53 protein-coding genes and 1 pseudogene (1 of these 54 only partly in view) are annotated in these 57,234 nt (G+C 66.0%); 31 read left to right on the top strand and 23 right to left on the bottom strand.

Features of this window, described 5'->3' with window-relative positions; genetic code table 11:
• Positions 1-269 precede the first annotated feature (269 nt).
• The 4 genes from QFZ23_RS17570 to QFZ23_RS17555 all read left to right on the top strand — a co-directional run bounded on the left by QFZ23_RS17570 (position 270) and on the right by QFZ23_RS17555 (position 3,354).
• Positions 270-467 carry a YegP family protein gene (locus tag QFZ23_RS17570; protein WP_306924862.1) on the top strand — a complete coding sequence of 66 codons (198 nt, stop codon included), beginning with the start codon at positions 270-272 and terminating at the stop codon, positions 465-467.
• Between the two features lie 491 nt (positions 468-958).
• On the top strand, positions 959-1,813 hold the full coding sequence (locus QFZ23_RS17565) for a sigma-70 family RNA polymerase sigma factor (RefSeq protein ID WP_306926925.1): 855 nt from the start codon (positions 959-961) through the stop codon (positions 1,811-1,813).
• A gap of 86 nt (positions 1,814-1,899) precedes the next feature.
• Entirely contained in the window at positions 1,900-2,772 is an 873-nt protein-coding gene (locus QFZ23_RS17560; protein ID WP_306924861.1) for a response regulator transcription factor, read from the top strand.
• Positions 2,773-2,868: 96 nt separating this feature from the next.
• Positions 2,869-3,354, top strand: a complete 486-nt coding sequence (locus tag QFZ23_RS17555; protein ID WP_306924859.1) for a sensor histidine kinase — start codon at positions 2,869-2,871, stop codon at positions 3,352-3,354.
• Between the two features lie 43 nt (positions 3,355-3,397).
• On the opposite strand, the gene QFZ23_RS17550 is transcribed toward QFZ23_RS17555, so the two are convergent.
• Together QFZ23_RS17550 and QFZ23_RS17545 are read right to left on the bottom strand one after the other, a co-directional pair.
• Positions 3,398-5,029, bottom strand: coding sequence for an HNH endonuclease signature motif containing protein (locus QFZ23_RS17550; RefSeq protein ID WP_306924858.1), 1,632 nt, complete (start codon positions 5,027-5,029; stop codon positions 3,398-3,400).
• 90 nt (positions 5,030-5,119) lie between these two features.
• Positions 5,120-6,787, bottom strand: coding sequence for a sensor histidine kinase (locus tag QFZ23_RS17545; protein WP_306924857.1), 1,668 nt, complete (start codon positions 6,785-6,787; stop codon positions 5,120-5,122).
• A gap of 250 nt (positions 6,788-7,037) precedes the next feature.
• Here QFZ23_RS17545 and QFZ23_RS17540 point away from each other — a divergent pair, with 250 nt between their 5' ends.
• Complete coding sequence (locus QFZ23_RS17540; protein WP_306926924.1) at positions 7,038-7,817, top strand: response regulator transcription factor; 780 nt, start codon at positions 7,038-7,040, stop codon at positions 7,815-7,817.
• 25 nt (positions 7,818-7,842) lie between these two features.
• Here the strand turns inward: QFZ23_RS17540 and QFZ23_RS17535 are convergent, their stop codons facing one another.
• From QFZ23_RS17535 to QFZ23_RS17520, 4 genes are all read right to left on the bottom strand, one after another.
• Positions 7,843-8,304 carry an Hpt domain-containing protein gene (locus QFZ23_RS17535; protein ID WP_306924854.1) on the bottom strand — a complete coding sequence of 154 codons (462 nt, stop codon included), beginning with the start codon at positions 8,302-8,304 and terminating at the stop codon, positions 7,843-7,845.
• 106 nt (positions 8,305-8,410) lie between these two features.
• Positions 8,411-9,295 (bottom strand): type II secretion system F family protein, encoded by an 885-nt coding sequence (locus QFZ23_RS17530; protein WP_306924853.1) that lies wholly within the window; start codon positions 9,293-9,295, stop codon positions 8,411-8,413.
• A 7-nt stretch (positions 9,296-9,302) separates the two neighbouring features.
• Positions 9,303-10,235: a type II secretion system F family protein gene (locus QFZ23_RS17525; RefSeq protein ID WP_306924851.1), complete on the bottom strand. Its 933-nt coding sequence runs from the start codon at positions 10,233-10,235 to the stop codon at positions 9,303-9,305.
• 5 nt (positions 10,236-10,240) lie between these two features.
• Entirely contained in the window at positions 10,241-11,593 is a 1,353-nt protein-coding gene (locus QFZ23_RS17520; protein ID WP_373427897.1) for a CpaF family protein, read from the bottom strand.
• 199 nt (positions 11,594-11,792) lie between these two features.
• On the opposite strand from QFZ23_RS17520, the gene QFZ23_RS17515 reads away from it, so the two are divergent.
• Positions 11,793-12,023 carry a hypothetical protein gene (locus tag QFZ23_RS17515; protein WP_306924848.1) on the top strand — a complete coding sequence of 77 codons (231 nt, stop codon included), beginning with the start codon at positions 11,793-11,795 and terminating at the stop codon, positions 12,021-12,023.
• On the opposite strand, the gene QFZ23_RS17510 is transcribed toward QFZ23_RS17515, so the two are convergent.
• The 7 genes from QFZ23_RS17510 to QFZ23_RS17480 form a co-directional block, all read right to left on the bottom strand.
• Positions 12,020-13,213: an AAA family ATPase gene (locus QFZ23_RS17510; RefSeq protein ID WP_306924846.1), complete on the bottom strand. Its 1,194-nt coding sequence runs from the start codon at positions 13,211-13,213 to the stop codon at positions 12,020-12,022. The two genes, QFZ23_RS17515 and QFZ23_RS17510, sit on opposite strands and share 4 nt — an antisense overlap.
• Positions 13,210-13,986: a Flp pilus assembly protein CpaB gene (gene cpaB, locus QFZ23_RS17505; RefSeq protein ID WP_306924845.1), complete on the bottom strand. Its 777-nt coding sequence runs from the start codon at positions 13,984-13,986 to the stop codon at positions 13,210-13,212. Before cpaB ends, QFZ23_RS17510 begins: the two co-directional genes overlap by 4 nt.
• Positions 13,987-14,038: 52 nt before the next feature.
• Positions 14,039-15,061, bottom strand: a complete 1,023-nt coding sequence (locus tag QFZ23_RS17500; protein ID WP_306924844.1) for a TadE/TadG family type IV pilus assembly protein — start codon at positions 15,059-15,061, stop codon at positions 14,039-14,041.
• Positions 15,049-15,453, bottom strand: coding sequence for a TadE/TadG family type IV pilus assembly protein (locus tag QFZ23_RS17495; protein WP_373427948.1), 405 nt, complete (start codon positions 15,451-15,453; stop codon positions 15,049-15,051). Before QFZ23_RS17495 ends, QFZ23_RS17500 begins: the two co-directional genes overlap by 13 nt.
• A 94-nt stretch (positions 15,454-15,547) precedes the next feature.
• A complete protein-coding gene (locus QFZ23_RS17490; RefSeq protein ID WP_306924840.1) occupies positions 15,548-15,808 on the bottom strand; it encodes a Flp family type IVb pilin in 261 nt (86 codons plus the stop codon).
• Between the two features lie 326 nt (positions 15,809-16,134).
• Positions 16,135-17,001: a type II secretion system F family protein gene (locus QFZ23_RS17485; RefSeq protein WP_306924838.1), complete on the bottom strand. Its 867-nt coding sequence runs from the start codon at positions 16,999-17,001 to the stop codon at positions 16,135-16,137.
• 453 nt (positions 17,002-17,454) lie between these two features.
• Positions 17,455-18,120, bottom strand: coding sequence for a prepilin peptidase (locus QFZ23_RS17480; protein WP_306924834.1), 666 nt, complete (start codon positions 18,118-18,120; stop codon positions 17,455-17,457).
• Positions 18,121-18,423: 303 nt separating this feature from the next.
• Here QFZ23_RS17480 and rplM point away from each other — a divergent pair, with 303 nt between their 5' ends.
• The 3 genes from rplM to glmM all read left to right on the top strand — a co-directional run bounded on the left by rplM (position 18,424) and on the right by glmM (position 20,967).
• Positions 18,424-18,867: a 50S ribosomal protein L13 gene (gene rplM / locus QFZ23_RS17475; protein ID WP_306924832.1), complete on the top strand. Its 444-nt coding sequence runs from the start codon at positions 18,424-18,426 to the stop codon at positions 18,865-18,867.
• A gap of 36 nt (positions 18,868-18,903) precedes the next feature.
• The gene (gene rpsI, locus QFZ23_RS17470) at positions 18,904-19,410 is read left to right on the top strand and encodes a 30S ribosomal protein S9 (RefSeq protein WP_306924830.1); all 507 of its coding nucleotides are present in this window, start codon (positions 18,904-18,906) and stop codon (positions 19,408-19,410) included.
• 195 nt (positions 19,411-19,605) lie between these two features.
• Positions 19,606-20,967, top strand: coding sequence for a phosphoglucosamine mutase (glmM, locus tag QFZ23_RS17465; RefSeq protein ID WP_306924828.1), 1,362 nt, complete (start codon positions 19,606-19,608; stop codon positions 20,965-20,967).
• A gap of 113 nt (positions 20,968-21,080) precedes the next feature.
• Here the strand turns inward: glmM and mscL are convergent, their stop codons facing one another.
• The 3 genes from mscL to coaA form a co-directional block, all read right to left on the bottom strand.
• Positions 21,081-21,488: a large conductance mechanosensitive channel protein MscL gene (gene mscL, locus QFZ23_RS17460; RefSeq protein WP_306924826.1), complete on the bottom strand. Its 408-nt coding sequence runs from the start codon at positions 21,486-21,488 to the stop codon at positions 21,081-21,083.
• A gap of 73 nt (positions 21,489-21,561) precedes the next feature.
• Positions 21,562-22,560 (bottom strand): M15 family metallopeptidase, encoded by a 999-nt coding sequence (locus tag QFZ23_RS23805; protein WP_373427896.1) that lies wholly within the window; start codon positions 22,558-22,560, stop codon positions 21,562-21,564.
• A gap of 5 nt (positions 22,561-22,565) precedes the next feature.
• Positions 22,566-23,531 carry a type I pantothenate kinase gene (gene coaA, locus QFZ23_RS17445; protein ID WP_306924820.1) on the bottom strand — a complete coding sequence of 322 codons (966 nt, stop codon included), beginning with the start codon at positions 23,529-23,531 and terminating at the stop codon, positions 22,566-22,568.
• Between the two features lie 146 nt (positions 23,532-23,677).
• Between coaA and QFZ23_RS17440 the strand changes: the two genes are divergently transcribed.
• The 9 genes from QFZ23_RS17440 (at position 23,678) to QFZ23_RS17400 (ending at position 37,314) form a co-directional block, all read left to right on the top strand.
• Positions 23,678-24,301, top strand: a complete 624-nt coding sequence (locus tag QFZ23_RS17440; RefSeq protein ID WP_306924817.1) for a signal peptidase I — start codon at positions 23,678-23,680, stop codon at positions 24,299-24,301.
• Positions 24,302-24,379: 78 nt separating this feature from the next.
• Positions 24,380-26,272 carry a glutamine--fructose-6-phosphate transaminase (isomerizing) gene (gene glmS, locus QFZ23_RS17435; protein ID WP_306924815.1) on the top strand — a complete coding sequence of 631 codons (1,893 nt, stop codon included), beginning with the start codon at positions 24,380-24,382 and terminating at the stop codon, positions 26,270-26,272.
• Between the two features lie 5 nt (positions 26,273-26,277).
• Positions 26,278-26,625: a holo-ACP synthase gene (locus QFZ23_RS17430; RefSeq protein WP_018776647.1), complete on the top strand. Its 348-nt coding sequence runs from the start codon at positions 26,278-26,280 to the stop codon at positions 26,623-26,625.
• A gap of 19 nt (positions 26,626-26,644) precedes the next feature.
• Entirely contained in the window at positions 26,645-28,174 is a 1,530-nt protein-coding gene (locus tag QFZ23_RS17425; RefSeq protein WP_306924813.1) for an NAD(P)H-hydrate epimerase, read from the top strand.
• A gap of 109 nt (positions 28,175-28,283) precedes the next feature.
• Complete coding sequence (gene glgX, locus QFZ23_RS17420) at positions 28,284-30,791, top strand: glycogen debranching protein GlgX (RefSeq protein ID WP_306924811.1); 2,508 nt, start codon at positions 28,284-28,286, stop codon at positions 30,789-30,791.
• Entirely contained in the window at positions 30,788-33,115 is a 2,328-nt protein-coding gene (gene treY / locus QFZ23_RS17415; RefSeq protein ID WP_306924810.1) for a malto-oligosyltrehalose synthase, read from the top strand. The genes glgX and treY overlap by 4 nt, the downstream gene beginning before the upstream one ends.
• Positions 33,112-34,920 (top strand): malto-oligosyltrehalose trehalohydrolase, encoded by a 1,809-nt coding sequence (treZ, locus tag QFZ23_RS17410; RefSeq protein ID WP_306924808.1) that lies wholly within the window; start codon positions 33,112-33,114, stop codon positions 34,918-34,920. The genes treY and treZ overlap by 4 nt, the downstream gene beginning before the upstream one ends.
• Before the next feature lie 89 nt (positions 34,921-35,009).
• The gene (gene mgrA, locus QFZ23_RS17405; RefSeq protein WP_306926922.1) at positions 35,010-36,050 is read left to right on the top strand and encodes an L-glyceraldehyde 3-phosphate reductase; all 1,041 of its coding nucleotides are present in this window, start codon (positions 35,010-35,012) and stop codon (positions 36,048-36,050) included.
• A gap of 178 nt (positions 36,051-36,228) precedes the next feature.
• The gene (locus QFZ23_RS17400) at positions 36,229-37,314 is read left to right on the top strand and encodes an inositol-3-phosphate synthase (RefSeq protein WP_306924807.1); all 1,086 of its coding nucleotides are present in this window, start codon (positions 36,229-36,231) and stop codon (positions 37,312-37,314) included.
• 106 nt (positions 37,315-37,420) lie between these two features.
• On the opposite strand, the gene QFZ23_RS17395 is transcribed toward QFZ23_RS17400, so the two are convergent.
• Positions 37,421-38,044, bottom strand: coding sequence for a MerR family transcriptional regulator (locus QFZ23_RS17395; RefSeq protein WP_306924805.1), 624 nt, complete (start codon positions 38,042-38,044; stop codon positions 37,421-37,423).
• Positions 38,045-38,143: 99 nt separating this feature from the next.
• Between QFZ23_RS17395 and QFZ23_RS17390 the strand changes: the two genes are divergently transcribed.
• Both QFZ23_RS17390 and QFZ23_RS17385 read left to right on the top strand, forming a co-directional pair.
• Positions 38,144-38,680 carry a DUF2306 domain-containing protein gene (locus QFZ23_RS17390; protein ID WP_306924803.1) on the top strand — a complete coding sequence of 179 codons (537 nt, stop codon included), beginning with the start codon at positions 38,144-38,146 and terminating at the stop codon, positions 38,678-38,680.
• 139 nt (positions 38,681-38,819) lie between these two features.
• Positions 38,820-39,779, top strand: coding sequence for an endonuclease domain-containing protein (locus tag QFZ23_RS17385; protein ID WP_306924801.1), 960 nt, complete (start codon positions 38,820-38,822; stop codon positions 39,777-39,779).
• 168 nt (positions 39,780-39,947) lie between these two features.
• Here QFZ23_RS17385 and QFZ23_RS17380 read toward each other — a convergent pair whose 3' ends face one another.
• The 4 genes from QFZ23_RS17380 to QFZ23_RS17365 all read right to left on the bottom strand — a co-directional run bounded on the left by QFZ23_RS17380 (position 39,948) and on the right by QFZ23_RS17365 (position 45,132).
• Positions 39,948-41,660, bottom strand: a complete 1,713-nt coding sequence (locus QFZ23_RS17380) for a formate--tetrahydrofolate ligase (RefSeq protein ID WP_306924800.1) — start codon at positions 41,658-41,660, stop codon at positions 39,948-39,950.
• 21 nt (positions 41,661-41,681) lie between these two features.
• The gene (gene mshA / locus QFZ23_RS17375) at positions 41,682-42,959 is read right to left on the bottom strand and encodes a D-inositol-3-phosphate glycosyltransferase (RefSeq protein WP_306924798.1); all 1,278 of its coding nucleotides are present in this window, start codon (positions 42,957-42,959) and stop codon (positions 41,682-41,684) included.
• Between the two features lie 185 nt (positions 42,960-43,144).
• Positions 43,145-43,363, bottom strand: coding sequence for a hypothetical protein (locus QFZ23_RS17370; RefSeq protein ID WP_306924796.1), 219 nt, complete (start codon positions 43,361-43,363; stop codon positions 43,145-43,147).
• 320 nt (positions 43,364-43,683) lie between these two features.
• Positions 43,684-45,132, bottom strand: a complete 1,449-nt coding sequence (locus QFZ23_RS17365; protein ID WP_306924794.1) for a family 4 glycosyl hydrolase — start codon at positions 45,130-45,132, stop codon at positions 43,684-43,686.
• A gap of 124 nt (positions 45,133-45,256) precedes the next feature.
• On the opposite strand from QFZ23_RS17365, the gene QFZ23_RS17360 reads away from it, so the two are divergent.
• The 6 genes and pseudogenes from QFZ23_RS17360 (at position 45,257) to tsaD (ending at position 50,813) form a co-directional block, all read left to right on the top strand.
• Entirely contained in the window at positions 45,257-46,348 is a 1,092-nt protein-coding gene (locus tag QFZ23_RS17360) for a carbohydrate kinase family protein (RefSeq protein ID WP_306924792.1), read from the top strand.
• 142 nt (positions 46,349-46,490) lie between these two features.
• A complete protein-coding gene (gene alr, locus QFZ23_RS17355; RefSeq protein ID WP_306924790.1) occupies positions 46,491-47,729 on the top strand; it encodes an alanine racemase in 1,239 nt (412 codons plus the stop codon).
• Positions 47,726-48,370 carry a tRNA (adenosine(37)-N6)-threonylcarbamoyltransferase complex ATPase subunit type 1 TsaE gene (gene tsaE, locus QFZ23_RS17350; protein WP_306924789.1) on the top strand — a complete coding sequence of 215 codons (645 nt, stop codon included), beginning with the start codon at positions 47,726-47,728 and terminating at the stop codon, positions 48,368-48,370. Before alr ends, tsaE begins: the two co-directional genes overlap by 4 nt.
• Positions 48,370-49,041 (top strand): tRNA (adenosine(37)-N6)-threonylcarbamoyltransferase complex dimerization subunit type 1 TsaB, encoded by a 672-nt coding sequence (gene tsaB, locus QFZ23_RS17345; RefSeq protein WP_306924787.1) that lies wholly within the window; start codon positions 48,370-48,372, stop codon positions 49,039-49,041. The genes tsaE and tsaB overlap by 1 nt, the downstream gene beginning before the upstream one ends.
• Positions 49,042-49,115: 74 nt before the next feature.
• A pseudogene (rimI, locus tag QFZ23_RS17340) lies at positions 49,116-49,523 on the top strand (ribosomal protein S18-alanine N-acetyltransferase); the annotation flags it as partial.
• Positions 49,524-49,655: 132 nt separating this feature from the next.
• On the top strand, positions 49,656-50,813 hold the full coding sequence (tsaD, locus tag QFZ23_RS17335) for a tRNA (adenosine(37)-N6)-threonylcarbamoyltransferase complex transferase subunit TsaD (RefSeq protein WP_306926921.1): 1,158 nt from the start codon (positions 49,656-49,658) through the stop codon (positions 50,811-50,813).
• Between the two features lie 13 nt (positions 50,814-50,826).
• On the opposite strand, the gene QFZ23_RS17330 is transcribed toward tsaD, so the two are convergent.
• The gene (locus QFZ23_RS17330; protein ID WP_306924786.1) at positions 50,827-51,978 is read right to left on the bottom strand and encodes a glutamate--cysteine ligase; all 1,152 of its coding nucleotides are present in this window, start codon (positions 51,976-51,978) and stop codon (positions 50,827-50,829) included.
• A 214-nt stretch (positions 51,979-52,192) separates the two neighbouring features.
• Here QFZ23_RS17330 and QFZ23_RS17325 point away from each other — a divergent pair, with 214 nt between their 5' ends.
• Both QFZ23_RS17325 and QFZ23_RS17320 read left to right on the top strand, forming a co-directional pair.
• A complete protein-coding gene (locus tag QFZ23_RS17325) occupies positions 52,193-53,872 on the top strand; it encodes a glycoside hydrolase family 3 N-terminal domain-containing protein (protein WP_373427895.1) in 1,680 nt (559 codons plus the stop codon).
• 46 nt (positions 53,873-53,918) lie between these two features.
• The gene (locus QFZ23_RS17320; RefSeq protein ID WP_306924784.1) at positions 53,919-54,746 is read left to right on the top strand and encodes a shikimate 5-dehydrogenase; all 828 of its coding nucleotides are present in this window, start codon (positions 53,919-53,921) and stop codon (positions 54,744-54,746) included.
• A 22-nt stretch (positions 54,747-54,768) separates the two neighbouring features.
• Here the strand turns inward: QFZ23_RS17320 and QFZ23_RS17315 are convergent, their stop codons facing one another.
• On the bottom strand, positions 54,769-56,010 hold the full coding sequence (locus QFZ23_RS17315) for a class I SAM-dependent methyltransferase (protein WP_306924782.1): 1,242 nt from the start codon (positions 56,008-56,010) through the stop codon (positions 54,769-54,771).
• Between the two features lie 55 nt (positions 56,011-56,065).
• Here QFZ23_RS17315 and QFZ23_RS17310 point away from each other — a divergent pair, with 55 nt between their 5' ends.
• From QFZ23_RS17310 to groL, 3 genes are all read left to right on the top strand, one after another.
• Complete coding sequence (locus QFZ23_RS17310; protein ID WP_306924779.1) at positions 56,066-56,470, top strand: hypothetical protein; 405 nt, start codon at positions 56,066-56,068, stop codon at positions 56,468-56,470.
• A gap of 218 nt (positions 56,471-56,688) precedes the next feature.
• Complete coding sequence (groES, locus tag QFZ23_RS17305; protein WP_003805290.1) at positions 56,689-56,982, top strand: co-chaperone GroES; 294 nt, start codon at positions 56,689-56,691, stop codon at positions 56,980-56,982.
• Positions 56,983-57,067: 85 nt separating this feature from the next.
• Positions 57,068-57,234, top strand: partial view of a chaperonin GroEL gene (gene groL, locus QFZ23_RS17300; RefSeq protein WP_306924777.1) — the 5' end (the start) only. It continues 1,444 nt past the right edge of the window; 167 of the gene's 1,611 nt are visible here — the first part of the coding sequence; its start codon is at positions 57,068-57,070; its stop codon lies beyond the right edge, outside the window.

Below are 57,234 nucleotides of genomic sequence, written 5' to 3'. Positions count from 1 at the left end.
GCCTCCGTTGGCCGGCGTCGGATTCTTGACTAGTGCCTTGTGCATGTTGTCCTCTCTGTCCTGCACCGCAGACCTGGGGAGTCAGCCGAAGCAGGAGCGTCACTCTATAGACCGGACGGCGGCGGATTCGTGACGCAATTGGCATTGCCAGGTGGATGGGGGTCCCTGGACCCGTGTGCCGTCACGAAATGGGCTGAGGCCAGTAGTTATCTGTGACGGTTTCGTTGGAGTCGGGGCATACACGCTCCGCATCATGTTAGGAGAACGCCATGGCCGCTAGTTTTGAACTGTATCTGGACGGGGATGGTTGCCACAGGTTCCGACTGGTCGCATTGGATGGTTCCCTGATGCTCACCTCGGAGGCTTTCGCCCATGAGGATGCCGCGATTGCCGGTATCTGGGCCGTGCGAGAAGTTGCGGTCGCCGGGAGAATTGTGGATCTCACCGACCCCACCGCCGATTCTTAAAGACAACCGGCTCTCAGCGGACCGCCTATTAGGACCACGAGCATCTGCCGAGGGTGGATGTGCCCGCGACGGCGTTAGCACCGCCCTCGTGCGGCTGTAGATCTGAGTGGTGTATGACCAGAACCCTCGCCAGGCGCCGTCGGCCAGCTCATGCGTGTCCGTGTGCCAGTAGCTGGCTGGGGGCATGGGAGATCCTCCGAAACCGCGGCGCGCCCCATACCGTAGGACGGCGGCGCTTCCGTGAAAATCCTATGAAAAAAAGTCGATGGATATCCTTCGTGTGAGTAAGATCACGACGAGGGGGATACGGCACAGTCTCAGCGTGGAGGGCATGTGGAAAAGATCCGCCTCAGTACAGCGACGGCTTCGATGTGAGCGCTCACCAGCCCCACGCCGATCCGGGTGCCACGTCCTTCACCCCCGGGCAAGACCCCGACGGGGAGGCCGGAATTGTCCGAGCTAGCGCTGCGGCGGACCCACATGCAGTGACGATGCTCCACCTGAAACATTGGGATGCCGGCGTTGCCTTTGCCTACAGCCTTACCAGGAACCACGACGACGCCGAAGATCTGGCGGCGCATGCCTTCCTCAAAGTCCTGTCCGCTATACGGTGCGGAAAGGGGCCCACAGGTCCCTTTCGTCCTTACTTTTACCGTGCCATCCGCACCAGCGCGGCGGATCACTGGCGCAGGCGCAGTTACGAATACGCCGTGGAGCACCTCCCCGAAACTTCTGTCGAAGACGTCGGATATGCCCATGTTGACGGGACGGCTGAGCGTGAAATGGCGGCGCGGGCCTTCTCCACGCTTCCGCCGCGATGGCAGCAGGTCCTCTGGCACGTGGATGTGGTTGGGCTCCGGCCGCGCCAGCTGGCGCCGATCTTGGAAATCGAGGCTAACGCGGTTTCTGCGCTATTGCGGAGGGCGCGCCGGGGGCTGCGCGAAGCGTACCTTGTTGAACATATCGGGGGCGCAGCCAGCGAACAATGCCGGAAGTATCTGCCGATCCTTGCCCGTATGGTGATGGACACGGCCTCGCGCCGAGAGACTCTTAGGGTGAACCTGCATCGTCGGACCTGTTCGGACTGTACAGCGGCCGTGCATGGCCTGCACGAAGTGCATTCAAGCATGCGGGCTGCAGGCACTCCCGTGGCCTTGGGTGCGGCGGTTTCGATGCACGCTGCGGGCTACTTGGGTTCTGGCATATCCGTCCACGGGCTTCTCCATGCTTCCGGCGCAGCCGGTGTTGTGGAATGTATAATCACCCTTTCGGACGTGAAGAGGGCGATTCTCGGGTGGGCATTGCCAGTGTTGCATGCGTTCGCGCGCACACTGGGGCTTCGGTAGCCGGAAAGGGTGTGCCTGGTTTCGGGCCACCGGCGAGTAGGCTGAGACGCAGTCTTTAATCATGCGGTCCTTACAGGGGGTAAGGGATGAATGATCGTCGCGTCGTTGTCGTCATCGACATGGATGAGGAAGTCCGGTCCTCGTTGCAGGCAACGCTCGGGGAAGGCGGCTTCGAGGTGCACTGCGCTGCCACCGGCGAATCCGGGGTGGCGCTGGTTCGTGCCATGCAGCCGGACACTGTCACGCTGGACCTGGTGCTTCCTGACACCGACGGCTACGACGTGCTGCGGCGCATCCGCGAGTTCAGCCACACCTACATCCTGATCATCACAGCGCGGCGCGACCTCCGGGCCACCCTGAAGGGGTTCGACGCCGGGGCTGACGACTATATGGTCAAGCCCATCCGGCCACGGGAACTCCGGGCCCGCGTTGACGGCATGCTGCGCCGACCCCGGCAGCTGACGGTTCCGCCGATCGTGACGCCCCGGGAACCGCCCCTGGTTTCACCGCGGCTGCAGACCGCGACCACGGAGAAGCCCGCGCAGGATCCCGCGCTGGCCCAAGGACTTACGGCAGTTCATGGCCTTGCAACAGCGGAGGGCCGTGCACCCGACCGGGGCTACGAGTGCAGCTACAAGCACAAGGGGCTGGAGCTCGACTGCGTAACGCGGGCGGCCACCCTGGGAGGGCGTACGCTGCAGCTGACCCGAACGGAGTTCGACCTGCTGCACATCCTGCTGGAGCGAGGCAGCGGCGTGGTTACCAAGGCGGAACTCGTCGGGCTTCTGGGCCTTGTGAGGCGGGAACCGGGCAACCCGGAAGTCGGCGTGGCCGGGACGCGGGACCCCGGCCGGATCATCGAGACCCACGTCGGAAACCTGCGCCGGAAGCTGGGGGACGATGCAAGGAAACCACGCTGGCTCAAGACGGTTCGCGGGTCCGGCTACACCTTGGCGTAGCCGCCGACAGGGCCCACACACAATGCGCCCCTTCAAACGGGGGACACGCCGCAAAGTTACAAGAAAATAACAAGGCGCCAGGCGCACAGTTGGAACATGAAATCACTAACAAGCGACGACGTGGTCGCAGTCCGTGGCGTTCTTACCGATACGCATCCGGTTGATTTCTATGCGCTTGGCGTCGCGGGGGCGATTGACCGTTTGGCCCTCCCGCTGCGCGAACGCGGGATCACCGTACACCTCGAGGCGCCCCATCATGGAATGGAAGTGGACAGGAAATCCGCCATGCTGCTTTACCGGGCGGCACAGGAGCTCCTGAGCAACATCCATAAATACGCCGGGGCGTCCGCCGTGACCGTCCGGCTGTGCTGTGTCTGCCGCTCCGGCGACAATCACGCTGTCCAGCTCCGCGTGACCGACGACGGCAGCGGCTTCGATGTTGAGGCCGCCACCCACGGCAGGCACTCGGGCATGGGGCTGCGGCTCATGCGCCTCGCCGTCACTTCCGCCGGCGGCCGGATGGCGCTCGAGTCGGCTCCCTCCGCGGGAACGTCCGTCACCGTGACCCTGCCGCTGGACTAGGGAGAGTCTCCTTCTTGGCGCGTCACCAGATTGGCGCGCCGTTCTACGCCGCTGTGGATGATGCCCAGTCGGGCCAAGGATCCACCGGCAGTGGTAGTTCCGGGCCCTTGAAGGCGTCGTAGCCGTCGAAGCTGTCGGGGTTGATGAAGCCCTCGGGATTGGTGGAGCCCACGAGGCCGGCGGCGGCGTCGGGCCAGTCCGGCGGCTCCAGCCAGTCTTGTGGCTCCGGACGGTCCTGGCCGGGTGGTGGGTCGGGCCAGTGTGGTGGTTCCCAGTCCTGTTGTTCGCTGGGGTAGTGGCGGCCGGTGGGTGAGATCCAGCCAGGTGGCGTGTCCCGGGTGGCGCCGACCGGTCTCCATGTTGTGCCGTGTTTGAGGCGGTGGTGTTTGGGGCAGGGCTGGCCGAGGTTGCTGATCCCGGTGGTCCCCCCGTCGGCCCAGGCCAGCACGTGGTCGGCGTCGTTGTCCAGGGAGTGGTTGTTGCAGCCGGGGAACGTGCATTTTCCGTCGCGGAGCCGCAGCCATTGGCGCATGTGCTTTGGGATCCGGTAGCTGGTGCGTCCGATCTCTAGCGGCGCACCATCCCGCGGATCGGTCAGCACCCGAAGGAACGACGTCCCGCCGTCGGCCACGAGCCGGCGGGCCATGCTCGCGGGGATGGGCCCGTACCCATCCAACGTGGCCGGTTCCTCGGTCAGGCCGAGCAGCGAGAACACCGGAACCGTGACCAGGACCTGCGCCGCCGGAGACTGCATATCACCGGCCCGCACAGGACCGCCTGGCGCGGACCCCGCCGGCAGGGAATCTGCCGGAAAGGGTCCTGCCGCCCGGTCGCCAGGCGCACCGTCAACCCGCTGAACCGGGCCCAGCAGCCACGCGGCGGCGACATCCACCCGGAGCTGGGTCAGGGTTCGGGATTCGGACGGGCCCTGCAGGGCACGGGCGCCGGCGGTGGCGCGGTCCCAGATCCCGGCAGCCTGGTCCGCGGGCAGATACGCCGACAGCCAGGCCATGCCGTCCCGGTCCGGCACATACTCCAGCCGGCGGTCCTTCGCACAGTTGCGGTGCCGGGTTTCGATGCTGACCGGGTGATGCCGCTCCCGCCAACAGCGTGCCCTGGCCCGGAACCTGGACGGTGTCAGCTCCCCGGCCGGACACCCCCTGGCAGCATGCGGCGCCTCAGGGTCCAGGAAATGCGCCTCCAACGCCGCAGCGGCCGCCCGATCCAGCCCGTCCGTTTCATCGCACATCACCCGGGCATGCTGCCAGGAGAGGGTTCCCGCCTGCAGCGCGGCAAGCGTCAACGGCAGGTCAGTGCTCAACGTGGCGGACTCAGCCAGAAACCGTGCCGCCGACCCTTCGCTCACGGTCAGGGCACAGGCAACCTCCGCGGTCACGGACATCTGCAGGACGGCTTGTTCCCGTGGAGACGTGTCAGGCGATGCCATCGCCGCCTCCGCAGTAGCGTATCCGGCGGTGAGGTGCACCTTCACGGCCGCAAACCGGGCTTCCATGCCGGCTACCTCGGTCAGGCCGTCCAGGAAAGCATCCGCCCGTTCTTGCAAAGGATCCGCGTCTGCCGGGTCCGGATCAGCCGTCCCGCGGAGGGCGGCAGCCAGCGCTGCGGCAGAGGCACCGATAGCCTCCAACGTCTCCACAGCAGCCATGCCATCCATACCCACAGCATGACATCGGGCTATGACAAAAACGACGATGCCCTGAGTCGTTGTGGAAAACCGAGTCATTGTGGAAAACCGAAACCCGCGTCAGGATCCGGGGACTCCCTCGGCCGGCAGCGTGAGGGTGAAGGTGGTGCCTGCACCGGGCTTGCTGTCGCAGGAGATGGCACCGCCATGCCGCTCCACGATGGTCTTGGTGATGGACAGTCCTAGCCCCACTCCGGGAATCGCAGCCTGGCGTGCAGCCTGGCTGCGGAAGAACCGGGTGAAGACGCGCGATGTTTCCTCCTCGCTGATGCCCATCCCTGTGTCCTGGACCTTCAGCTGAACCCAGGAGTCACTGCGCCGGGCACTCACGGTGACTTTGCCGCCGTCGGGAGAGTATTTGATGGCGTTGGACACCAGGTTGTCGAGCGCCTGTCCGATGCGGAGCGGGTCGGCGTGCGCCCACAGCGGGGCCGGGACGTCTGTGGTGAGGGAGACGTTGCTGGCGTCGGCCTGGGCCTGGACCGAGCCGATGCTGTTCTCGATCAAGCCTGCGAGATCGGTCCGGCGGGGATGCACGGCCAGGACTGCGGATGCCGACACCAGAAGCTCGGAAACCAGGGAGAGCAGCCGCTCGGCATTGCGCTGCACCACTTCCAGCCTGTGCACGGAGTCGGGGGACAGGCCGTCCGCTTCATCCAGCACCAGATCCACATTGCCCAGGACGGACATCAGCGGACTGCGGAATTCGTGGGAGACGTTGGAGACCAGCTCTTCTTTGGCAGAGAGCGCCTCCACCAGGCCGGTGACGTCACTGTAGACGATGACCGCCCCGCTGAACCCGCCGTCGTCGTTCTTGATGATCCGCGCAGCGGTGGAAACGGCCCTCTGCGTTGATCCCTCGCCCAGCCACACCAGGTAGTCAGCGAAAGTCTCGCCGGCAACGGCCCGGCGGATGGGGCGCTTGTCCAGCGGAAGCGGGGTCACTCGGTCCTGGCCGAACATGAGCTGCTGCGCTTCGAGCGGCTGCTCCATGCCAGGCGGGGCTGCCGCCTGCCTGAAAGTTTTCTGCTGGTCGTTAACCAGCACCTTCTGGCCGTCGGCGTCCACGGCCACAATACCCACATCCGTGGTGTCCAGAATGGTCTTGAGCAGCCGTTCGCGGTTCTTGCTTTCCGCGAGCAGTTCGCGGAGCTCGGCATCCTTCTTCTCCAGCCTCAGGCGCTGCAGCCGCACATTAGCTCCGGCGAACCTGATTGCCACCGAGACGGCCACCATCATTAGCGGAAGCAGAATTGCCGTGGCAATGTCAGAAGGTGAAATTTTGGGAAACTTTTGGACCAGCGACGGAATGCCGATGAGGAGCGGGCCGAAAAAGCTCAGGATTACGGTGGTGCGCGGGAAGGCTTCGGAGCTGGAAAGCCAGATGACCGGGAATATCGCCAGAACTCCGAGCCCGGCAACGGCAGGAACGGCACCGTTGCGGGCCAGTCCGATGACCACCAGGTCAACTATCGGAATTAGCAGGTAGGCGTTGGGCGCCAGGCGTTCCCAGGGAACCAGAAAGCACGCGATAAACGTGGTCACCATCATGATGATGGCGGCGATGAATACGCCGCTCTCGATGAGCGTAGGCCAGACCGCCGGGGAGGCGATTGCCAACGCCGCAAGAATAAGGGTTACCGGGAGCTGGCATAGCGCCACCTGGACGCGGGGCTGCAGCCGGCGGAAAAATCGGTCCGTGTCGTGGACCAGCACCTGCTCACCCAATGCTGCAGCGCCCGGTACTCGCCTGCTCTGCCGAATTCCGGGGACACTCGTCGTTAATCCAAGACATGAAGCCCATTATGCACAGCTATTCTTCGGTAATGGAGGGGCAGACGCTACCGTCCGGTGTGCGTCTAAAAGATATCGGCAATTTTCGGTCTTTCGGCCTCTCTTCGTTGTAGCGTAGGTAATCTGGTAACGCTTACCGCATTGCGCTGGGCTGTGCGGTGGTTTTACCTGGATAGAGGTAGTGGTGGGCGATCTTGGTGTTGCCGTGGTTATCGAGGACGACGACGATGTTCGGAATCTCCTCGACGCGGTTTTGCAGCAGGCCGGTTTTGAGGTGCACTCAGCAGGGACCGGCCGCGACGGGGTTGATGTGGCCAGGCAGCGCCAGGCAAACGTAATAACGCTCGACGTCGGTCTGCCGGACATTGACGGCTTCGAGGTCCTTCGCCGCATCCGCCAGTTCAGCGATGCCTACGTGGTGATGCTTACCGGCCGGAATGACGAGCTGGACACCATCAGCGCGCTTCAGGGCGGAGCGGATGACTACATCGTCAAGCCCTTCCGGCCGCGCGAACTGCGGGCGCGCATCTCGGCAATGATGCGCCGGCCCAGGGTTGCTTCCGGCGAGGTCGCCGCCTCCTCCTCCGCTGCGGAGTCCGGTTCCGCCGGTTCCTCCGCTTCACGCCGGGGCAGCGTACTGCTTCACAACGGGCTGGCTCTCGATACCGAAACCCGGACCGTGGCCCTGCGCGGCACGCCCCTTGGGCTGACCCGGAGCGAATTCGACCTGCTGCACGAGCTGCTGAAGGGAACAGGCGCGGTACGCACCCGGGCCGATCTGGTGCGCGTGGTGCGGGGCGAGTACTACCGCGACGACACTTATATCAGCGAAGCCGACGAACGGGCCGTTGAGGTGCACATCGGCAACCTGCGCCGCAAGCTGCGCGAGGACCCGCAGGATCCCCGTTGGCTGGTCACGGTGCGCGGTGTTGGCTACCGGCTGGCGCCGAAGCGCGCGGAGTAGGTTTTCAGGCTCCCTGAGTGGGGGCCTAGGCCTCCGGCGGGAGGTAGCCGTGCTTCAGGCCGCAGACGGTTTGCTCGCCCGTGAGTGCCACGAATGGCAGCAGCCTGCGGACAGCGTGGAGGTCTCCGCTCTTTACGAGTCGTTCCAGGTTTACCGCCAGCTGCGCCAGCCGTGAGGCACCCACCATCATGGCCGAGTTCTTCAGGCTGAGGACGGCGTCCATGGCGGCCTCGGCGTCGTCGTCGGCGACGGACGCTTCAAGGTAGGTCCGGCGCTTGTCCCAGATCTTGATATAGTCCCTCGCGAAGTTGTGGGCCACGCCGGTGCTGCCAATGTCTGCTTCAAGTTCGTGAAGGACATCCAGGTCCAAAACGGGCAAGGTGGCACTCTCCGATTCGTTGTGAGCCATGCCATTGAGGCCGCCGGAAGCAGGAAAGCAGACGCCGTGGGCGTTGCTGTCGGCTGCTCCGGAACCTGAAAGGGACATGACTTAAGGCTACTTTCTGAGGTTGGGAAAACCCTGATTGAGCTTGGATCCTGTGGAAACCCTGCGGGTACCTTGTGCTGGGGAGGATCCTGCGGAAGTCCCCACCTTACTGGTTGGCGAAGGTCTCGATGGTGTTGATGACGGCTGGGCCGAGGACGGCGATGAAGAGCACCGGGAAGATGAAGAAGAGTAGCGGGAAAAGGATATTGACGGGGAGCTTCATCGCTTTCTCCTCAGCCCGCTGGCGTCGCTTCACCCGCATGACCTTGGCCTGAACGCGCAGAACGCGGCTGATGGCTATGCCGTACGTGTCCGCCTGAACGACGGCCTGCACGAAGCTGCGCAGTTCCGGAAGGTTAGTACGTTCGGCAAGTGCCAAGTAGGCCTCGCGCCGGCTGCGGCCCACCTGCATGTCCTGTAGGGTGCGGACCAGTTCCTCGGAAAGGGGACCCTTGCCGTTTTCACCAGCGCGGGCCATGGCGCCCTCGAAGCCGAGACCCGCCTCGACCGAGATCAGCATCTGGTCCAGGGTGTTGGCGAGCTCGAGCTGCATCGCCTTCTGCCGCTCCTGGCCTTTGCTGTAGAGCATCAGGTCCGGGATGAAGTAACCAAGGAAGAAAACGAACAAGCCCACGAGTTTAAGGATGGGTGTCGGTCCCCCCGAAATAATGAAGAGGCCAAGGATGCCACCTACCAGACCCAGCGCGGGTTTGGCGGCAAGCAATCGTCCTAGCGGCATGGACGCCGGTCGGCCGGCGAGGGAGAGGAGCCGGTCGAGCTTGTTTACGTAACCCGCGGGTGTCAGACGGTAGCCGATTTTTTCGACTAGACCGTTGTTGGCCTTCTTCTCCACGTCAGCCCGGTGGATTCCCCTGGACAGCAGGATGCGGGCGCTTGATAGCCCCTTCCGGTCGACGGAAAGGAAGGACCACGCCAGGTAGGCCAGCGGAACGCAGATTAGGAGTAGTGAAAGGACGATCAAGGGATGCATGACTGCCTCAGAACTTCAGGTCAATAATCTTGCGCATCCACAACCCACCAATGGTCATGAGCACAATCGCGGCAACAACCATGACCCAGCCCAGCGGCGTGGTGAACATCTTGTTCATGTATTCAGGGTTCATTACCAGAAGTAGAAGCACGATTGCGACCGGCAAGGCCATGAGAATGTAGGCGGAGAACTTGCCTTCCGCCGCCAGCGACTTGATGTGGCCCTTGATCTCGCTGCGCTCGCGGATAGTCTCGTTCACTTGGTCCAGAACCTCCGCTAGGTTGCCACCCACCTCGCGGTTGATCTGAATGCCCTGGGCGATCCAGACAAAGTCCTCGTTCTTCATGCGCTCTGCGGTGTCATTGAGGGACACCAACAGGTCCCGGCCGAGGCTGGTCTCCGTCACCACGCGGCGCATCTCTTCCGACGTTGGAGCCTGGGATTCGTTGGCGGCCGCGTCGATGGCGCGCAGGATGCTGTGACCAGCGCGGAGGCTGCCGGATAGCAGTTGGAGCGTGTCGCCGAGTTGCTCGTCGAACTTGGCCCGCCTCTTGCCAGCCCGGAAGCCCAGCACAAGGTGTCCTACGAAGGGGGCTGCGACTACCAGCAGGATCGCCAGCAGCGGCCCCGCAACCACGAGCCCGATTAGCGCGCCGACGAAGGCGCCGATAAGGACAAGCAGAATGAACTCGGCCTGGCTGAGCCGGAGCCCGGCGTTCTCCAGGCTTTCGCGGTTGAAGTAGCGGAGGTTTCTCTTGGCAAGGACGCGGTCGATGGACAGAACCGCGTTGCCGGCGAACCGTGTGAGTTGAGAGTCTGCCTCCGTACGGAACGGACGACGCCGGTCAAGCGGCACCGTGGGCGTGCGCGGAATCAACACCGCAACTCCGCCCAGCACCACCGAGGCGATCACCAGGACGACTCCGATTGTCACGATCATGGGAGTCAGTGCCTTTCCGAGGGGACCAAGGGCGCCCCGAAGACGCCGGCCGAGACGTGTATGCCAAGGTCCTCGAACCGGTCGATGAACCGCGGTCGGATGCCGGTGGGGACAGGCTTGCCAAGGAACTTTCCGTGCTGGTCGACTCCGGCGGAGTAGTCGAAGACGAAGGCATCCTGGAGCGTGACGATGTCCCCCTCCATACCCTGAACCTCCGTCACATGGGTGATGCGTCGGGATCCGTCCCGGAGGCGTGAGATCTGGACGATGAGGTTCACCGCGGAGGCGATCTGCTCCCGAATAGCCCGCAACGGCAGGTCCATGCCCGCCATGAGGACCAGGGTCTCCAGGCGGGCAATAGCATCGCGGGGTGAGTTGGAGTGCACGGTGGACAGCGAGCCGTCGTGGCCGGTGTTCATGGCCTGAAGCATGTCCAGGGATTCCCCGCCACGGACCTCACCCACCACAATCCGGTCCGGACGCATACGCAGGGAGTTGCGGAGCAGTTCGCGGATGGTCACTTCGCCTTTGCCCTCCGTGTTCGGCGGGCGGCTTTCCAGCCGGACCACGTGTTCCTGCTGAATCTGGAGCTCCACTGCGTCCTCGATGGTCACGATGCGCTCGTCGGCCGGAAGGAAGGAGGACAGGACATTGAGCAGGGTGGTCTTACCGGTACCCGTACCGCCGGAAACGATGATGTTGAGTTTGGCCTTGACGCAGGCGTTGAGCAGCTCGGCCATCTCCGGGGTGAGGGTCCCGAAGTCGATGAGGTTCTGCACCGTCAGCGGCACCTTGCTGAACTTACGGATAGTTAGCGAGGAACCCCCGACGGCGAGGGGAGGGATCACAGCGTTGACACGGGACCCGTCCTCCAGGCGTGCATCTACCAGCGGCGACGATTCATCGATGCGCCGGCCCACCTTGGAAACGATGCGTTCAATGACCTTCCGTAGGTGCTCTTCCGAGCTGAAACGCGACTCCGTCAGAGTCAGTTGGCCCTTGCGTTCTACATAGATCTGGTCCATCCGGTTCACCATGATTTCGGTGACCGCAGGATCGTCGAGGAGCCGCTGCAGCGGTCCGTATCCGAGTACATCGTCCGCCACGTCCGCGACAAGGCGCGTACGCTCGTCCGCTGTCAGCGGCACCTGCTCGGCGTCGATGATGCGGATGAGCTCCTCGCGGGCGGTCCTGCGGAGTTCCTGTTCAGTGAGCGTGGAATCGTTGAACCGCGCCCCCATACGTTCAAACAGTGCCGTTGCGGCACGCTGTTTGAGAGCAGCGAAAACATCCACCGGCTGCTGCGTTTTGGCTTTGAAGAGCTCTGCCTGTGCTGCGACGGACGGCTGAACCGCCACCGTTTGTGCCGCCTGCTGGCGCCCTGCTGTCGGGACGACGGAAGCCGCGTGAGGGGACTGAGCACGCTCCGCCCCAGCACCAGTAGCCAGTGCAGCGGGGGCAACCGGCGATGCGGCCACGAACGAGGCGGTCTGCGCCTTAGCGGCAGCAGCCTGAGCGGCCGCCTCTGCTGCTCGCCGTGCCGCACGCGTCTGGTAAGTGGATACTCCAGAAATCGGCCTGGGAGCAGTGCTCCGTGACGACGCCGTTGTCGGCTGGATCTGCAGCGGGGCGGCCGGCATCGGCGCAGGGTGTGATGCACCCTGCGCTGCCGAGGCCTGCATCACGGCGGCGGGAGAATGCGTCGGCGCAGGCGGGACGTGGAGCGGGGCACCGGGAACTGCAGACCTGAGCTGTGCGGCCTGGATTCGTTCGGACAGCTTCATCTAGACCACCACCCGCCGGTGGGCGCTTCGCTGCGCTTTGGCACTAGCGGCCGGACCCAGTCGGTCCACCAGCTGACTTAAGCCTTTAGCGGCGGGGTCCTTCTTGGCATCCAGCAGGACGGGCATGCCCCGGTTGGTCGACAAAGCCACGGCGCGGGAACGGGGGACGCTGACGTCCACGGGAGCTCCGATGGTGGATTCGATATCCTGGACGGTGAGGCCGCACTTGGAGTCCGCCATGTTCAGGACCACGTGCCGGCCATCGGGCAGGATCTCCAACTGGCGCAGGATGTCCATGCCTGAACGGAGGCCACGGACGCTGGGGATATCCATTGCACTGACCCAGACCACGTCTGTGCAGGCTTCCATGGCGGCCAGTCCTATTTCGGGCAGGCCGGGCGCGGTATCCACCACGACATACTGGAACTCTTCGGCCAGCTGTTCGAGGAGACGCGTGACCTGGTCCGGCGTGATGTGGTCAGCTTCGACAGGGCTGAGGGGTGCACACAGTGCGTAGATGCTGGCAGGGTGAACTGTGAGGAAGGCCTTGAGCACAAGGGTGTCCTGAGCTGCGGCAGGCGAGACGGCGTCCGTGACGGTATGTTCCGGATTCAGGTAGAGACCGGAGGCGACGTCCCCGAACTGCAGGTCAAGGTCCACAAGGACGACGCTCATCGGAGCCAGCTGGCCCAGACCCACGGCAAGGTTGGTGGCAATGGTTGTCTTGCCCACGCCGCCCTTGGGGGAGAAAACCCCAATGATGGCGCCCTTCCGGTTCTCCGCAGGGACCGGCTGCTCACTCCGGTGCCGGTTGGCGAAGGACTGGCAGGCGCGCTCCAACAGCACCCTCAGGTGAGCGGGATCGGCAGAGGGGCTGAGGACGTCGCGGACGCCGGCCCGCATGGCCTGCAAGATCAGCGTAGGATCCGGTTCGCTAACCAGGAGCACCATCAGGTCCGGAACCTGTACATCAAGCACTGTTGCCAGGCGAAGCGCTTCATCGACCGGCAGATCCGGGCCGAGGATAAGGACCTCGGGCTGCTCCTGGTTCAGCTGTGCGAACAGGTCATAGGGGCCCGCCGGCAGGATGTTCGTGAAGAAGGTCTGCACGCCGCCTTGGAGCCCGCCGGCCACAGCCTGCCGCAGGCGGGCGTCAAAGTCCGCGTTGGGAGTGATCAGGACGAAGCGGCTCATTTGTACACCTCACTCCGCTGAATGACCCGGGGACCGCTGTCCTTGGCGTTGGTGGGCTCCTTGCTGAGCCAGATCTTGCCGAATTCGGCGGCGAAAACGATCTTGGCGGCGTCGACATCGCTGACGGCGACCGTGAGCATCAGTGAACCGGTCGGGAGGGTAGTGTCCTGCGGGTCGGGAGCGTTGGGATCGGCGCTTGCGGTAGGCGCGGGTTGCGCAGTTGCAGCGGCCTGTGGTGCCCGCTGGACGGCTGTGACAAGAGCTTTACGGACGGCCAACTTGGTTGTCTCCGCGTCGAGCTTGTCCTCCAGACCGCCCTTATCCAGGTTAATGAAGACACCTACGTGGTCGCTTGGAGCCAGCCGTCCACCGACGACGCGGTCAGGCTCAAGCTGGAACGAAACTTCCTGGAGGCCGGCTGGAACCTCCACGGCTCCTGAGGTTTTGACGTCTTCGGGCGCAACGAGGCGCTCCGCGACAAGTTGCTCGCCGGGAACCAGGTCCACGGCCGCGACCTTGCCCTTGGACGCATCCAGAGACTTCAGTGATGATCCAGTGACAGCCGATGCCGGCACCTGTTCCGTAGCGAGGGAAACTGTCATTGACTCGACGGGGGTACCGGCAGGAATCGCAGTCTTGACTACAAGTACGGCCACGGGCTCGAGATTCTGGACGGCACGCTGGTCCGCGCCCTGCGCGTATGAGATGACGAGCATGGCGCCCACCAGCGCTAAAACTACTGCGGCCGCGCCTGCCAACAACCGAGACTTCACGAACTGCTCCTGATGATTTATTGATTCACGAACTCTGCAGTACTGCAGGGAACTAACTGGTCAGTTCGACGACGGTGGCGCCATTGGGACTGACCGGACCCAGCTTGTAGCCGTCCGCGAGGGAGACGTATTTGACGAACTTTCCGATGATGCCCCGGCAGTTGCCTTTGCACTCCAGGCTGTTGGTCGCGGGAGTGTTGTTGTAGACCATGGGCAGCTTGTCAGCACCGCTGAAGGCCCAGCCTTGGACGTTGAAGGCAGCAAAACTGTTCAGGTGGTAGCTGGCCCCCGAACCCGTCCCGGTCACGTCGTCAAAGACTGGCAACAGGACGATGACGGGGCGTCCGGCGGCAATCTCACTTGCCCAGCCATTCAAAATGGCATCACAGTTGGACGGGCCATCGTTGCCGGTGGCGCTGCCACTCTGGTTGATAGCCAGGTTGACCAGACCGCCGCATTGGCCTGCGTTCTGCGCGGTCCAGCCGAAACCCCCAGGAACGGTTTTGCCGGCTGGTCCAAGCGGACAGTCGGCGTTAGCGTCAGCCGAGTGGTTCTGAAGCAGTTGGGCGCTGCCGTCCACCATGCCTGAGACCTGGCAGATGGAGAACGCCAGCGGAAAGACGATGGTGCCCTCCACCGGGCTGCCCCACCTCACACTGGAACTGGCGTTCACCTCGGCGCTCGCAAAACCCAGGACGCCGGCGAAAAACAGGGACACGGAATTCCCAGACGCACCAGATTCCTTGGCCCCCGCAGTTACTGTGACTGTGCGGTTGATTTTGTCCAGAGCGATGGACTTCACGTTGCTCAATCCGTCGATGGCGTTCTTGTTTGCGAGGTCAGCAGCAAGGGGAGAAGTAGCGGAACATTCGGTGTCGGTGTCATTCTTGGCGCATTTCTGGGCCATCATCAGCGCGCCGGCGTCGGAACCGTTCTGCAGTTGCGCCCGTTCTGCGTAAAGTTTGGCAACGTCGATGGCAAGCGCGGCAAAACCAAGCATCGCCACCATGAGAAGGGCGACGATAACCGCAATACCGCCACGCTCGCCGTTGGAGGAGAGCCTTACCCGCCGCACAGCATGGTTCCTTTCGCTGTCATCGCGAAAGGTCCCGCTATGCCGGTTATTGTGCTTAGTGAGTAGGTGACAGTCAGTGTCACTTGGCTTCCTGGCGTACAGGAAGTCGGCGCGGGCGTAGTCTGCGGGCTTGTCTGAAAAGCAAAAGTCAGGTTCGAGTTACTTAGCTTCGGATTGAGCGCGCCAGCCGCATTTGTGGTTGCTGTCAGCGCAACTGTTTCGTTGTTATTGATGGCCATGGCCCGGGCGCCTTCACGTGCTGCATTGGTGAGTGTTGTTTGCACGTTGTATGCGCGACTGAACTCCATGGTCCCCAGTAGCAGCATGATCAGAACCGGAGCCAAGAGCGCAAACTCAACCGCGACGGCGCCGCGCTCAGACGCCCTGCGCATGTGATTGCCTTTCACTCTTGGACGCCTGGGGCAACTGCAACAGGTGACGGAAGTGTTTTGAAGCTTCCGCCACCCGTCCGTCAGAAGATGGGACTTAGCTGCAGGAGGCCGCGACAGCCGCGGACCCGCCGACGCCGCTGACAGGGGGGACGGCTGCAACAGCACCGTGGTAGGTCTTACCCTGGACGCCGCAGGCAGCACTCTGGAACATGGTCGAGATCTGGCCACCGAGGAAAGTAACGGCAAGGACGATGGCGACGGCAATGAGCGAGACCATGAGGCCGTATTCGACAGCGGTAGCACCCTTTTCGTCGCGGCGGACACGGGCGGCGGCGTTAGAGAAGAAAGCAAGCATTTTTACTCCTGAGCGAGTGTTGGAAAGCTGGTCCATCACCAGCTCTGTAAAAAAGTTAGCAAGGCAATTCGCCGATAAACATTGATCTTGCAGCATCTTGCGCCAAGCCTTGCCTAGCTGTGCGAATCCCCTGATTCCTGCGCTAATTCTGCGCATTTGATGCGCGAACAGAGGGGGTATTTGCTGGGCGCGGACAACGAAGGACCCCTCGGGCGGGGGGGTATCCGAGAGGTCCGGTCTCAAAAGGCGGCTGCAGCACTTAGCCGAAAACCGCCGCCGTACATTCAATGGACGCATTCAATAAGCCGGTAGACCCGGCCAGAGAACTACCCCGCAAACATCGAAATAATGCTCATCACCGTCGGCCCCAGGACCACGATGAACAGCGTGGGCAGGATGAAGAAGATCAGCGGGAACAGCATCTTCACGGGCATCTTCATGGCGTGTTCCTCGGCGCGCTGCTTCCGCTTGATCCTCATGTCTTCGGCCTGGGTCTTGAGGACGCCGGCGATGGCCACACCGTAGGCGTCGGCCTGGACCACCGCCCGGATGAAGCTGCGGACGTCGGCCACATCCACCCGCTCGGCCAGCGCGAGGTAGGCGTCCTTGCGGGAGCGGCCCACCTGGATGTCCTGCAGGGTGCGGATCAGCTCCTCTGCCATCGGTCCGTCGCCATTGGTGCCGGCACGTCCCATCGCGGCCTCGAACCCGAGGCCGGCCTGGACTGAGATGAGCATGTGGTCCAGGGCGATCGGCAGCTCCAAGCGGATGGCTTCCCGCCGCTTCTGTGCGCGGTTGCGCACCAGCAGGTCAGGGGTGAAATAGCAGAGGGCGGTGAGGCCTAGCAGAATGAGGAACCGCTGGGCCGACGGGCTGCGGGCAAAGAACAGGTATCCGGTCACGGCGCCCACGAAGGCAAGCAGTGGCTTGACCATGATGAGCCGCGCCAGCGGCCAGCCATTGGGCCGGCCGGCACCGGCGAGCTGCCTATCCAGCCACGCAGCGTAGCCCTTCGGCATGATGCGCTGGTTGGCGTGCCGTTTCTCCGGGAGCAGTCCGAGTGCGGCCAGGATCTGGAAGCCTGTCCTGAGAGCCCGAATACTGGGAATGTCCATACCGCAGATCCAGACGGCACCAGTGGCCTGCTCCAGCGTGGCCAGGACGTATTCACTGAGTCCAGGTGCAGTATCCACCACGACGTAGTGGATACCTCGTGAAGTTGGCTCAGGAGCCGGCTGACCTGTTCGTCGGAAATCCTTTCCATCTCGATCGGGTTCCTCGGCGCACAGAGGGCATAGATCCCGGCGGGGTGGACGGCGAGGTACGCCTTCAAAACCATGGAGTCCTGGCTGGCGGCGCCCACGACGGCGTCGGTGATGGTGTGTTCCGGATCCAGCATCAGCCCGGCTGGCAACATCGCAGAACTGCAGGTCCAGGTCCACGGTCACCACTGGCCGCCTTGCCAAAGCCGACGGCGAGATTAAGGCAACAATGCGTACTTCTACCCGGCTTTATCCGGCCAATATAAGTATTCCCTGCAAGCAGATACTGAGATTAAGAAGGTCGCGATGTCCGTACTACTTGGATGATCAAGAAATCATCAAGAGTGCGGGTGGTAAATTCAACGTTTAACCAGTAATCCGGTTTTAGGATGCCAACAAAACAGTGCCCAGGGCAGCGGCCAGCATCGACGGGCCAAAAGCAACTTCCGAGTGCAAATTGGCGTGTTTTAGCCTAATCAAAACGACGGACAAAATCCCGCCCAGTACGAAGCCGAGTGCTCCGCCGTAGAACAGCTGGCTCCACCCCAAGTAACCCAGGTAAAGGCCCAGCGGAGCGGCAAGCTTGACGTCGCCCATGCCGATGCCGTTAGGCGAAATCAGGGCCAAGATCAGGAAAACAACGAACAGGACGGCGGCCCCTGCCGCCGCGCGGAGCAGTTCGGCCCACTCTGCGGTGACGGAGCTGCCCAGGAAGAGGAGTGCCAGGCCGGCCACCAGCAGCGTTAGCACGAGGGGATTCGGCAGCAAATGGTGCGCCACATCAATACGTGCCAGTTGCACGCCGAGGACGGCCAGCAGAAGAAAAGCCGGCAGTGACCACTCCATTCCGAACCGCAGCGCAAGGGCGGCGAAGAGCGCTCCGGTGAGTGACGACGTCGTAATCCTGGCCCGTACGCCCGGCAGTCCGCCGAGGCGGGGGAGGGTGAGGGCGATGAGGAGTTCAGCAAGTGGGCTCAGTAGAATGCCAAGGAGTCCGATGGCAACGGCAAAGAACGGCCCGGCACTGGCGGCGATACCTGCTGAAGACACAAGGACTCCTGGATGGAAGGGCCCGGCGCTGCGCAGGACCCCAAGCCCCCGCCACCGGATACCCCATTTTGACCCGGGCCTCCGGTTCGCGCTATTCTTGGTAGTCGTTGTGCGTGTCCTTTCTCGATGATGCGTGCCCGCTTGGGGATCCAGTTGCAGGATCGCTACCCAACGGGCATTTTCGGGACTAGGGGATAACTGGTCCATAGAGCCCTCACCTCTGTTCCGGTCGCGCATAGATAGTAGGCGCACCCCGCGTGACGCCTAAAACAAGAACGCCAGAACAAGAACGAGGCAAACACCGTGCGTACGTACACCCCGAAGCCCGGCGATATCAACCGCCAGTGGCACGTCATTGACGCCACCGACGTTGTCCTGGGTCGTCTTGCCAGCCAGACCGCAACACTGCTGCGCGGAAAGCACAAGCCGACCTTTGCGTCCCACATGGACATGGGCGACTTCGTCATCATCATCAACGCTGAAAAGGTTGCCCTCACCGGCGCCAAGCTGGAGCAGAAGCGCGCATACCGCCACTCCGGTTTCCCGGGCGGCCTGACCTCCGTCAACTACGCGGAACTGCTTGAGTCCAACCCGGTCCGCGCCGTTGAGAAGGCCATCAAGGGCATGCTCCCGAAGAACTCCCTCGCTGCCCAGCAGTTGAGCAAGCTGAAGGTCTACCGTGGCGCCGAGCACCCCCACGCAGCCCAGCAGCCCAAGACTTTCGAAATCACCCAGGTCGCCCAGTAGTCCTGGCCACCAACACTTTTATCTACAAGGAGAACCGTGGCTCAGAACGATGAACTGACCACCGAAGCCGTTGAGGCTGAGGAAAACCTGACCAGCTACACCTCGGAAAGCAGCGCCGCTGAGGCTGCCCCGAAGAAGGAGCGCCCGGCACTGACCGTTGCCGGCGCAGCTGTTGGCCGCCGCAAGGAAGCCGTTGCACGCGTTCGCGTTGTGCCGGGCTCCGGCAAGTGGATCATCAACGGCCGCGAGCTGTCGAACTACTTCCCGAACAAGCTGCACCAGCAGGACGTCAACGAGCCCTTCAAGATCCTCGATCTCGAAGGCGCCTACGACGTCATCGCCCGCATCCACGGCGGTGGCCCCTCCGGCCAGGCCGGTGCACTGCGCCTCGGTATCGCCCGTTCGCTGAACGAGATCGACGTCGAGAACAACCGCGCCACCCTGAAGAAGGCCGGCTACCTCACCCGTGACGCCCGCGTCATCGAGCGTAAGAAGGCCGGTCTCAAGAAGGCACGCAAGGCTCAGCAGTACTCCAAGCGCTAATCGCGCTTACGGCACCGCAAGGTGCTGGCCAGAATCCCGTTCCGCCATTTGGCGGGGCGGGCTTCTGCCGTTAAGCCCGGTTACAGCACGGGCAGTGCCGGTGAGCAGGGGAAACGTCCGCAACGCCCGTCACGGACGCCGCTCAGGTTGGGTTCAAGACAGGTACGGGCACCTGAATCGTCTAAACTTGACCCGATGTCTACATTATTTGGAACAGACGGTGTCCGTGGCCTGGCGAACGGCCTGCTGACTGCCGAGCTCGCATTGCAGCTGGCCCAGGCCGCCGCCGTCGTGCTTGGCCATGAACGCACCAGCGAAGGTTCGCGGCCGCGCGCCGTGGTGGCGAGGGACCCTCGCGCAAGCGGCGAGTTCATCGCGGCAGCCGTGGAGGCCGGGCTTTCCAGCTCCGGAATCGACGTCTATGACGCCGGCGTCCTGCCCACTCCCGCCGCCGCCTACCTCGTGGCAGACCTGAACGCTGACTTTGGCGTCATGATCTCCGCCTCGCACAACCCGGCTCCCGACAACGGGATCAAGTTCTTTGCCCGCGGTGGCCAGAAGCTCCCCGACGAGGTGGAGGACGCCATCGAGGCCCAGATGGGCAAGGAGCCCGTCCGCCCGGTGGGCGGCGAGGTGGGCCGCATCCAGCGTTTCTCCGACGCCGAGGACCGCTACATCGTCCACCTCCTGGGAACCCTCCCGCACAACCTCCACGGCCTCAAAGTGGTCCTCGACTGCGCGCACGGCGCCGCCAGCGGCTGTTCCCCCCAGGTCTTCAAGGACGCCGGCGCTGACGTCGTCGTCATTGGCGCCGAGCCGGACGGCCTGAACATCAACGAAGGCGTGGGCTCCACCCACCTCGGCCCGCTCAAGGCGGCCGTGGTGGAGCACAGCGCCGACCTCGGCATTGCCCACGATGGCGACGCCGACCGCTGCCTGGCCGTGGACCACGAAGGCAACGAGGTGGACGGCGACCAGATCATGGCCATCCTCGCGGTGGCCCTCAAGAAAGCCGGCAAGCTCACGGACAACGTCCTCGTGGCCACCGTGATGAGCAACCTCGGCCTCAAGATCGCCCTCCGCGACGCGGGCATTGCTATCCGCGAGACGGGTGTGGGGGACCGCTACGTTTTGGAGCAAATGCGCGACGGCGGCTTCAACCTGGGCGGCGAACAGTCCGGCCACGTGATCCTCGCCGACTACGCCACCACGGGCGACGGCGTGCTGACAGGCCTGCAGCTGGCAGCACAGGTTGCGCTGACGGGCCGCCCCCTCAAGGAACTTGCCACGATCATGACCAAGCTGCCGCAGGTCCTCATCAACGTGAAGGACGTGGACCGGAGCCGGGTCGGCGGAGACGGGACCCTGGCCGCAGCCGTGAAGGCAGCCGAAGCCGAGCTGGGTGACACCGGCCGGGTGCTCCTGCGCCCCTCCGGCACCGAGCCCGTTGTGCGCGTCATGGTCGAAGCCGCGGATCAGCAGACCGCCCAGGCCATTGCCGAACGCCTCGCCCAGGTTGTGAAGACCCAGCTGGCACTGCAACTCGTCGGCGACTGAGTTTCGCACTGACTGCAAAGCAGCCCGCCTCCCTGACGGAGGCGGGCTGCTTTTTTCGCTGGCCTTGGTTGCCGGCGGCGCTTGCTGGCCGGCGCTGGCCCTTGGCGTCAGCGCTATCTGGCGCCCTGGTTTTGGTTCTGGTTCTGCAGGGCGTCGCGGATTTCCTTGAGTAGGGCGATCTGCGGATCCTCGGCAGCTTCCTTCTTCGTGTCCTGCCCGATCCCCAGCTTGCGGTTGCGGTGCTCGATCAGCCGGTTCATCGGGGCGACGATGACGAAGTAGAGCGCAGAGGCAACCAGGAGGAAATTGACCACCGCGGTGAGCAGCACGCCGAACCGCACGTCGCCGAACGCCAGGAAATCATCAAAGTTCGGCTCTCCGACCAGCAACGAGATCAGCGGCATCAGGACGCTCTTGACCAGCGCATCCACCACGGCGCTGAACGCCGATCCGATGACCACCGCCACGGCCAGGTCAATGACGTTTCCCTTGAGAATGAACTTCTTGAATCCACTAAGCATGCCAACCAAACTACCGCACCCCGTTTACGGGACGTTGACCGGCCAACGGCGCGCAGGCAACGGCGCACCAGCGTCAGCGGTAGCCGGGAGCGGCCGCCAGGCCGAAATACTGCTCAAGGGTGGCGATGCCGCGCTTCCGCATGTCAGTGGCCGCCTCCACACCGATGTACCGCAGGTGCCACGACTCGTAAAAGTATCCGGTGATGGTGTGCTGCATCCACGGATACCGAACCACAAAGCCGAAGCGGTGCGCGTTTGCCTTGGCCCAGGCGGCGGCCGGCTGCTCGGCGAAGCAGGGCTGGAAGCTGCAAGCTCCGCCGCCGTCGCCGATGTCGAACGACCAACCTGTCTGGTGTTCGGAATAGCCCGGCCGAGCCGAGGCGGTGTCCGCTGCGGCCCGCCCCTGTGAGCTCACCCAGCCGTTGTACGTGACAGTCTGCGTCGCGTAGGAACGGTAGCCGCTCGCCAGCGTCATGGTAACGCCGTCCGCCGCTGCTGCGGCGAACATCCGTTCTGCGGCAGCCGCCGTCGTGCTGTTCAGCTGCGCCGCCTCGCCGGTGACGGCGAGGGCCACGCGCGGCTGGACCAGATCGGCCGGGACGTAGTTGGCCGGCTTGAGCGGGCGGTGCTTATTGACGATCACCCAGGGGCTGGCGGGCGCGGTCAGCGAGTACTGCTTGGGCAGGCGTGAAGCGGCCGACGGCGGGGCTGCCGCTGCCGTCGTCGTCGCCGTCGCCGTCGCCGACGGTGACTTTGCGGACGGGCTGGCCGACGGTGCAGCGGAGGACGCCGGGGATGCAGTGGCGGGCACCTTGGCAGAGCTGCCGGCGGACGCGGATCCGGTTGCGGACCCGGACTGAACCGGCGAGGCCTTGCCGGAAGCAGTTTGCGATGCCGTTCCCGAAGCCGTCGAACCGGTTGCGGGGGAACCTGGTTCTGCTGGGCCGGGCGTGCAGGCGGCGAGGGCCGACAAACCGGCGCCGGTCATCAGCAGCCGTGCCACCGCGCGGCGGGTGGGGGGTGGCCCGGGCAGGGCGTCAGCGGAAGGCTCTGGAGAGCAGTTGCAACACATGCGTGCTAGACCTTTCTCAGGAGCATCCTGCGGACCGAATGGTCCGCTTCCTTGGTGAGCACAAGCTGCGCCCGTCCCCGCGTGGGAAGCACGTTCTCCTCCAGGTTTGGTTCATTGATGCGCTTCCAGATGTCGCGGGCCGTCTCTTCGGCTTCGGCATCGGACAGCGTGGCATAGCGGTGGAAGTAGGACTCGGGCTGAGCGAAGGCGGTGGAACGGAGTTTGCGGAACCGGTCCACGTACCATTCCTCGATGTACGACGTCTTGGCGTCCACATAGATGGAGAAGTCGAAGAAGTCACTCAGCGCCAGCCCCTGGCGGCCGTCGTGCCGCGGCCGCGCGGGGGCCAGCACATTCAGGCCCTCGACAATGAGCACGTCCGGACGCCGGACCACCACTTCCTTGCCGGGGACAATGTCATAGGTGACGTGCGAGTACCAGGGCGCCCGCACCTCCTCCGCGCCGCCCTTGATTTCGCTCACGAAGCGCAGCAGCGCGCGGCGGTCGTAGGACTCAGGGAAGCCCTTGCGGTCGAGCAGCTGCCGGCGCTTGAGTTCCGCCAGCGGATACAGGAACCCGTCGGTGGTGATGAGCTCGACGTTCGGCGTGCCTGGCCAGCGCCGCAGCATCTCGCGGAGAACACGCGAGATGGTGGACTTGCCCACGGCAACCGAACCGGCGACGCCGATCACGAACGGGGTGCGCTGTGTCTGCTCGCCAAGGAATGTTGTGGTGGCGGCATGCAGCTGGCCGGCGGCTTCCACGTACAGATGCAACAGCCGGGACAGGGGGAGGTAAACCTCGCGCACCTCGCTGATGTCCAAGGGGTCACCAAGCCCGCGAAGGCGCAGCACGTCCTCTTCATTAAGGGGCTGCTCCATCTGGGCCGAAAGCCGGGACCAGGTCTGCCGGTCCAGCTCCACGAACGGGGAAACACCCTCTCCGTTCGCTTCGTTGCGTTGCAAAGTCACCCTAGAGATTCTGCCCCTCCCGGCGCCGAGAGCGAAATGCAGCCATTCTTGAGTGAATCTTGACCCTATGCGTTACCGATTCCTGAGCCTGCCGCGGGACTGTTCAGTGAAAAGGGAGAACCGACGCAAATTTGAAGGGTCTCAACATGGGAAAGGCAGTCACACCGCAGGTGCCGCAGCGGACGGGCCGCGACTTTGGCGGCAGGCGCGGCGGGGGAGCAGCCACCCGGATCTTAGAAATACGCCGCCGCAAACGCTTCGCCGCAGCCGGGCGCCTGGCCAACTTCGCAGTTCTCTTTGTCCTGCTCTTCGCAGCTTTGGCCCTCGTCGTCATTCCCCAGGCCACGGGGTCGCGGACCTACACAGTGCCCACAAACTCCATGGCGCCGACATATTCCGCCGGCGCGTTCCTCGTTGTTAAACCTGCGGCCATGAGCCAGCTGAAGTACGGCGACATCGTCACCTACCAACCCAGCCCGGACAGCCCGGAGGTCCTGACTCACCGGATCGTGGGCTTCAATGCCATGCACGATGGTGAGAGGACCCTGGTCACGAAGGGCGACAACGCCACCGTCAACGACGGAGTGCCAGTCCATGCCCGCCAGATTAAGGGGAAGCCCCTTTATGCGATCCCGCTGGTTGGCTATCTCACTGGCGCACTCGGCGGCGCGGACCGCGACCTCTGGATGCTGCTGGCCGTTACCGGCCTCGTCGGCCAGTGCGTGCTGCTCATCGTCCTGGGCGTGCGGAGGCGGCGACGGGCGGGGTGACCATGCGGGCCCGGTTGCCGGGCCCCAAGAAGCGTCATCCGACGTCGGTTCTCCGCAAAGCCAGTTAGGCTTATACCCATGTGTGGAATCGTGGGTTATGTTGGCCGTACGTCGGGCCGGGCTGATGCCGGGCATGGCGCGTTGGATGTTGTTCTTGAGGGGCTGCGCCGCCTGGAGTACCGGGGCTATGACTCGGCCGGTGTTGCCGTGGTGGCTGACGGGGAGATTTCCTCGCGGAAGAAGTCCGGGAAGCTGAGCAACCTGCTCGCCGAGCTGGAGGAGCGGCCGTTGCCGGAATCGCTGACCGGTATCGGGCACACGCGGTGGGCCACACATGGTGGCCCGACGGATCAGAACGCGCACCCGCACCTGTCTGATGGCGGGAAGCTTGCGGTGATCCACAACGGCATCATTGAAAACTTTGCTGAGCTGAAGCAGGAGCTGCTGGCCAAGGGTGTTGTCTTCGCGTCGGAGACGGACACCGAGGTGGCCGCGGCGCTGCTGGGCGACATTTTCCGGAACAAGCTGGGCGGGGACGTCTCCGACGGCGGCCTGACCCGGGCCATGGAGCTGGCCTGCCAGCGGCTGGAGGGTGCGTTCACGCTCCTCGCGGTGCATGCGGACCAGCCCGACGTCGTGGTGGCCGCGCGCCGGAACTCGCCGCTGGTGGTCGGCCTCGGCGAGGGCGAGAACTTCCTAGGCTCGGACGTGTCCGGGTTCATCGACTACACCCGCCGTGCGGTGGAGCTGGGCCAGGACCAGATCGTGACCATCACCGCCGACACCGTGGAAATCACGGACTTCTTCGGCGCCCCGGCACAGGGCAAGGAATACCACGTTGACTGGGACCCGGCTTCCGCGGAAAAGGGTGGCTTCACCTCCTTCATGGAGAAGGAAATCCACGACCAGCCCGACGCCGTCGCGCAGACCCTCCTGGGGCGCTCGGACCTGAACGGCAAGCTCACCCTGGACGAGCTGCGCATCGATCCGCAGCTGCTGAAGAAGGTCGACAAGATCATCGTGCTGGCCTGCGGCACGGCAGCCTATGCGGGCATGGTGGCCAAGTACGCGATTGAGAACTGGTGCCGGATCCCCACCGAGGTCGAGCTGGCCCACGAGTTCCGTTACCGGGACCCGATCGTCACCGAGAACACCCTGGTGGTGTCCATCAGCCAGTCCGGCGAGACGATGGATACGCTGATGGCCGTGCGGTACGCCCGGGAGCAGGGCGCTAAGACGGTGTCGATCTGCAACACCAACGGCTCGACCATTCCGCGGGAGTCCGACGCCGTGCTGTACACGCACGCCGGTCCGGAGATCGCGGTGGCCTCCACCAAGGCGTTCCTGGCCCAGATCACCGCGGCGTACCTGCTGGGCCTGTACCTGGCGCAGCTGCGCGGGAACATCTTCTCCGGGCAGGTCAAGGATGTGCTGGCTGACCTGGGCAAGATCCCGGCGAAGATCCAGAAGATCCTGGACAACGCAGGGCCCCTGCGTGAGCTGGCCAGGAGCATGAAGGACGAGAAGTCCGTGCTGTTCCTGGGCCGTCACGTGGGCTTCCCGGTGGCCCTCGAGGGCGCTTTGAAGCTGAAGGAAATCGCGTACCTCCACGCCGAGGGCTTCGCGGCCGGTGAGCTCAAGCACGGCCCGATCGCGCTGATCGACGAGGGCCAGCCGGTGTTCGTGGTGGTCCCGTCCCCGCGCGGACGCGACTCGCTGCACTCCAAGGTGGTGTCCAACATCCAGGAGATCCGGGCCCGCGGTGCCCGCACTCTGGTGATCGCCGAAGAAGGCGACGAAGCGGTCCGAGACTACGCCGAGCACGTCTTCTACGTCCCGGAAACCCCGACGCTGCTCATGCCGTTGCTGACCACCGTTCCACTGCAGATCTTCGCGTGCGAACTCGCCGCCGCCAAGGGCTACGACGTGGACCAGCCGCGCAACCTGGCCAAGAGCGTCACAGTAGAGTAAGCCCCATGATTGTTGGCATCGGCGTGGACGTAGTGGACATCGAGCGCTTCGGGCGGCAGCTGGAGCGCACTCCGGGGCTGCGGGACCGGCTGTTTGTGCCGGCCGAACGGGAACTGAACACCCGCTCCCTGGCGGCGCGGTTTGCCGCCAAGGAAGCCGTGGCCAAGGTCCTGGGCGCGCCGGCCGGCATGAACTGGCAGGACTGCTGGATCGGGTTGGACCAGAACGGCCCCACGATCCAGGTCAAGGGAACGGTGCTCGCTGTTGCCGAAGCCAAAGGCGTCAAGCGGTGGCACCTGTCCATGAGCCACGACGGTGGCATCGCCACGGCCACGGTCCTGGCCGAGGGCTGACCCCGGACGGACTGACCAAATGATCAGCGCCTATACCGGAACCCAGATCAGGGAGGCTGAAAAGCCCCTGCTGGATTCAGGTATGGGCGCTGTTCTCATGCAGCGGGCGGCCCGCGGCATGGCCGGCGCCGCCATCACGGAGCTGCGCAGCCGCGGACGCCGCCTGTACGGCTCCAGCGTTGCCGTCCTGGCCGGCAAGGGCAACAACGGCGGCGACGGCCTCTTCGCTGCCGCGCACCTCGCCGGACGGGGAATGCGGACGACAGCGTTCCTCGCCTCTGACACGGCTCACCCGGACGGTCTGGCCGCCTTTCGGCGCGCCGGTGGCCGGGTGCTGACGCTAACTGACGCTAACGCCGGCGAGCTGGCAGCGCTGGCCGGCAGGGCCGACGTCGTTATTGACGCGCTGCTCGGAACCGGCGCCCAGGGCGGACTCCGGGGAGCCTCGGCGGAACTCGTGTCGCGGCTGGCGGGAGGGTCCCACGGCCTCGTGGTGGCGTGCGACGTGCCCAGCGGCGTTGATGCGGACACCGGGGAGGCCGCCGGCCCGGTGCTGCCCGCCGACATCACCGTCACGTTCGGCGGGGCCAAGGCAGGTCTGCTGGCGGACCCGGGAGCGGATTTCGCCGGCCGGGTGGTAGTGGTCCCGATCGGCATTGAGGACTCACTCCCTTGGCCCGCCATGCGACGCCTGGAGGCCTCCGACCTGGCCGCCTTGCTCCCGCGCCCCGCGCGGCGATCCCATAAGTATTCGCGGGGCGTCCTCGGAGTGGTGGCCGGATCCCCGGCCTACCCCGGCGCCGCCGTGCTCGCCTGCCGCGGGGCGCTCTCCGCGGGCGTGGGGATGGTTCGCTACGTCGGGCCGCCGGAGGTTGCCGACCTCATCCGCCACAGCTGCCCCGAGGTTGTCTGCAGCACCGGCACCGCGGCAGAGACCCACGTCCAGGCCTGGCTGGTCGGTTCCGGGATGGACGGCACGGACGAGGACGAGATGCAGCGCGTCCGGGACGCGGTCGACTCCGGCCTGCCCACCGTTGCCGACGCCGGCGCCCTGCCCGTGCTGCCCGACGTGCTGGCCCCGCAGGTGGTGCTGACTCCGCACGCCGGCGAGCTGGCCAGCCTGCTGCAGCGACTCGGCGCGGACCTGGACCGCGAGGCCGTCGACGCCTCCACCCTCGCTGCCGTGCGCCGCGCCGCCGGCCTGACGGAGGCCACAGTGCTGCTGAAGGGCGCCAGCACGCTGGTGGCGTCGCCGTACCAGGATTTCTACAGCCAGTCCGAGGGAACGCCCTGGCTGGCCACCGCCGGAAGCGGCGATGTGCTGGCCGGAATCATTGGTGCGCTGCTCGCCCAGGTGGGGTCCGACGTCGGACGCTTCCGGGGGATGGGCATCGATCCGGACGAACGCTGGGCGGCCATTGCCGCCATGGGGGCGAGCCTGCACGGCCTCGCGGGAGCGGCGGCTGCAGCCGGCGGACCGCTGACGGCGGGGCGGATTTGCGACGCCCTGCCCGAAATATGGGGTAAAGTCAGCACGCTTAGTAATTAGCTGTCGGTCGCGTAATAGTCACACCCACCCGCTACGGTAAGACCAAGTTACCTGCAGGTAGTGCGTGAAGCCTGCCGGACGCAGTGTTGGACGATGTATAGGAGCACGAATGGAAATCTGGCCCGGATCGGCTTACCCGCTGGGAGCCACATTTGACGGCACGGGAACCAACTTCGCATTGTTCAGCGAGCACGCAGACAAGGTGGAACTCTGCCTCTTCGACGACGAGGGGACCGAAACCCGCGTAACGCTCCGCGAAGTGGACGGTTATGTGTGGCACTGCTACCTGCCCCAGATTCAGCCCGGGCAGAAGTACGGCTACCGCGTGCACGGACCCTACGACCCCGCCAAGGGCCAGCGCTTCAACGCCAACAAGCTGCTCCTTGACCCCTACGCCAAGGCAGTCTCCGGCCAGATCGACTGGGATCCCGCCCTTTTCTCGTACAACATGGGCGACCCCTCTTCCAAGAACGACGCCGACTCTGCGCCGCACATGATGATGGGCGTGGTCATCAACCCGTTCTTCGACTGGGACAACGACCAGAACCTGCGCATCCCGTACCACAAGTCGGTCATCTACGAGGCGCACGTCAGGGGACTCACCGAGCTGCACCCGGAGATTCCCGAGGAGCAGCGCGGCACGTACGCCGGCGTGGCACACCCGGCCGTGATCTCGCACCTGCAGAAGCTGGGCGTCACCGCGATCGAGCTCATGCCCGTGCACCAGTTCGTCAACGACGGCATCTTGCAGGAGAAGGGCCTGAGCAACTACTGGGGCTACAACACCATCGGCTTCTTCGCGCCGCAGAACACCTACAGCTCCACCGGCGACACCGGCCAGCAGGTCCAGGACTTCAAGGCGATGGTCCGCTCGCTGCACCGGGCAGGCATCGAGGTCATCCTCGACGTCGTCTACAACCACACCGCCGAAGGCAACCACCTCGGCCCCACCCTGAGCTTCAAGGGCATCGACAACGAGGCCTACTACCGCCTGGTGGAGGACGACAAGCAGTACTACATGGACTACACGGGCACCGGCAACACCCTGAACGTCCGCCAGCCCCACTCCCTGCAGCTGCTCATGGATTCGCTGCGCTACTGGGTCACCGAAATGCACGTGGACGGGTTCCGCTTCGACCTCGCCGCCGCGCTGGCCCGCGAATTTTACGACGTCGACCGGCTCTCCACGTTCTTCGAACTCATCCAGCAGGATCCCGTGGTGTCCCAGGTCAAACTCATCGCCGAGCCGTGGGACGTCGGGCCCGGCGGCTACCAGGTGGGCAACTTCCCGCCGCAGTGGACCGAATGGAACGGCAAGTACCGCGACACCGTGCGCGACTTCTGGCGCGGCGAACCTGCCACGCTGGGCGAGTTCGCCTCACGCATCACCGGCTCGGCGGACCTCTACGAGCACTCCGGCCGCCGCCCGGTGGCGTCCATCAACTTCGTCACCGCGCACGACGGCTTCACGCTGCGGGACCTGGTGTCCTACAACGAGAAGCACAACGACGCCAACGGCGAGGACAACAAGGACGGCGAATCGCACAACCGCTCCTGGAACTGCGGGGCAGAGGGCCCCTCGGACGATCCCAAGGTGCTGGGGCTCCGGGCGCGGCAGCAGCGCAACTTCATCGCCACCATGCTGCTCTCGCAGGGCGTGCCCATGATCCTGCACGGCGACGAGCTCGGCCGCACCCAGCAGGGCAACAACAACGGGTACTGCCAGGACTCCGAACTGACCTGGGTCAACTGGGACAGTGTGGACCAGCCGCTCATCGAATTCACCGCAGCCGTCAACTCGCTGCGCGCCAAGCACCCCACCTTCCGGCGCAGCCGCTTCTTCGACGGCAGGCCGGTACGGCGAGGCGAAGGCGAACGGCTGCCGGACATCGTCTGGCTTGATCCCGACGGCAACCTCATGCAGCCGGAGGACTGGGACAGCGGCTTCGGCCGCTCCGTGGGCATGTTCCTCAACGGCGACGGCATCCAGGGCCATGACAGCCGTGGCCGCCGGATCACGGATGTGAACTTCCTGCTGTACTTCAACGCCCACGACGGCGACGTCGAGTTCACGCTGCCGCCGGACGAGTACGCACCGGCCTGGGACGTCATCATCGACACCGCCGGAGAAGGCGCCGACTCCAAGCCCGCGGACGCCGGAACCATCCTGTCCGTCGCCGCCAAGTCCCTGGTGGTGCTGCGAGCCCACAGCGCACCGACGGTGGAGCCCGATCATTCCGTGGCTGCCTCGCTTGCGGCGCTGACGCAGACCGCCACCGCTGAGACCGCGGCGCTCACCGCACCCGCCGTTCCCGAACCGGCCAGTACAAGGAAGCCTGCTGAACCTGCTGCAGAGCCGGCAGATGCATCTGCGGCTGAACCTTCTGCGGACCCGGCCGCGGCGCCGGCTGCTGAACCTGCTGCTGAACCTGCCGCCGACCCGGTTGCAGAGCCTGCCGCTGAGCCGGTTGCGGAGCCTGCTGCTGAACCTGCCGCTGAGCCGGCTGCACCTGCGAAGGCCGCGGAGGAGCAGCCAGCGGAAAAACCGGCGCGGAAGCCTGCGGGCCGGCGGGCCGGCAACTCGAAGTCGGGCAAGCCGGCAGGGGAGGGCGCGTGAAAACTCCCGTCTCCACGTACCGGCTGCAGATCAGGCAGGGGTTCACGCTGTTCGACGCGGCTGAAACCGTGCCGTACCTGCGCACGCTCGGCGTCGACTGGGTCTACCTGTCACCGGTCCTGACTGCCGAACAGGGGTCGGACCACGGGTACGACGTCACCGATCCCTCCGCCGTCGACCCTGAACGGGGCGGCCCGGAGGGTCTGGCGGCCGTCTCCAAGGCGGCCCGAGCCGCCGGCATGGGCGTGCTGATCGACATCGTGCCCAACCACGTCGGCGTGGCCACGCCGGCGCAGAACCCCTGGTGGTGGTCGCTGCTCAAGGAAGGGCGCCAGTCCCGCTACGCGGAAGCGTTCGACGTCGACTGGGACCTCGCCGGGGGACGCATCCGGCTCCCGGTCCTCGGCAGCGACGACGATCTGGACCAGCTCGAAATCAAGGACGGGGAGCTGCGGTACTACGACCACCGCTTCCCGCTGGCCGACGGCAGCTACACCGAGGGCGACTCCCCGCGCGACGTCCACGCCCGGCAGCACTACGAACTCATGGGCTGGCGGCGTGCGGACAACGAGCTGAACTACCGGCGCTTCTTCGCGGTGAACACACTCGCCGGCGTCCGCGTGGAGATCCCCGCCGTCTTCAATGAAGCACATGAGGAAGTGGTGCGCTGGTTCCGCGAGGGGCTCGCGGACGGGCTGCGGATCGACCACCCGGACGGCCTGGCCGACCCCGAGGGGTACCTGAAGCGGCTGCGGGAAGCCGCGGGCGGCGCCTACCTGCTGATCGAAAAGATCCTCGAGCCGGGGGAGCAGCTGCCCGCCAGCTTCGAGTGCGAGGGCACCACGGGCTACGACGCCCTCGCGGACGTCGACCGGGTTTTCGTGGATCCGCGCGGCCAGGAACCGCTGGACCGGCTGGACGCCTCGCTGCGCGGCGGGGAGCCTGCCGACTACGAGGACATGATCCGCGGAACCAAGCGCCGGATCACCGACGGCATCCTCCACTCGGAGATCCTGCGGCTGGCCCGGCTGGTTCCGGGCGACGCCGGGCTCCCCGCTGATGCCACGGCCGACGCCATCGCTGAGATCATCGCTGCCTTCCCGGTCTACCGCACGTACCTGCCGGAGGGCGCGGAGGTCCTGAAGGAAGCCTGCGAGCTTGCCGCGCGCAGGCGGCCGGAACTCGACCAGGCCATCCAGGCTTTGCAGCCGCTGCTGCTGGACACGGACCTGGAGCTTGCCCGGCGCTTCCAGCAGACCTCGGGAATGGTCATGGCCAAGGGCGTGGAGGACACCGCGTTCTTCCGTTACAACCGGCTCGGCACCCTCACGGAGGTGGGTGCCGACCCCACCGAGTTCTCCCTGGAGCCGGACGAGTTCCATGCCCGGATGGCCCGCCGGCAGACCGAGCTTCCGCTGTCCATGACGACGCTCAGCACGCACGACACCAAACGCAGCGAGGACACCCGTGCGCGCATCTCTGTCATCTCCGAGGTTGCCGGCGAATGGGAGAGAGCCCTGAACCGGCTGCGCGAACTGGCCCCGCTGCCGGACGGCCCGCTGTCAGCCCTGCTGTGGCAGGCCATCGCCGGCGCCTGGCCCGCCAGCCGGGAACGCCTGCAGTACTACGCTCTGAAGGCCGCGCGCGAAGCCGGGAACTCGACCAACTGGACCGACCCCGATCCGGCGTTCGAGGAGAAGCTGGCCGCCGCCGTCGACGCCGCGTTCGACAACCCCGCGGTGCGGACTGAAGTTGAGGCGCTCGTGGAACTCCTGGAGCCGCATGGTGCGTCCAACTCCTTGGCGGCCAAGCTCGTGCAGCTGACCATGCCTGGCGTCCCGGACGTGTACCAGGGCACGGAGTTCTGGGACCGGTCGCTGACGGACCCGGACAACCGCCGCCCCTTCAGCTTCGACGACCGGCGCGCGGCGCTGGAGCAGCTCGATTCCGGCCACCTGCCCCCGTCATTTACGGACCAGGCCGCCAAGCTGCTGGTGACCTCGCGCGCGCTGCGGCTGCGCCGGGACCGGCCCGAGCTGTTCACCGGCTACCGCCCGGTCAATGCCAGCGGCCCGGCCGCGGGGCACCTGCTGGGTTTCGACCGCGGCACCCCGGCAACGCCGGGTGCGTTGACCCTCGCCACCCGGCTGCCCTACGGACTGGAGCAGTCGGGCGGGTGGCGGGACACCGCCGTCGACCTTGTTACCGCCATGAAGGACGAACTGACCGGTGCCGGCTTCGGACCGGGGGCTGTGAAGATCGCTGATATCTTCCGGACCTTCCCCGTCGCGTTGCTGGTACCCGAGACAGGAGAAAAGCCATGACGCACGCAGGCCAGGCAACCTATCCCCGTGAAGCAGCGAAACCCGTGCAGGGCCCGCAGCGCTTCGACGTCTGGGCACCCCTGGCTAAATCCGTGGCACTGCTGGCGGGCGGGGAGCGCTACGCCATGCAGCGCCGGCCCGGCACCGGACCCGAGAACGAGGGCTGGTGGACAGCACCGGAGGCACCGGCCAACGGCGACGTGGACTATGGGTATCTCCTGGACGGCGACGAAACTCCGCTTCCGGATCCGCGCACCCGGCGCCAGCCCGACGGCGTCCACTCACTGTCCCGCACGTTCGACCCGTCCGCCCACACCTGGCAGGAGGACGGCTGGCAGGGCAGGGAACTGCAGGGGGCGGTCATCTACGAGCTCCACCTGGGAACGTTCACGCCCGAGGGGACGCTCGATGCGGCCGCCGGCAAGCTGGACTACCTGGCCGGCCTGGGCGTGGACTTCATCGAACTGCTGCCCGTGAACGCGTTCAACGGCACGCACAACTGGGGCTACGACGGCGTGCAGTGGTTCGCCGTCCACGAGGCGTACGGCGGCCCGGAAGCGTACCAGCGGTTCGTGGACGCAGCCCACGCGGCAGGACTCGGCGTGATCCAGGACGTGGTCTACAACCACCTCGGCCCCAGCGGGAACTACCTGCCGCGGTTCGGGCCCTACCTCAAGCAGGGCGAGGGCAACACGTGGGGTGACTCCGTGAACCTGGACGGGCCCGGCTCCGACCATGTGCGCCGGTTCATCCTGGACAACCTGGCCATGTGGCTGCGCGACTACCGTGTTGACGGTTTGCGGCTGGACGCCGTCCACGCCCTGAAGGACGAGCGGGCGGTGCACATCCTGGAGGACTTCGGGGCGCTGGCCAGCCAGATCTCCGCAGAGGTGGGACGGCCGCTGACGCTCATTGCCGAATCCGACCTCAACAACCCGCGGCTGCTGTATCCGCGGGAGATCAACGGGTACGGGCTGGAAGGGCAGTGGAGCGACGACTTCCACCACGCCGTCCACGTCAACGTCACCGGCGAAACCACAGGCTACTACGGTGACTTCGACTCGCTCGCGGCCCTGGCCAAGGTGCTCCGGGACGGCTTCTTCCACGACGGCAGCTACTCCAGCTTCCGGGAACGCCATCACGGCAGGCCGATCAATTCCAGCGCCGTCCACCCGGCCGCCCTGGTGGTCTGCTCGCAGAACCATGACCAGATCGGCAACCGCGCCACGGGGGACCGGCTTTCGCAGACACTGCCTTACGGGAGCCTGGCGCTCGCCGCCGTGCTGACCCTGACGGGACCCTTCACGCCCATGCTGTTCATGGGGGAGGAATACGGGGCCACCACGCCGTGGCAGTTCTTCACCTCCCATCCGGAGCCGGAACTGGGCAAGGCCACCGCGGAGGGCCGGATCAAGGAGTTCGAGCGCATGGGGTGGGACCCCGCCGTCGTGCCCGATCCCCAGGATCCCGAGACGTTCCGAAGGTCCAAGCTGGACTGGGCGGAAGCCGCCGAAGGCAATCACGCCCGGCTGCTGGAGCTGTACCGTTCGCTCACCGCCCTGCGCCGCTCCACGCCGGACCTCACCAAGCTGGGTTTTGAGGACACGCAGGTCGAGTTCGACGAGGAGGCCCGCTGGCTGCGGTTCAGGCGCGGCGGCGTGCAGGTGCTGCTCAACTTCTCGGAGCAGCCGGTGAGCCTTGAGGGTGCGGGGACGGCCCTGCTGCTGGCCACCGACGACGCCATCCGGCTGGAAGGTGAGCGTGCGGAGCTTGGGCCGCTGAGCGCCGCCGTCGTCAGCGACTGAGTGGACTGCCCTGGGGCGGCGTCCACCGCCGATGACCGGATGGTGGACGCCAGCCCCGCAGCCTTGGTGCGGCTGGCAGGATGGAACGTATGACTCATGTGGCCTCGGACACCCGCTATGACACCATGCCGTACCGCCGCGTCGGACGCAGCGGCCTCAAACTGCCGGCCATCTCGCTGGGCCTGTGGCACAACTTCGGCGACGACAAGCGCTTCGATGAACAGCGCGCCATCCTGCGCCGTGCCTTCGACCTCGGCGTCAACCATTTCGACCTCGCCAACAACTACGGCCCGCCGGACGGGTCCGCGGAGACCAACTTCGGCCGGCACCTGCAGGACGACTTCAAGCCCTACCGCGACGAGCTGGTCATCTCCACCAAGGCCGGCTATTACATGTGGCCCGGCCCGTACGGCGAATGGGGCTCCCGGAAGTACCTGATTTCCAGCCTGGACCAGTCGCTGCAGCGGATGGGCCTGGACTACGTGGACATCTTCTACAGCCACCGCCCGGACCCGGAGACGCCCATGGAGGAGACCATGGGCGCGCTGGACTACGCCGTCCGCTCGGGCAAGGCCCTGTACGCGGGCATCTCCTCCTACACGCCGGAGCAGACGCTCGAGGCCGCCCGCATCCTGAAGGAACTCGGCACACCGCTGCTCATCCACCAGCCCAGCTATTCCATGCTGAACCGCTGGACCGAGAACGGCGCGCCGAACCTCTACGAGGCGCTGGACCAGGTGGGCGCCGGCTCTATCGCGTTCTCCCCGCTGGCCCAGGGCATGCTGACGGACCGCTACCTCAACGGCGTCCCGGCCGACTCCCGGGCCGCCAAGGCGAGGTTCCTGTCCGAATCGGCCCTGACCGAGGACAAACTGGACAGGGTCCGGGGGCTGAACGCGATCGCCGCCGGCCGCGGACAGTCGCTGGCGCAGATGGCCATCGCCTGGATCCTGCGCGACCAGCCCAAGGGCTCCCCGGTGACCTCGGCGCTCGTCGGGGCGTCCAGCGTCAGGCAGCTCGAGGACACCCTGGCCGCCATCAACAACCTTGAGTTCAGCGGCGAGGAACTGACGGCGATCGACGAGTTCGCCGTCGAATCCGACATCAACCTCTGGGCGCAGCGGGTCTGAACCCCCGCTCCAAAAATGAGACGTAATCAAGCGGCCGGGGACGGCGGGAACAAAGCCGGCCCCGGCGGCGTTTGGTTAGACTGGTAAGTGCGCCGCGTGGCGCGGTGCCCGTCAGACGCCGTCGTACAGCAAGGTACTGACGCGCAGGGCACATGAAGTTTGTTCTCAAAGGAGTTCCGTGTCTTCAAATCCGATTCGTGTAGCTATCGTCGGCGTGGGCAACTGTGCCGCTTCGCTGGTTCAGGGTGTCCATTACTACCGGGATGCCGACCCCCAGGCCACGATTCCGGGTCTGATGCACGTTGAGTTCGGCAACTACCACGTCAACGACGTCCAGTTCGTTGCCGCGTTCGACGTGGACGGCAAGAAGGTCGGCGTCGACCTGGCCGATGCGATCCTGGCCAGCGAAAACAACACCATCAAGATCGCCGACGTCCCGCCCACCGGTGTTACGGTCCAGCGCGGCCACACCCTGGACGGCCTCGGCAAGTACTACCTTGAGACCATCGAGCAGTCCCCTGCAGAGCCGGTCGACGTTGTCCAGGCCCTCAAGGACGCCAAGGTTGACGTCATGGTCTGCTACCTGCCCGTTGGGTCGCAGGAAGCCGCCGAGTTCTACGCCCAGGCCGCGATCGACGCAGGTGTGGCGTTCGTGAACGCGCTGCCGGTGTTCATTGCCGGCACGAAGGAGTGGGCGGACAAATTCACCGCCGCCGGCGTGCCGATCGTGGGCGACGACATCAAGAGCCAGATCGGTGCCACCATCACGCACCGCGTCATGGCGAAGCTGTTCGAAGACCGCGGCGTCACGCTGGACCGCACCTACCAGCTGAACGTCGGCGGCAACATGGACTTCAAGAACATGCTGGAGCGCGACCGCCTCGAGTCGAAGAAGATCTCCAAGACCCAGGCCGTGACGTCCAACGTCGAGGCCGAGCTGGCCGCGAAGGACGTCCACATCGGCCCGTCCGACTACGTGCAGTGGCTGGATGACCGCAAGTGGGCTTTTGTCCGTCTCGAAGGCCGCAACTTCGGCGACGCCCCGGTGTCGCTCGAGTACAAGCTGGAGGTCTGGGACTCACCCAACTCGGCAGGCGTGATCATCGATGCCATCCGCGCAGCCAAGATCGGCCTGGACCGCGGCATCGGTGGCCCGCTGCTCTCCGCTTCCAGCTACTTCATGAAGTCCCCACCGGAGCAGTTCAACGACGACCTCGCCCGCGAAAAGGTTGAGGCCTTCATCCGCGGCGACCTCGACCGCTAACCCCGGACGCTTCCTCACCTCTTGCAGGTTTTGAGGCGATGCTTCCTCACGTCTTGCGGGTTTTAACGCGATGCTTCCTCACCTTCTGGTGGGGGAGCATCGCTGTTTAAGCGTGCTCTTCATAGCGCCGAATCGCATGGCTCGCCTGCGCGAGGGCGAGCAGCTTCAGGACCAGCTGGCCGTGCAGATGCATCCCGACGGCCGCCGTCATGATCAGATCGTTGACGTCTTCCGGCGCGGTTGTGGCCGAAATATTCACTGCGGCAATGGCATCCACCGCCTGACTGTAGGCGTCGAGCAGCTCCGCTGTGACAGGCACGCCGAGGCTTTCCATCAGGACCAGTTGGGCATTGAGGGCGTTCCTGGCGTCGCTCGGGACGTCCGGCCAGTTCCGGAAACGCACGACGGCGTCACCCGCCGGTGTGCGCAGGTCGCCGTGCTCCGTGCTCACCTCGTCGAGGCCCAGCACCGTGCGCTGGATCGCGGCCAAAAGCTCAAGGCGGGGTGCGCCGCCGTCGGCCATTCTGAGCAGGGTGCCGATCTGGGCGATATTCAGTCCGACCACACGCCGCAGGGCCTGGATCAGTTCCAGCCGGCTCACGTGATGTTCTGAATACTCCGCCCGGGTGGCGTGAATAGAACGGCCCGCGGGCAGCAGCCCTTCGCGGAGGTAGAACTTGATGCTGGCGGGGGAGACTCCCGTCCGCTCGCTGAGTTCCTTCAGCTGCATGCCCGCTCCGTTCCTCGGCGGATGGTAGCCCTTTGGATAGCTGCTGCCGGGCTGGCTATCCTGATGTACACGGCTGGATAGTGCTCCTATCCTAGGTGCATGGAGCCTTGGAATGTACTGCTTGCCAGCCACGTCATTGCCGCCCTCTTTGTCATTGCCATCGGACCGGTCCAGATCCTTCGGCGCAGCCGTGACCGCATCCACCGCACCATGGGACACCTGTGGGTCGCGGCCATGTACTACGTCTGTTTCAGCAGCTTCTGGATCGTCAGTGACGGACATTTCAGCTGGCTTCACGGGCTCTCGGCGTTCACGATCGTGACCGTCACGCTCGGGCTCATCAGCGCGGTGCGCCGGAACATCCCCGCGCACCGGGGGAACATGATCGGGAGCTATATCGGCATCGCTGTGGCGTTCGGCTTCGCCGTCTCGGTGCCGGGCCGTGCGATTCCCCGCCTGCTGGCCGAGGATCTGCCGACGGCCCTGTACATTGCCGCTCTGGTGGCGCTCAGCGTGGCCGTCGTCTTCATATCCCTGCGGCGCGGTGAGGGCCGGCGAATCCAGCACGCGGGGCGCCGGGTCGACCAGCCCGCGGCCGCTGCATCTTCAGCAGGGGCCGTGGCAGGCCCGCAGTAAAACCCGCACCGCCAAACCCTCCCTCACCTTTCGCCGTCTGAACCCGAACGCTTCGTCAGGTTTCGTCGCCCGAACCCGAACGCTTCACCACCTGTGGATAACTTCTGCCAGCCGGGTCAGTTTCGAGCAACAATGCCATATGCAACGACGTACCGATCTTCCTGTCAGTCTGGTATCTGCCCCCTTCACGCTGGGATCCGCGAAAGCGTCCGGAGTTCCACCCAACAGACTGCGACGGGCCGACGTCGCGCATGTAAGTCGTGAACTGTACCGCCCGACTGGCTGGAGTTTCGAGCTCGAGGCCGCGGCACGGGCACTGTCTGCGGCAACGCCCGGTGCCTGGATTTCCCATGTCACGGCGGCACGGATTCGAAACCAGATCCTGCCGTCATGGCTGGCAGATTCGACTGAGTTCCATTTGAGCAAACCCCATTCCCTGCCGGAGGTGCGGCGGAGAGGCGTGATCGGGCACTCGGTGTTGGCATCCGAGGACGAGATCGAATTCGTCGACGGGATTCGAATAAGCAGCAGGTCCCGGACCTGGCTCGATATGGCAAGACGGCTGTCGGAGAGCGAACTGGTCTGCATGGGCGATGAACTGATCCGCGTTCCCAGAGCGGAATTCGAAGACCGCACCGAGCCGTTCGACACGCTTGATGGACTGCGTTCCCTGGTCGCCCGCCATCCGAATCTTCAGGGTGTGGTTCGGGCGCGCGCCGCGCTCGAACGGATGCGCGTCGGAGCGGATTCTGCGCCCGAGTCGCTACTCCGCCTCGCGATGGAGGACGCAGGCCTTCCGGAGCCTCAACTGCAGGTGCCACTGCGAGAGGACAAGGCCGTCGGGCCGACTGCCGATCTCGGCTACAGGCGTCGGCGGCTGGCCATACAGTACGACGGCGGGCATCACCTTCTCGAGCCCCAAATCTTCAGCGACAGGCGGCGTGACAAAGCATTCGAGGCTGCTGGGTGGACCGTTGTTGTGTTCGGCAAGGAGGACCTGGCTGACCACTTCGAGCGGGCCATCCGCCTGATCAAGCGTGCGATGCGAACGAGCCAGGTGGACCATCCTCAAGCGTCCGGATTTGCCGATGCCGTCTGAGGAGGGGTTTGGGTGGAAGCGGCGGGAGGTGAGGAAGGGTTGGGGTTGAAGCGGCGGGAGGTGAGGAGGGGTTTGGGTGGAAGCGGCGGGAGGTGAGGAGGGGTCTGGGTGGAAGCGGCGGGAGGTGAGGAGGGGTTTGGGTTGAAGCGATGGGAGGTGAGGAGGGATCTAGGAGAGGCCGACCGGGTTGCCGTCGTCGTCCACGTCCATCCGCATTGCCGCAGGAACGGCCGGAAGGCCGGGCATGGTCATCACCGCTCCGGTCAGGGCCACGATGAAGCCAGCGCCGGTCTTGGGGATGAGGTCGCGCACATGGATGGTGAAGCCCTTGGGCGCCCCCAGCCGCGACGCGTCGTCCGTGAACGAGTACTGGGTTTTCGCCATGCAGACGGGCAGCCCGGACCAACCGTTCTTCTCAATGTCCGCCAGCCGGCGCAGTGCAGGCACCGAAAAGTCCACCCCGTCCGCGCCATAGATTTCCTGGACGATGGTGCGGATCTTGTCCTCCACGGACATGTCCAGCGGGTAGAGGTGCCGGAACGACGACGGCCCGTTCACCACGGCGGCGACCTTGGCAGCCAGCTCATCGCCGCCGTCGCCGCCCCCGCCCCGTCCCCAGATGTCCGCCACGGATGCCTGGATGCCCTCGCCGGCGCACCAGCCGAGCAGCCAGTCGAGCTCCTCCTGGGTATCGCCAGGGAACTTGTTGATCGCCACCACCGGTGTTACGCCGAACCGCTCCACATTCCGGACATGGCGGCGCAGGTTCACCACACCCGCCGCCACAGCCTCCACGTTCGGCTCGTTCAGCCGGTCCTTCGGAACGCCGCCTTGCATTTTGAGTGCGCGAACGGTGGCCACCACCACGACGGCGGACGGCGCCACGTCAGCGATCCGCGCCTTGATGTCCATGAACTTTTCCGCGCCGAGGTCGGCCCCGAATCCCGCCTCCGTCACCACGATGTCGGCCAGCCGCCGGGCGGTCTGCGTGGCGATCAGCGAGTTGCACCCGTGGGCAATGTTCGCGAACGGGCCGCCATGGACCAGTGCCGGGGTACCGGCGATGGTCTGGACGAGGTTCGGCTTGATTGCGTCCTTCAGCAGCAGCGTCAGCGCGCCCTGCACGCCGAGGCCAGCAACGGTAACCGGCGCCCGGTCGTAGGTGTAGCCGAAAGTGATCCTGCCCAGCCTGTCCCGCAGGTCGGCGACGTCGGTGGCAAGGCAGAACACCGCCATGATTTCGGATGCGACCGTGATGTCGAAGCCGTCCTGGCGCGGGACCCCCTGGGTGGGGCCGCCGAGTCCAATGACCACCTCGCGAAGGGAACGGTCGTTCATGTCCAGGACCCGCTTGAACGTCATGCGGCGCGGGTCGATGTTCAGTTCGTTGCCCTGGTAGATGTGGTTGTCCACGAGGGCCATGAGGGCATTGTTGGCCGACGTGACGGCATGGAAGTCGCCGGTGAAATGCAGGTTGATCTCGTCCATCGGCAGAACCTGGGACAGCCCGCCGCCCGTGGCCCCGCCCTTCATGCCGAGGATGGGGCCCAGCGAGGGCTCCCGCAGCGCGACCATCACCTTGTGGCCCGCCCGCGCCAGCGAATCCGCCAGTCCCACCGTGGTGGTTGATTTTCCTTCTCCGGCGGGCGTGGGCGACATCGCCGAAACCAGAACCACTTTTCCGGCCGGCGCAGGGGCTGACAGCTTCGCGGGGTCAATCTTGGCCTTGTAGCGGCCATAGAGCTCCACTGCCCCGGCATCGATGCCCGCGGATGCGGCGATTTCCTCGATCGGCCGCAGCACTGCCCTGCGGGCAATGTCCAGGTCGCTCAGGGGAGTGCTGCTCTGGCCGGTACCGCTCAGGGGAGTGCTGTCAGACATCGTTGTCCTTTCCGGAAGGGTTTAGCCGGTGAGCCGAGACCCGTAAACGGTGGCCATGGGGTGGCTGGAGGCATATTCGTCGACGGCCGCGTGGTAGCTGTCGAGGGTGATGGCGGCGGTGCGTTGCCAGCCGGAGTTTGCTGCGTGGATGGCGGCGGCGGTGCCCATGTTGTGGCGGGTGGTGGGGTCGTCATGGAGGGCTTCGAGGGCATCGGCCCAGTCGGCGGCATGGTGACCGTCCACGAGCAGGCCGGTGCGGCCGTGGCTGACTGCGCGGGTGAGTCCGCCGACCCGGGTGGCGAGGACGGGGGTGCCGCAGGCCTGGGCCTCGAGGGCCACCAGTCCGAAGGATTCGCTGTAGGAGGGCATGACGACGACGTCGGCGGCCCGGAACCAGCCGGCAAGTTCGGGTGCGCTGACGGGCGGGTGGTGGGTGACGACGTCGTCCAGTCCGGCGGCACTGACGAGGGTTTTGAGGTTGAAGTCCTTGGCGCCGCTGAGCGCGCCGAGGATGGTGAGCTTGAGCTCGATGTCGGGGCGGCGCCGGCGCAGCAGGGCGGCGGCCTTGAGCAGGATCTGCGGGCCTTTGAGGCGTTGGATCCGGCCGGCGAAGAGCAGGTGGAAAGTGCCGGGGGCGATGCCGTGGGCGGTCCGGGATTGGGTGCGGAATGCCGGGGTGAAGACCGAAAGGTTCACGCCGGGGGGTGCGACGTCGATGTGGTCGAAGTCGGCGCCGTAGTGGGAGACGAGTTCGGCGGCTTCGGCGGTGGTGTTGGCGATCAGGCGGGTGGCGCCGTCGACGATGTGATGTTCGCCGTCTTCGCGGCGTCGGGGTTCGGGTTGTTCGCCGGAGTGCAGGAGGAGATTCTTGACTTTGGCCATGGTGTGCATGGTGTGCACCAGGGGGACGTTCCACAGTCGGGAAAGTTCGAGGCCGGCGACGCCGGAGACCCAGTAGTGGGAGTGGATGAGGTCGTAGCGGCCGTGGGGCTGTTGGCCCCGGACGCGCTCGATTTCAGCGACCATGCTGTGCAGCAGTTCGGGGAGTTCTTCCTTGGGGAGTTTGCGGGGCGGGCCGGCCAGGACGTTGTGGACGCAGACGCCGGGGTCGGGGTGTTCGACGGCGGGCTGCCCGGCGGCGGTGGAGCGGGTGAAGATCTCCACTTCGACGCCGGTTTCGGCCAGGGCGGAGGCAAGGCCGCGGATGTAGACGTTCATACCGCCGGCGTCCCCGGAACCGGGCTGCTCCATCGGGGAGGTGTGCAGTGACAGGAACGCCACACGCTTGATCACAGACACGGCCCTCCCTCCTCTCCGGACTGCTTGAACTGCTTGAACTGCTGGAACTGCATCGGATAAAACACTACTCCTCAACCGTCCACAGAACGGCGCCGTTCGGCTCATGTACCGGACGCTGAAGTGGGGCGCATCTGCCGGGTTGTTCCCCGGCAGATGCGCCCGCGTCTTCGAACGTCCTGGAACCGTCAGGGCGCCGCGTTGACCACCGTTGTGCTGACGGAGGTCCACGAAATCGCTGTTCCCGCCGGGAAACCAAGTGAGGCTTTGAGCAGGACGTCGCGTTCTCCGATCATGAGACCGGTGGCCGGATCGATAATGATGTCCGTTCTGCTTCCGGGGTCGGGTGCAATTATGCCGATGGCGGTACCGGTCTTGCCGTCAACGGTGGCCTGGCGGTCCACCATGGTGACGCCGGGGATCAGCGCAGCCGCCTTGTAGAGGGAGGAACGGAGGTCGGCGGGGATGATGCCCGTCCGCAGGGTGTCGGCGATGTTTGTGAGAGCTTCGCCAAGGGCGCCGGCGTCTCGCGGGAGGCCAGGGATTTCTGTATCTCGGCCGCCGCTTTCCTGGCGGCGTCGCTGAAGAAGGTTTCTGGCACCCGGTCTTCCCGGGCCCGAAGCCTACCGGCCGGGGAGTGCCACCCCGGTACTGCCGGGGAAAAGCCGGCCAGGGTATTTAGCATGCACAGGTTAAAACCGTTTCGACTGCGCCCCGGCGTGCCCTGTCACCGGTGCCACAACCCGGCCAGCTCCGGAAACGCGCCTTCGTAGCCGGTGAGCAACGCGTTAGCGAGCTCAGCCGAGCCGACCAGCGGGTGCTCGGCGAACGCTTCCAGCGCCGCATCGCGGTCGCCGGCAGAGGCCGCACGGACGGTGAGCAGTTCCACTTTCTTGACCTGCTGCAGAAGGCCGAGCTGCGGTTCGGCGGGGCTGTCCTGCGGGATCGGCACGGCTCCTGCCGGCGTGACCGCGCAGGGAACTTCGACGACGGCGTCCGGCGGCAGCCCGGGAATTGCGGCATCGGAGCCGCCCGCCCTGGCGAAGGAATGTCCAGTGGAGTTCGGTGTATTGAGGATCAGCTCGGTAGCAGCCCCCACCCCGTCCGCGCCGGTACCCCCGGCCAGCGCCCGCATCACGGCCAGGGCCACCTGCTCATAACCGCCGCCGGCAAGATCCTCGGGGTTCCGCGCCTCGCCGGCGGTCCTAGCTTCGGCCAGATAACCCTCCTCGCGCGACAGCCGGGCGGCCTCCCACAAGCCGTGCGCTTCGGCGCCGGCGGTGGCCAGCCGCGGATACAGCTCCGCCTGCTGGCCATGGATCGACTCACCGCGCGTCCTGGCCATGGCCCGCATGCCCGCCGTCGCGCGCGCCGCCTCGTAGTAGTAGAACAGGTACTCGTTCGGCAGCAGCCCCAGATCGCGCAGGAAAGGCTGCGGGAACAGCCTGCCCTCCTCGAAGCTTGCCAGAGCTTCACGGTCGGCCAGCAGGCCGGGAAGGACATCCCGGCCGCCGCTCTCCAGCCGGTACAGCCAGCCGAGATGGTTCAGCCCGTAGTAGCCCACGCCGTCGAGCTTTCCCGCCGGCAGCTGCACCCCGGCCGCGCGCGCGGCGCGGTGCACCAGGGCACTCGCGGAATCACAGATGCCGATCACCTTCCGGCCCAGTATCGGAACCAGCGCCTGGGTGACCATCCCCGCCGGATTGGTGAAGTTGATCAGCCAGGCGTCCGGGCAGTGCGCCTGAATGTTCGCGGCCAGTTCCAGCATCGCCGGGATGGACCGCAACGCATAGGAGATGCCGCCCGCGCCGGTGGTTTCCTGGCCCAGCAGCCCGAGGTCCTGGGCCACCCGTTCGTCGGCAACCCGGCCGGCCGTTCCGCCCGGGCGGATGGCGGCGAACACCATCTCGGTCCCGTCGAGGGCCTGCGCGAGCGACGTCGTGGATGTCACCACGGGTGGACGCCCGGAGGAACGTCCGACGGCGGAACTTCCGTCAGCCGCGCCGCTCACCTCAGAAGACATGGACCGTAGCACGGCCTCGATGGCGGCCAGGCGGCCGCGGTCGATGTCGAACAGCACCACTTCGCTCACCAGGCCGGAATAGGGCCCGGAACACAGGGCACGGTATACGAGGGGAACCCGGAATCCGCCGCCGCCGGCGATCATGAGCCGCATGGAAGGAGTCTATGCGCAACAGCCAATAACGCAGCCTGAACTCCGGCGCCGCAGCCAGCTGGACGCGTCCGGCCCCCACATCGCGGGGTTTCAACGCCAAGGTACACAGCGTAATGTGCCGAACATGGAGGCGAATAACGCACGCCGTTTCGACCCGCTCTCGGCCGTCCGTACCCAGTCGGCCGGAGAGTTCGACCTGCTGCTGGCCGGGACCGTCTTTCAGGACATCATCTTCACCGGGCTGCCGCACGCGCCCGAGCCCGGAACGGAAATCTGGAGCGAGGGGATGGGCAGCTGCCCGGGAGGCGTGGCCAACCAGGCCATCGCGGCCGCCCGCCTCGGCTTGCGAACCGGGCTGGCTGCGGCCTTCGGCGACGACGGCTACGGCGACTACAACTGGAAAGTCCTGGACCGGCAGGAGCACGTGGACCTCTCACTCTCCAGACGGATCGATGGCTGGCACTCGCCGGTGACCGTATCCCTCAGCGTGGACCACGACCGCTCCATGGTCACGCACGGGCACCCGGCACCGGTGACCTCCTCCGAGCTGATCGGAAATCCGCCCCGTGCGCTGGCTGCCGTGGCGGACCTCGGCCATGAGCTGGAGCCGTGGGCGCTCGCGGCACACAAGGAGGGCGTGAAACTCTTCGGCGACGTCGGCTGGGACCCCACCGGCGAATGGGCCCAGGCAAGGCTTGCCAACCTGCAGTACTTCCATGCCTTCATGCCCAACCAGCGCGAGGCCATGGCCTTCACCGGCAAGAACGATCCCTGGGCGGCGCTGTACTCCCTGGCGGAGCGGGTGCCGGTGGCGGTGGTGACACTGGGTGCGCAGGGGGCCGTGGCAGTGGACTCGGAAACCGGCGAGGAGGAATGGGTGCCCTCCCTGCCGGTGGCCGCCTTCGATCCGACCGGTGCCGGGGACTGCTTCGGGGCCGCGTTCATCGTCGGGAGCCTGGCGGGGTGGCCCCTCAGCGACCGGCTTCGGTTCGCCAACCTCTGCGCCGCACTGGCAGTCCAGGAAGTGGGCGGTTCCCTCGCGGCGCCCGGCTGGGGAGACATCGCCGACTGGTGGAAGCGCGCCAACGCCCGGCCGGAACGCCGTGGCAGCCAGTGGCTGCGCCGCTACTCCTTCCTCGCCGACATCGTCCGGGACGTTCCGCAGGAAGCCCAGCGCCGCGCGGCCGCCACCATCGCCCACCTCTCGGACGCCTGATCCAGGCACCGGGAAGCCAGCTCCGGGCCGGTTGTGCGGGACCGGGCCGCCCCCGCGCGCGACCGGCCGTCAGACCGCGTTCCCGGCACGCCGTTTCCCCGGCAATTATTCGGCCCGAAGCGCCAGCACTAGAATCAGTAGAGTGATTTATCCAGCAGCAACAGGAGACCGCCCGGCGGTAACGGGCCCGGTTGGGACGTCCCACGGTTACGCCCGGACGGCCCACGAACGTTCGGCGGTGATCGACCTCGAGGCCATCCGGCACAACGTCCGCCGCCTCGCCGCGGCCGCCGAACCGGCCAAGGTCATGGCGGTCGTCAAGGCCGACGCCTACGGACACGGCGCCGTGCCGGTGGCCCGCGCGGCCCTCGAGGCAGGCGCAAGCTGGCTGGGCGTCGCGCACATTTCCGAAGCTCTGGCGCTGCGCGCCGCAGGCATCGAAGCGCCGCTGCTCGCCTGGCTGCACACCCCGGAAAGCAACTTCGGCGCGGCGGTGGCCGCCGGCGTCGACATCGGGTGCTCCGGCTGGGAGCTGGAACAGATCGTGGCCGCCGCCCGGGAACAGGAACGGCCGGCACGCGTCCACCTCAAAGTCGACACCGGACTTGGCCGCAACGGCGCCACCGTCGAGGTGTGGGACCGGCTGGTGGGCGAAGCCGTGGAGTACCAGGACCAGGGGCTGCTGCGCGTAGTGGGCATCTTCTCCCACCTTGCCGTGGCCGACGAGCCCGAGCGCCCGGAAACCGATGATCAGCTCGCAGCGTTCCGCGAGGTCCTGGCCATCGCCGAAGACGCCGGCGTGGACCCCGAAGTCCGCCACCTGGCCAACACCCCGGCCACCCTGTCGCGGCCTGACACGCACTTCGACCTGGTCCGCACGGGGCTGGGAATCTACGGCCTCTCGCCCTTCGAGGGGCAGACCTCCGCGGAACTGGGCCTGCGCCCCGCGATGACCCTGCGCACCGTCGTGTCCCACTGCAAGGACGTGCACTCCGGCCAGGGCGTCTCCTACGGCTTCAACTACTACACCTCCGGCGAAAGCACGCTGGGGCTCATTCCGCTCGGCTATGCCGACGGCGTTCCCCGGGTCGCCACCGGCGGCCCCGTCCGCGTGGAGGGCGTCACCTACCCCGTGGTGGGACGGATAGCGATGGACCAGATGGTGATCGACCTCGGCCCTCTGGACGTTTCCCGGGGCGGCCACAGCGTCCTCGGAGCAGAGGCCGTCCTCTTCGGAGACGGCGCCGACGGCGGCCCCACGGCCGATGACTGGGCCCGCGCCGCCGGCACCAACAACTACGAGATCGTCACCCGCATTAGCCCCCGCGTGCCCCGCACCTACGTCAACGAATCGCCCGCAACCGAAACGCCGGCGCCGTGAGTATCCCGGAAACCGGCAACGCTCCGTTGTGGGTTCAGACCCTGACGGTCACGACGGCGGACCAGACCCACGCGCTCGGCGCGGCTCTGGCGGAGGTGCTCCGGGCGGGGGACCTCCTGGTGCTCACGGGCGAACTGGGCGCCGGAAAGACAACGTTCACGCAGGGCCTCGGTGAGGGGCTGGGCGTCCGTGAGGGCATCATTTCCCCGACCTTCGTATTGGTGCGCATCCACCCCAACCTCCCCGACGGGCCGCGGCCGGGCGGGCCGGATCTGGTGCACGTGGACGCCTACCGGCTGGGATCGGCGTCGGAAATCGATGACATTGACCTGGAGAACACGCTGGACTCTGCCGTGACCGTGGTGGAGTGGGGCCGGGACCGCGTGGAGCACCTGACCGAGAGCCGGCTCGAGGTGGAACTGCACCGCCAGCTGGGCGGCGCCGCTCCCGCGCACCTTCACGCCGGTGGGCATTCAACGGGACCGGGAATTGCGGCGGCCGGTGCTGACGCGCCCGGTCCTGACGCTCCAGTCTGGGACTTCGAATCGGAGGATGACGACGAGCCCCGCACCATCATCATCCGCGGCTTCGGGCCGCGCTGGGCAGAACAGCCCGTTCTGGCCCCGGAAGGAATCTCCTGATGCTCATTCTCGCCATTGACACCTCAGCCGTGGCCAGCGCCGCCCTGGTGTCCGACGACGCCCTGGAAGGCGTGGTGGGCAGCTTCTCCACCGAGGACACGAGGAGCCACGCCGAGGTCCTTGCGCCCGGAATCGAGCGGCTGCTGGCAGACGCCGAAGTAACCGGGGCCGACATTGACGCGATCGTTGTGGGCGTTGGTCCCGGTCCCTTCACCGGGCTCCGGTCCGGCATCGCGACGGCGCGCACCCTGGCCTATGTCTGGAACACGCCGCTGCACGGCATGATGAGCCTCGACGCCGTCGCCCTTGAAGTGGCCGAATCCACCGAAGCGCCGGCCGAGTTCCTCGTTGCCACCGACGCCCGGCGAAAAGAGGTCTACTGGGCGCGCTACACCTTGGCCGCGGGCCAGCTGCCGAAGCTCACGGACGGGCCGCACGTGGGCTTCGCCGCGGACCTTCCCGACCTGCCGGCCTACGGCGCGGGCGCAGGGCTCTACCCCGACGACGTGCGCGCGGATCCGGACTTCAGCACCGAACAGCCGGACGCGCTTTACCTGGGCCAGTTCGCGCTGGCGAGGCTGGCAGCGGGCGAGCAGCTCCTGGACTCCACGCCCCTCTACCTGCGGGAATCCGACGCCCAGGTCCCCGGCCCCCGGAAGCGTGCCCTGTGAACCTGCTGCCCGAATCATCCGGCAACGCGCCCGTCCTGCCCCGCCAGCTGGCCTCGGGCGTGACCATCCGCGACATGCTTCCCGCCGACATCCCTGCCGTCCACGAGCTGGAGGTCCGGCTGTTCCCGGTGGACGCGTGGCCGCTGCAGATGTTCATGGACGAACTGACGCAGCCGGAAACCCGCAGGTATCTCGTGGCGGAGGCCCCGGAAGGCATCGTCGGCTATGCGGGACTCATGTGCGTCGAACCGATTGCCGACGTCCAGACCATCGCCGTCGTCCCCGAATATGAGGGCAAGGGCATCGGCACCGCACTCCTCACCGACCTGATCGCCGAGGGGCGGCGCCGCGGCGCAGCCGACATCCTGCTAGAGGTCCGCGCCGACAACCCGCGCGCCCAGCAGCTGTACATCCGTTTCGGCTTCGAGCAGATCCACGTGCGGAAAAGGTACTACCGCGACGGCGTGGACGCCCTGATCATGCGGCTTCAGCTGGAGGACGTGCTCGCGGTGCACAGTGAGATCGTGCACCAGGACGTCGTGCACCAGGACATCGTGCACGACGCCGGACCCCAGCCCGTGCAGACTGACCGCTCCGACGGAGGCAGACCAGAAATGAACCGCTCGCAGCCGCTAGTACTGGGCATTGAGTCATCGTGCGACGAAACGGGCGTAGGCATCGTCCGCGGCACCGAGCTCCTGACCAATACCGTGTCCTCCTCCATGGAGGAGCACGTCCGGTTTGGCGGAGTCATCCCGGAAATCGCCTCGCGGGCACACCTGGACGCCTTCGTTCCTGCCCTGCAGGCGGCCCTGGCCGAGGCGGACGTGACAATGGACGAGATCGACGCCATCGCGGTGACATCCGGGCCCGGGCTGGCCGGGGCACTGATGGTCGGCGTGTGCGCCGCAAAGGCGCTCGCCGTCGCCACGGGCAAGCCGCTCTATGCCATCAACCACCTGGTGGCCCATGTAGGGGTCGGCCTGCTGAACCCCCGAAGCGGTACCGGCGGTGATGGCGCGGACAAGCCAATACTGCCCGACAACCTCGGCGCGCTCCTGGTGTCCGGCGGCCACACCGAGATCCTGCGGATCCGCAGCATCACGGACGACGTCGAGTTGCTCGGTTCCACCATCGACGACGCGGCGGGGGAGGCCTACGACAAGGTCGCCAGGATCCTGGGCCTGGGCTACCCCGGGGGCCCGGCCATTGACCGGCTGGCGCGCGAAGGCAACGCCAAGGCCATCCGGTTCCCGCGCGGACTGACGCAGCCCAAATACATGGGCACCGCGGAGGAGCCCGGCCGCCACCGGTACGACTGGTCCTTCAGCGGACTGAAGACCGCGGTGGCCAGGTGCGTGGAGCAGTTCGAAGCCGCCGGCGATCCCGTGCCGGTGGCGGACATCGCGGCAGCCTTCCAGGAAGCCGTAGTTGATGTCATCACATCCAAGGCGGTCCTGGCCTGCCGCGAGCGTGGCATCACGGACGTGCTGCTGGGCGGGGGGGTGGCCGCCAATTCGCGGCTGCGGCAGCTGACCGAACAGCGCTGCTCCGCCGCCGGCATCACGCTGCACGTTCCGCCGTTGGACCTGTGCACGGACAACGGCGCGATGGTGGCCGCACTCGGCGCGCAGCTGGTCATGGCTGGCATCGAACCCAGCGGCATAAACTTTGCGCCGGACTCGTCCATGCCGGTCACCACGGTTTCCGCGCCAAGTAAGTCGCAGAACAGGGAGTTCTCGGCGCTGGGAACGCCCTCAACTGCTACCTAGTTGGGTTGGCGCCCTACGCGGTGGGGCCGTTCCGCATCTGTTTCACAAGGTCGAGGACCACGGCCTGGAGGTTTCCGCCGCTTTCGGCGGCTACCCGCCGCTGGCGCTGGTACCCCGCGCCGCGGCTGATGATCTTTTCGACGTCGGCCAGCTCATCGGAGCAGCCCAGCTTCGCGGCGATCGGTTCCAGCCGCTTGAGCGTCTCCAGCAGGTGGTCGGTGACGAGCTGCTCGTTGCCCTCGGCGTCGAGGATGATGATCGCATCCATTCCGTAGCGGGCGGCCCGCCACTTGTTTTCCTGGACGTGCCATGGCGGCATGGTGGGAATGCTGCCGCCGGCGTCCAGGATGGTGGAGAATTCGTGGACCAGGCACTGGGTCAGGGCCGCCACGGCGCCAACTTCCTCGAGCGTGGCCAGGCCGTCGCAGATGCGCATCTCGATGGTGCCCAGGGCTGGCACCGGGCGGATGTCCCAGCGGATCTCCGAGATGGTGTCGATCACGCCGGTGGTAAACATGTCCTGCACGTAGGACTCGTACTCTTCCCAGCTGGCGAACTGGAAGGGCAGTCCGGCCGTGGGCAGCTGCTGGAACATGAGGGCGCGCTGCGAGGCGTAGCCGGTGTCCTCGCCGCCCCAGAACGGGCTGGACGCGGACAGGGCCTGGAAATGCGGGAAGTAGTTGACCAGGCCGTCAAGCACGGGGAGGACCTTGTCCCGCCGGTCCAGGCCGACATGGACGTGGACCCCGTAGATCACCATCTGCCGGCCCCACCACTGCGTGCGGTCGATCAACTTGGCGTAGCGTTCCTTGTCCGTGACCGGCTGCAGCTGCGGCGGGCTGAACGGGTGGCTTCCGGCGCAGAACACTTCCACGCCCATCGGGTCCGTAACTTCGCGAAGGGCGGCCAGGGAGCGGGCGAGGTCTTCCTTCGCTTCCGCGGCGGTCTCGCAGATGCCGGTGACCAGCTCCACGGTGTTAAGCAGCAGCTCCTGCTTGATGTGCGGGTGTTCGTCATCCTCGTTCAGCTCGGGATGCCGTGCAACCACGCCGCGAAGGACCTCGTTGGCTACTGACGCCAGTTCACCGGTCTGCGCATCCACCAGGGCGAGTTCCCATTCCACACCAAGAGTTGATTGCCTGGATGAAGCGAAATCAATCTTCATGTGTTCCTCGCTGTCTGCTGGCCTAATGACGTCTGGTCCGGTTGCCGTCCGTTCCTGGCGAACGGCTGGCAGGGGAACGGTCATCCAAGTCTAGTGCAGGGGTAGCATCGAAGTGATGGCACGGCTACACAGGGCGCGTGAGAGTGTTCACAACACCAGCCGCCCCGATTCCCCCAGAAAACCTTCCGGCATTGCATGCTCCCGGACTGCGGCAGTGCTCGCCGCGCTGTTCGCCGTAGCGTCGTGCACGGCGCCGCCATCACCTGAACCAGATACGACGACGGCGCCCGCGGCCTCCGCTTCCGACTCGCCCAAGCCGCCACAGGCCGCTTCACCGCAGTCAGGCGCACACAGCCCGGCCCCGTCCGCGGCGAAGCCCGCAACGAAGGAAACTGCGGCGCTGGGCTGGGGCCCGCAGCAACGGGATGCCGACGCTGCCGCCGCGGCGGTGGCAAAAATGACCCTGGAGGAGAAAGCCGGTCAGGTGATCCTGCCCTTTTACACCGGCCTTGACCATGAAGCCCAGGCCGCTACCGTCGAACGCCTCCACCTTGCCGGTTCCATGATCATGGCCGACAACGTGCCCGGAACTGCCACCGGCCTGGTGGACGTCCCGGCGCTGTCCGGCGTGACGCGGCGGCTGGACAAAGCGTCGCGCTCCGGCGGCCGCACCTGGCCCGGCCTGATCGGCGTCGACCAGGAAGGCGGAGCGGTGAGCCGCGTCGGCGCACCGCTGACCCGCTGGCCCACCCCCATGAGCTACGGCGCGGCCGCCAGCGTGCCCCTGGCTGCGGAGGCCGGCACCGGTCTCGCGGCGGAACTCGCGCCGCTGGGCTTCACAGTGGACTTCGCTCCCGCAGCCGACGTCACGATGGGCCCCGCCGATCCCACCATCGGCGCGCGGTCCATGTCCGCCGACCCCCGTGCCGCAGCATCATTGAGTGCCGGCTTCGCCAAGGGCATGCTTTCCGGCGGCGTGCTGCCGACGGTCAAGCATTTTCCCGGTCACCGCTCGGTGACCACCGATTCGCACAAGGGCCTCCCCGTCCAGAACGCCACCCTCGCGCAGCTCAAGGCGCGGGACTGGCAGCCGTTCCAGGCCGCGGTCAAGGCAGGAGCTCCCATGATCATGACCGGACACATCGCAGTACGGGCCCTTGACCCGGGCGTGCCCGCGTCCATTTCGAAGGCAACCTACAAGGCGCTCCGCGGCCTGGGCTTCAAGGGCGTGGCGGTCACGGACGGGCTCAACATGGGCGCGGTGGCCGACCGCTATCCCCGCGGGTCCGCAGCGCCGGCCGCGTTGGCGGCCGGGGCGGACCTGCTGCTGATGCCGGCGGACGCCGCCGCTGCGCACGCCGCCGTCGTCCGGGCTGTCACGGAGGGGAAGCTCCCGCTCACCCGCCTCGAGGAAGCGGCCCGGCGGGTGGTCACCATGATGATCTGGCGCGGACGGACCGGGCAGCCGAAGCCCCCGGCAGCCCCGGGAAGCGGCGAGGCCCTCTCCGCGAAAATTTCGGCCCGGGCCATCACGGTGGTGGCCGGCCGGTGCAAGGGCGCTTCCGTGGCCGGCCACGTGCGGGTGGCGGGGGGAACGGCAGCGGACCGGGCCCGGTTTGCCGCCGCGGCCAAGGATGCGGGGATCGCCTTGGGGACAGGCCCGCTTGTCACCCTGATCGGCTACGGCGCCGGCCCCGTGACGGGCGATGTTGCGGTGGCCCTGGACGCACCGTGGCCGCTGGCGCAGTCCGTCGCGTCCACGAAGATCGCCCTCTACGGCCGCACCGCCGGAGCGTACAAGGCGCTGCTGGCCGTCCTGGCAGGCAAGGCCACCGCCCCCGGAAAGCTGCCGGCCGCCGTCGGACCCTACCGCCCCGGCACCGGCTGCAGATAACAGCGGGCTGCAAGTAATAAAGGCAGGGCCGCCGTTTAATGGAGGAGTGCCGATACTGAACAAAGACATGACCCTGTGCATCTCCCTCTCGGCCCGGCCGAGCAACAACGGGACCCGCTTCCACAATTACCTGTACGACCAGCTGGGCCTGAACTGGATCTACAAGGCCTTCGCGCCCACCGACCTGGCCCTGGCGATCGCGGGCGTCCGCGGCCTGGGGATCCGGGGCTGCGCCGTCTCCATGCCTTACAAGGAGGACGTGATCGCCCTGGTGGACGCCATGGACCCGTCCGCCAAGGCCATTGATTCCGTCAACACCATCGTCAATGACGGCGGGCGGCTGACGGCGTACAACACGGACTACACGGCAATCGAGCAGCTGCTGCAGCGCAACGCCGTGCCAGCGGAGTCATCGGTGCTGCTTAAGGGCGCCGGCGGCATGGCCAAGGCCACGGCCGCAGCCTTGCGCGACGCGGGGTTCAAGGACGTGACCATCATTGCCCGCAATGAAGCAACCGGCCGGGCGCTCGCCGATCTCTACGACTTTGCCTGGCGGGCGGATCTGGGCGCCGGCCCGGAGGCCACCGCGGACATGGTCATCAACGTCACGCCCGTGGGAATGGCCGGGGGACCGGAGGCGGATGCGCTGTCCTTCCCCGTCGAGACCATAGAGGCAGCCAAGGTGGTCTTCGATGTCGTGGCCCTGCCAGCGGAAACGCCGCTCATCAAGGCGGCGCGGGAGGCCGGCAAGCAGGTCATCACCGGGGCCGAGGTGGCCACCATCCAGGCGCTGGAGCAGTTTGTGCTGTACACGGGCATCCGGCCCACCGAGGAGCAGGTCCGGGACGCCGAGGCGTTCGTCCGCGCCAAGTAGTTAAGCGGGCTCCACCGAGAAACTAAACGGGCTCCACGTAGACAGCCACTCTCTCTTCCCCGATCCGGGTGAGGACCAGGGTGGCTGTCTTCTTGCCCGCGGCCTTGCCGCCGGCTTTGCCCCCGCTCTTGCTCCCGGGCAGCAGCTGCTTGCGCAGCTCCTCCGGTGTCACCGATGTGCCGCGCTTCTTGATGTCCAGCACGCCGACGCCGTTCTCCCGGACCCAGGCCTTGAGCGCCCTGACGTTGTACGGCATGACCTCCAGGACCCGGTAGGCCTTGGCATACGGAGTGTCCACAAGCTCCGGGGCGCAGATGTAGGCGATGTGCTCGTCCACGAGGTGGCCGCCCAGGTCGAGGGCGAGGTCGGCCACGAGCCCGGCACGGATGACGGCGCCATCCGGCTCGTACAGGAAACCCGCCACCGGGCCAACGGGGGCCACGGGTCCGGCGTCGAACTCCTCCCCGCTGGTAAGTTCGGCGGCGCCCTCTGCACCGATGACCAGGGCGGCCCGCCGGATTCCGGGACGGGCCACGGCGTTGAACCACAGCGTGACTTCCGTGACGTCGCCGCCCACCGAGACCCACTGTGCCTCGCAGCCGGCAGGCACCGACTCGTGCGGCATGCCGGGCCCCATTTTGACGCCGACGGCGCGCCCCGCGGCCGCCAGCGACTCCACGAAGGACAGCGGCGGAGAGAACGCCTCGGGGTCCCAGATCCGCTTGGTGCCGGACGTGGTGGTGGTGCGCCGGGCGGGGTCCAGCCAGACGCCCGAACCGTCCTCGAGCTCCACCGACGTGGCATCCGAATGAACCACCGTGGCGTGCGGAAAGGGAATGAGGTTGATCGTGGCGCAGGCGGCCGTGGTCTCGTCGACCTCCACGGCGGTCACGGCGATGTCCAGTGACGCCAGAGCCATGGCGTCCGCGCCGAGGCCGCAGCCCAGATCGGCAACGTGGCGGACGCCTGCCTGGGCAAAGCGCTGGGCGTGGCGGGCCGCGACGTTGAGCCGGGTGGCCTGCTCCAGGCCGGCCTGGGTGAAGAGCATCTGCCGGGCAAACTCGCCGAACTTGGCCTCGGCCCTGGTCCGGAGCCGTGACTGCGTCAGTACGGCGGACACGAGTTCGGGGGAGTGGCCGGCCTTGCGGAGCCTCGAGCTGAGGGCGAAGGAATCATCCTCCCGGTAGGGTCCGAGTGTGGCCAGCAGCTCCCATCCTTCTTCTGTGAGGAGCGGGGCGATCTGGTCCTGCGGTGCTTCAGACATGGGATCAAGCCTAGTGGAGCGGCCGCCCCAAGCTCTTCCCGATAGGGTGGTCTGAATGGAATCCAGCGAAACGCCCACCACCCCCGATCAGCCCGAAAGCACCAACCCCGGTCCGGCGCAGCATAGCCGCCTGGTCCGGTATGGACGCCCGGCGCTGATCGCCGGAGCCGTGGTCGCCGTCGTCTGCCTTGTCCTGCTGGTGATCATCTTCCTGCTGGACTCCTTCAATGCCACCGTCTACTCGGTGGGCGGCAAGAACATCAGCGACGCCACCGAGGAAGCCCGGCAGATCCGGGACCTGTACCTGGGTGCGCGTGTTGGCGGCATCGTGGTGCTCATCGTGTCGGTGGTGATCGCGGCGGCGGCCGCCGTCGTGCTTGTCCGCGAACAGCGGAAGGCGGGGGACGAAGACGCTGACGGCGGCGAGGACCTGGGGTTCGACGACCTCGCCGGGCGCTGATGGACGGGGCCGCACGGGTTACGGCGGATGAATTTCTGGCACTCACCTTGACCGAGTGCTAACCCCTTACATAGAGTCATCATTAGCACTCTCCCTAGGAGGGTGCTAACACACGAAGAGCTGCCAGCCTGGCTGCTGCCGGCACCGCGACGACGGTATGCCGCCACGGCGCAACAGTTTTTACTGTCCATGAATTTTGACGAAAAGGAGAGGTCCGAGTGTCGGTCTCTATTAAGCCTCTTGAGGATCGTATTGTTGTCCGCCCGCTCGAAGCCGAGCAGACCACGGCTTCCGGCCTGGTCATCCCGGACTCCGCCCAGGAGAAGCCGCAGGAAGGCGAAGTTGTTGCAGTAGGCCCCGGCCGCTTCGAAGACGGCAACCGCGTACCGGTCGACGTAGCCGTTGGCGACGTCGTTATCTACTCCAAGTACGGCGGAACCGAAGTCAAGACCGGCGGCACCGAGTACCTCGTGCTCTCCGCCCGCGACGTTCTGGCGATCGTCGTTAAGTAACTCTTGGATCCCCGTGCCGCCGTCCGCGTCTGATTTCTGTCTGACCGGTCGGTTGCACGGGGTTCTGTCTTGAAAGGACAAAACCATGGCAAAGCAGCTTGCGTTTAACGACGCTGCCCGCCGGTCGCTTGAAGCCGGCATCGACAAGCTCGCCAACACGGTTAAGGTGACGCTTGGTCCCCGCGGCCGCAACGTCGTGCTGGACAAGAAGTGGGGCGCCCCCACCATCACCAACGACGGCGTGACCATCGC

It is taken from the genome of Arthrobacter globiformis, from assembly GCF_030818015.1.
GTDB lineage: Bacteria > Actinomycetota > Actinomycetes > Actinomycetales > Micrococcaceae > Arthrobacter > Arthrobacter globiformis_C.
Note: the sequence above shows the minus strand (reverse complement) of the source record. Positions and strands in the feature narration are given on the sequence as shown.

Bases quoted from the DNA above. Each gene is read 5' to 3' on its own strand.
- tsaD (WP_306926921.1), top strand. From the start codon at position 49,656: ATGAACCGCTCGCAGCCGCTAGTACTGGGCATTGAGTCATCGTGCGAC.
- QFZ23_RS17360 (WP_306924792.1), top strand. From the start codon at position 45,257: ATGGAGGCGAATAACGCACGCCGTTTCGACCCGCTCTCGGCCGTCCGT.
- QFZ23_RS17555 (WP_306924859.1), top strand. From the start codon at position 2,869: ATGAAATCACTAACAAGCGACGACGTGGTCGCAGTCCGTGGCGTTCTT.
- QFZ23_RS17510 (WP_306924846.1), bottom strand. From the start codon at position 13,213: ATGAGCCGCTTCGTCCTGATCACTCCCAACGCGGACTTTGACGCCCGC.
- QFZ23_RS17365 (WP_306924794.1), bottom strand. From the start codon at position 45,132: ATGCGGCTCATGATCGCCGGCGGCGGCGGATTCCGGGTTCCCCTCGTA.
- QFZ23_RS17390 (WP_306924803.1), top strand. From the start codon at position 38,144: ATGGAGCCTTGGAATGTACTGCTTGCCAGCCACGTCATTGCCGCCCTC.
- treZ (WP_306924808.1), top strand. From the start codon at position 33,112: ATGACGCACGCAGGCCAGGCAACCTATCCCCGTGAAGCAGCGAAACCC.
- QFZ23_RS17550 (WP_306924858.1), bottom strand. From the start codon at position 5,029: ATGGATGGCATGGCTGCTGTGGAGACGTTGGAGGCTATCGGTGCCTCT.
- QFZ23_RS17490 (WP_306924840.1), bottom strand. From the start codon at position 15,808: ATGCTTGCTTTCTTCTCTAACGCCGCCGCCCGTGTCCGCCGCGACGAA.
- QFZ23_RS23805 (WP_373427896.1), bottom strand. From the start codon at position 22,560: ATGTGTTGCAACTGCTCTCCAGAGCCTTCCGCTGACGCCCTGCCCGGG.
- QFZ23_RS17385 (WP_306924801.1), top strand. From the start codon at position 38,820: ATGCAACGACGTACCGATCTTCCTGTCAGTCTGGTATCTGCCCCCTTC.
- QFZ23_RS17560 (WP_306924861.1), top strand. From the start codon at position 1,900: ATGAATGATCGTCGCGTCGTTGTCGTCATCGACATGGATGAGGAAGTC.
- QFZ23_RS17530 (WP_306924853.1), bottom strand. From the start codon at position 9,295: ATGCATCCCTTGATCGTCCTTTCACTACTCCTAATCTGCGTTCCGCTG.
- QFZ23_RS17425 (WP_306924813.1), top strand. From the start codon at position 26,645: ATGATCAGCGCCTATACCGGAACCCAGATCAGGGAGGCTGAAAAGCCC.
- mscL (WP_306924826.1), bottom strand. From the start codon at position 21,488: ATGCTTAGTGGATTCAAGAAGTTCATTCTCAAGGGAAACGTCATTGAC.
- QFZ23_RS17570 (WP_306924862.1), top strand. From the start codon at position 270: ATGGCCGCTAGTTTTGAACTGTATCTGGACGGGGATGGTTGCCACAGG.
- QFZ23_RS17315 (WP_306924782.1), bottom strand. From the start codon at position 56,010: ATGTCTGAAGCACCGCAGGACCAGATCGCCCCGCTCCTCACAGAAGAA.
- QFZ23_RS17430 (WP_018776647.1), top strand. From the start codon at position 26,278: ATGATTGTTGGCATCGGCGTGGACGTAGTGGACATCGAGCGCTTCGGG.
- QFZ23_RS17310 (WP_306924779.1), top strand. From the start codon at position 56,066: ATGGAATCCAGCGAAACGCCCACCACCCCCGATCAGCCCGAAAGCACC.
- glmS (WP_306924815.1), top strand. From the start codon at position 24,380: ATGTGTGGAATCGTGGGTTATGTTGGCCGTACGTCGGGCCGGGCTGAT.
- QFZ23_RS17330 (WP_306924786.1), bottom strand. From the start codon at position 51,978: ATGAAGATTGATTTCGCTTCATCCAGGCAATCAACTCTTGGTGTGGAA.
- glmM (WP_306924828.1), top strand. From the start codon at position 19,606: ATGTCTACATTATTTGGAACAGACGGTGTCCGTGGCCTGGCGAACGGC.
- QFZ23_RS17565 (WP_306926925.1), top strand. From the start codon at position 959: ATGCTCCACCTGAAACATTGGGATGCCGGCGTTGCCTTTGCCTACAGC.
- QFZ23_RS17395 (WP_306924805.1), bottom strand. From the start codon at position 38,044: ATGCAGCTGAAGGAACTCAGCGAGCGGACGGGAGTCTCCCCCGCCAGC.
- QFZ23_RS17380 (WP_306924800.1), bottom strand. From the start codon at position 41,660: ATGTCTGACAGCACTCCCCTGAGCGGTACCGGCCAGAGCAGCACTCCC.
- QFZ23_RS17440 (WP_306924817.1), top strand. From the start codon at position 23,678: ATGGGAAAGGCAGTCACACCGCAGGTGCCGCAGCGGACGGGCCGCGAC.
- tsaB (WP_306924787.1), top strand. From the start codon at position 48,370: ATGCTCATTCTCGCCATTGACACCTCAGCCGTGGCCAGCGCCGCCCTG.
- mgrA (WP_306926922.1), top strand. From the start codon at position 35,010: ATGACTCATGTGGCCTCGGACACCCGCTATGACACCATGCCGTACCGC.
- QFZ23_RS17525 (WP_306924851.1), bottom strand. From the start codon at position 10,235: ATGATCGTGACAATCGGAGTCGTCCTGGTGATCGCCTCGGTGGTGCTG.
- QFZ23_RS17535 (WP_306924854.1), bottom strand. From the start codon at position 8,304: ATGTCCCTTTCAGGTTCCGGAGCAGCCGACAGCAACGCCCACGGCGTC.
- QFZ23_RS17495 (WP_373427948.1), bottom strand. From the start codon at position 15,453: ATGCGCAGGGCGTCTGAGCGCGGCGCCGTCGCGGTTGAGTTTGCGCTC.
- glgX (WP_306924811.1), top strand. From the start codon at position 28,284: ATGGAAATCTGGCCCGGATCGGCTTACCCGCTGGGAGCCACATTTGAC.
- QFZ23_RS17370 (WP_306924796.1), bottom strand. From the start codon at position 43,363: ATGGTGGACCGCCAGGCCACCGTTGACGGCAAGACCGGTACCGCCATC.